Annotated in this window: 47 protein-coding genes (1 of these 47 running past the window's edge); 23 read left to right on the top strand and 24 right to left on the bottom strand. The window is 60.5% G+C overall.

The genetic code is table 11. The annotated features are described in order from the left end of the window. Together mnxG and AK821_RS25355 are read right to left on the bottom strand one after the other, a co-directional pair. Positions 1–4,086: the 5' portion of a manganese-oxidizing multicopper oxidase MnxG gene (gene mnxG / locus AK821_RS25360; protein WP_064392606.1), read on the bottom strand. The gene continues 1,746 nt to the left of window position 1, outside the view; the window shows 4,086 of its 5,832 coding nt (coding positions 1–4,086); the start codon lies at positions 4,084–4,086; its stop codon lies beyond the left edge, outside the window. Positions 4,087–4,285: 199 nt separating this feature from the next. Then, positions 4,286–4,894, bottom strand: a complete 609-nt coding sequence (locus AK821_RS25355; protein ID WP_064392605.1) for a lytic transglycosylase domain-containing protein — start codon at positions 4,892–4,894, stop codon at positions 4,286–4,288. Positions 4,895–5,100: 206 nt separating this feature from the next. On the opposite strand from AK821_RS25355, the gene gspG reads away from it, so the two are divergent. The 3 genes from gspG (at position 5,101) to AK821_RS25340 (ending at position 7,282) form a co-directional block, all read left to right on the top strand. Further along, the gene (gene gspG, locus AK821_RS25350) at positions 5,101–5,529 is read left to right on the top strand and encodes a type II secretion system major pseudopilin GspG (RefSeq protein ID WP_007913548.1); all 429 of its coding nucleotides are present in this window, start codon (positions 5,101–5,103) and stop codon (positions 5,527–5,529) included. A 14-nt stretch (positions 5,530–5,543) separates the two neighbouring features. Continuing rightward, a complete protein-coding gene (locus tag AK821_RS25345) occupies positions 5,544–6,731 on the top strand; it encodes a type II secretion system F family protein (RefSeq protein WP_064392604.1) in 1,188 nt (395 codons plus the stop codon). Between the two features lie 74 nt (positions 6,732–6,805). Continuing rightward, positions 6,806–7,282, top strand: a complete 477-nt coding sequence (locus AK821_RS25340) for a hypothetical protein (protein WP_082355493.1) — start codon at positions 6,806–6,808, stop codon at positions 7,280–7,282. A 266-nt stretch (positions 7,283–7,548) separates the two neighbouring features. Here the strand turns inward: AK821_RS25340 and AK821_RS25335 are convergent, their stop codons facing one another. Next, positions 7,549–8,448 carry a LysR family transcriptional regulator gene (locus AK821_RS25335; protein ID WP_064392600.1) on the bottom strand — a complete coding sequence of 300 codons (900 nt, stop codon included), beginning with the start codon at positions 8,446–8,448 and terminating at the stop codon, positions 7,549–7,551. 159 nt (positions 8,449–8,607) lie between these two features. Between AK821_RS25335 and AK821_RS25330 the strand changes: the two genes are divergently transcribed. Beyond that, positions 8,608–9,630: an alpha/beta hydrolase gene (locus AK821_RS25330; protein WP_064392599.1), complete on the top strand. Its 1,023-nt coding sequence runs from the start codon at positions 8,608–8,610 to the stop codon at positions 9,628–9,630. 108 nt (positions 9,631–9,738) lie between these two features. Continuing rightward, the gene (locus AK821_RS25325; RefSeq protein WP_064392597.1) at positions 9,739–11,166 is read left to right on the top strand and encodes a mechanosensitive ion channel family protein; all 1,428 of its coding nucleotides are present in this window, start codon (positions 9,739–9,741) and stop codon (positions 11,164–11,166) included. A gap of 235 nt (positions 11,167–11,401) precedes the next feature. Here AK821_RS25325 and ycaC read toward each other — a convergent pair whose 3' ends face one another. The 7 genes from ycaC to AK821_RS25290 all read right to left on the bottom strand — a co-directional run bounded on the left by ycaC (position 11,402) and on the right by AK821_RS25290 (position 21,068). Beyond that, the gene (gene ycaC / locus AK821_RS25320) at positions 11,402–12,025 is read right to left on the bottom strand and encodes an isochorismate family cysteine hydrolase YcaC (RefSeq protein WP_007913541.1); all 624 of its coding nucleotides are present in this window, start codon (positions 12,023–12,025) and stop codon (positions 11,402–11,404) included. A gap of 71 nt (positions 12,026–12,096) precedes the next feature. Further along, positions 12,097–13,935 (bottom strand): amidohydrolase, encoded by a 1,839-nt coding sequence (locus AK821_RS25315; RefSeq protein ID WP_064392596.1) that lies wholly within the window; start codon positions 13,933–13,935, stop codon positions 12,097–12,099. 43 nt (positions 13,936–13,978) lie between these two features. Continuing rightward, complete coding sequence (locus tag AK821_RS25310; RefSeq protein ID WP_064392594.1) at positions 13,979–14,605, bottom strand: antibiotic biosynthesis monooxygenase; 627 nt, start codon at positions 14,603–14,605, stop codon at positions 13,979–13,981. Beyond that, positions 14,598–15,014: a DoxX family protein gene (locus tag AK821_RS25305; protein WP_064392591.1), complete on the bottom strand. Its 417-nt coding sequence runs from the start codon at positions 15,012–15,014 to the stop codon at positions 14,598–14,600. Before AK821_RS25305 ends, AK821_RS25310 begins: the two co-directional genes overlap by 8 nt. 153 nt (positions 15,015–15,167) lie before the next feature. After that, positions 15,168–18,053, bottom strand: a complete 2,886-nt coding sequence (locus tag AK821_RS25300) for an RCC1 domain-containing protein (protein WP_064392590.1) — start codon at positions 18,051–18,053, stop codon at positions 15,168–15,170. A gap of 172 nt (positions 18,054–18,225) precedes the next feature. Next, positions 18,226–19,998, bottom strand: a complete 1,773-nt coding sequence (locus tag AK821_RS30965; protein WP_177330980.1) for a hypothetical protein — start codon at positions 19,996–19,998, stop codon at positions 18,226–18,228. A 146-nt stretch (positions 19,999–20,144) separates the two neighbouring features. Then, positions 20,145–21,068, bottom strand: a complete 924-nt coding sequence (locus tag AK821_RS25290; protein WP_064392588.1) for a LysR family transcriptional regulator — start codon at positions 21,066–21,068, stop codon at positions 20,145–20,147. Positions 21,069–21,278: 210 nt separating this feature from the next. Between AK821_RS25290 and AK821_RS25285 the strand changes: the two genes are divergently transcribed. Both AK821_RS25285 and AK821_RS25280 read left to right on the top strand, forming a co-directional pair. Next, a complete protein-coding gene (locus tag AK821_RS25285) occupies positions 21,279–21,710 on the top strand; it encodes a helix-turn-helix domain-containing protein (RefSeq protein ID WP_064392586.1) in 432 nt (143 codons plus the stop codon). Between the two features lie 134 nt (positions 21,711–21,844). Continuing rightward, complete coding sequence (locus AK821_RS25280; RefSeq protein ID WP_064392584.1) at positions 21,845–24,766, top strand: ATP-binding protein; 2,922 nt, start codon at positions 21,845–21,847, stop codon at positions 24,764–24,766. Here the strand turns inward: AK821_RS25280 and AK821_RS25275 are convergent. Together AK821_RS25275 and AK821_RS25270 are read right to left on the bottom strand one after the other, a co-directional pair. Continuing rightward, on the bottom strand, positions 24,743–26,191 hold the full coding sequence (locus AK821_RS25275; RefSeq protein WP_064392582.1) for an ATP-binding protein: 1,449 nt from the start codon (positions 26,189–26,191) through the stop codon (positions 24,743–24,745). The genes AK821_RS25280 and AK821_RS25275 overlap by 24 nt on opposite strands. 90 nt (positions 26,192–26,281) lie before the next feature. After that, positions 26,282–27,232, bottom strand: a complete 951-nt coding sequence (locus AK821_RS25270; RefSeq protein WP_064392580.1) for a GlxA family transcriptional regulator — start codon at positions 27,230–27,232, stop codon at positions 26,282–26,284. 221 nt (positions 27,233–27,453) lie between these two features. On the opposite strand from AK821_RS25270, the gene AK821_RS25265 reads away from it, so the two are divergent. After that, positions 27,454–28,176: a pirin family protein gene (locus AK821_RS25265; RefSeq protein ID WP_064392577.1), complete on the top strand. Its 723-nt coding sequence runs from the start codon at positions 27,454–27,456 to the stop codon at positions 28,174–28,176. A gap of 50 nt (positions 28,177–28,226) precedes the next feature. On the opposite strand, the gene AK821_RS25260 is transcribed toward AK821_RS25265, so the two are convergent. Together AK821_RS25260 and AK821_RS25255 are read right to left on the bottom strand one after the other, a co-directional pair. Beyond that, positions 28,227–28,709, bottom strand: a complete 483-nt coding sequence (locus AK821_RS25260; RefSeq protein WP_064392576.1) for a hypothetical protein — start codon at positions 28,707–28,709, stop codon at positions 28,227–28,229. A 216-nt stretch (positions 28,710–28,925) separates the two neighbouring features. Beyond that, positions 28,926–29,801, bottom strand: a complete 876-nt coding sequence (locus AK821_RS25255) for a LysR family transcriptional regulator (protein ID WP_064392574.1) — start codon at positions 29,799–29,801, stop codon at positions 28,926–28,928. Positions 29,802–29,915: 114 nt separating this feature from the next. Here AK821_RS25255 and AK821_RS25250 point away from each other — a divergent pair, with 114 nt between their 5' ends. The 3 genes from AK821_RS25250 to AK821_RS25240 all read left to right on the top strand — a co-directional run bounded on the left by AK821_RS25250 (position 29,916) and on the right by AK821_RS25240 (position 33,315). Continuing rightward, positions 29,916–31,196 (top strand): YbfB/YjiJ family MFS transporter, encoded by a 1,281-nt coding sequence (locus AK821_RS25250; RefSeq protein ID WP_064392572.1) that lies wholly within the window; start codon positions 29,916–29,918, stop codon positions 31,194–31,196. A gap of 62 nt (positions 31,197–31,258) precedes the next feature. Further along, on the top strand, positions 31,259–32,257 hold the full coding sequence (locus AK821_RS25245; RefSeq protein WP_064392570.1) for an NAD(P)H-quinone oxidoreductase: 999 nt from the start codon (positions 31,259–31,261) through the stop codon (positions 32,255–32,257). A gap of 113 nt (positions 32,258–32,370) precedes the next feature. Next, positions 32,371–33,315: an alpha/beta hydrolase gene (locus AK821_RS25240; protein ID WP_064392568.1), complete on the top strand. Its 945-nt coding sequence runs from the start codon at positions 32,371–32,373 to the stop codon at positions 33,313–33,315. Here AK821_RS25240 and AK821_RS25235 read toward each other — a convergent pair. The 5 genes from AK821_RS25235 to AK821_RS25215 form a co-directional block, all read right to left on the bottom strand. Further along, on the bottom strand, positions 33,312–35,123 hold the full coding sequence (locus AK821_RS25235; protein WP_064392566.1) for an ABC transporter ATP-binding protein: 1,812 nt from the start codon (positions 35,121–35,123) through the stop codon (positions 33,312–33,314). The two genes, AK821_RS25240 and AK821_RS25235, sit on opposite strands and share 4 nt — an antisense overlap. 91 nt (positions 35,124–35,214) lie before the next feature. After that, on the bottom strand, positions 35,215–35,544 hold the full coding sequence (locus AK821_RS25230) for a hypothetical protein (protein ID WP_064392564.1): 330 nt from the start codon (positions 35,542–35,544) through the stop codon (positions 35,215–35,217). Positions 35,545–35,753: 209 nt separating this feature from the next. Continuing rightward, on the bottom strand, positions 35,754–36,866 hold the full coding sequence (locus AK821_RS25225; RefSeq protein WP_064392562.1) for a succinylglutamate desuccinylase/aspartoacylase family protein: 1,113 nt from the start codon (positions 36,864–36,866) through the stop codon (positions 35,754–35,756). Between the two features lie 125 nt (positions 36,867–36,991). Then, positions 36,992–37,771, bottom strand: a complete 780-nt coding sequence (locus AK821_RS25220; protein WP_064392559.1) for an ABC transporter substrate-binding protein — start codon at positions 37,769–37,771, stop codon at positions 36,992–36,994. Between the two features lie 302 nt (positions 37,772–38,073). Beyond that, entirely contained in the window at positions 38,074–38,502 is a 429-nt protein-coding gene (locus tag AK821_RS25215; protein WP_064392556.1) for a rhodanese-like domain-containing protein, read from the bottom strand. A gap of 102 nt (positions 38,503–38,604) precedes the next feature. Between AK821_RS25215 and ftrA the strand changes: the two genes are divergently transcribed. Further along, positions 38,605–39,579 carry a transcriptional regulator FtrA gene (gene ftrA / locus AK821_RS25210; RefSeq protein ID WP_064392554.1) on the top strand — a complete coding sequence of 325 codons (975 nt, stop codon included), beginning with the start codon at positions 38,605–38,607 and terminating at the stop codon, positions 39,577–39,579. A gap of 53 nt (positions 39,580–39,632) precedes the next feature. Here ftrA and cobF read toward each other — a convergent pair whose 3' ends face one another. Further along, positions 39,633–40,388 (bottom strand): precorrin-6A synthase (deacetylating), encoded by a 756-nt coding sequence (cobF, locus tag AK821_RS25205; protein ID WP_064392553.1) that lies wholly within the window; start codon positions 40,386–40,388, stop codon positions 39,633–39,635. After that, on the bottom strand, positions 40,388–40,957 hold the full coding sequence (locus AK821_RS25200; protein WP_064392551.1) for a histidine phosphatase family protein: 570 nt from the start codon (positions 40,955–40,957) through the stop codon (positions 40,388–40,390). The genes cobF and AK821_RS25200 overlap by 1 nt, the downstream gene beginning before the upstream one ends. 332 nt (positions 40,958–41,289) lie before the next feature. Here AK821_RS25200 and AK821_RS25195 point away from each other — a divergent pair, with 332 nt between their 5' ends. From AK821_RS25195 to AK821_RS25160, 8 genes are all read left to right on the top strand, one after another. Further along, positions 41,290–42,144 (top strand): MurR/RpiR family transcriptional regulator, encoded by an 855-nt coding sequence (locus AK821_RS25195; RefSeq protein ID WP_064392549.1) that lies wholly within the window; start codon positions 41,290–41,292, stop codon positions 42,142–42,144. A gap of 2 nt (positions 42,145–42,146) precedes the next feature. Next, positions 42,147–42,791: an isochorismatase family cysteine hydrolase gene (locus AK821_RS25190; protein ID WP_064392547.1), complete on the top strand. Its 645-nt coding sequence runs from the start codon at positions 42,147–42,149 to the stop codon at positions 42,789–42,791. Then, positions 42,788–44,119 (top strand): glutamine synthetase, encoded by a 1,332-nt coding sequence (locus AK821_RS25185; protein ID WP_064392545.1) that lies wholly within the window; start codon positions 42,788–42,790, stop codon positions 44,117–44,119. The genes AK821_RS25190 and AK821_RS25185 overlap by 4 nt, the downstream gene beginning before the upstream one ends. Then, positions 44,103–44,855: an N-formylglutamate amidohydrolase gene (locus tag AK821_RS25180; RefSeq protein WP_064392544.1), complete on the top strand. Its 753-nt coding sequence runs from the start codon at positions 44,103–44,105 to the stop codon at positions 44,853–44,855. The genes AK821_RS25185 and AK821_RS25180 overlap by 17 nt, the downstream gene beginning before the upstream one ends. 87 nt (positions 44,856–44,942) lie before the next feature. Further along, complete coding sequence (locus AK821_RS25175) at positions 44,943–46,292, top strand: APC family permease (protein WP_064392543.1); 1,350 nt, start codon at positions 44,943–44,945, stop codon at positions 46,290–46,292. 117 nt (positions 46,293–46,409) lie between these two features. After that, a complete protein-coding gene (locus AK821_RS25170; protein ID WP_064392541.1) occupies positions 46,410–47,426 on the top strand; it encodes an arginine N-succinyltransferase in 1,017 nt (338 codons plus the stop codon). 61 nt (positions 47,427–47,487) lie between these two features. Beyond that, positions 47,488–48,675 carry an arginine N-succinyltransferase gene (gene astA, locus AK821_RS25165; protein WP_236708337.1) on the top strand — a complete coding sequence of 396 codons (1,188 nt, stop codon included), beginning with the start codon at positions 47,488–47,490 and terminating at the stop codon, positions 48,673–48,675. Positions 48,676–48,746: 71 nt separating this feature from the next. Beyond that, complete coding sequence (locus AK821_RS25160) at positions 48,747–49,616, top strand: isocitrate lyase/PEP mutase family protein (protein ID WP_064392540.1); 870 nt, start codon at positions 48,747–48,749, stop codon at positions 49,614–49,616. 133 nt (positions 49,617–49,749) lie between these two features. Here the strand turns inward: AK821_RS25160 and AK821_RS25155 are convergent, their stop codons facing one another. From AK821_RS25155 to AK821_RS25145, 3 genes are all read right to left on the bottom strand, one after another. Next, positions 49,750–50,052 (bottom strand): hypothetical protein, encoded by a 303-nt coding sequence (locus AK821_RS25155; RefSeq protein ID WP_038369113.1) that lies wholly within the window; start codon positions 50,050–50,052, stop codon positions 49,750–49,752. 560 nt (positions 50,053–50,612) lie between these two features. Then, complete coding sequence (locus AK821_RS25150) at positions 50,613–51,851, bottom strand: M20/M25/M40 family metallo-hydrolase (protein WP_064392538.1); 1,239 nt, start codon at positions 51,849–51,851, stop codon at positions 50,613–50,615. A 209-nt stretch (positions 51,852–52,060) separates the two neighbouring features. Then, the gene (locus AK821_RS25145) at positions 52,061–53,134 is read right to left on the bottom strand and encodes a diguanylate cyclase (RefSeq protein WP_064392536.1); all 1,074 of its coding nucleotides are present in this window, start codon (positions 53,132–53,134) and stop codon (positions 52,061–52,063) included. A gap of 177 nt (positions 53,135–53,311) precedes the next feature. Between AK821_RS25145 and AK821_RS25140 the strand changes: the two genes are divergently transcribed. From AK821_RS25140 to hglS, 3 genes are all read left to right on the top strand, one after another. After that, on the top strand, positions 53,312–54,766 hold the full coding sequence (locus AK821_RS25140; RefSeq protein WP_064392533.1) for a flavin-containing monooxygenase: 1,455 nt from the start codon (positions 53,312–53,314) through the stop codon (positions 54,764–54,766). 21 nt (positions 54,767–54,787) lie between these two features. Continuing rightward, entirely contained in the window at positions 54,788–55,717 is a 930-nt protein-coding gene (locus tag AK821_RS25135) for an alpha/beta fold hydrolase (protein WP_064392531.1), read from the top strand. Between the two features lie 119 nt (positions 55,718–55,836). After that, positions 55,837–57,216, top strand: a complete 1,380-nt coding sequence (gene hglS / locus AK821_RS25130) for a 2-oxoadipate dioxygenase/decarboxylase HglS (protein WP_064392529.1) — start codon at positions 55,837–55,839, stop codon at positions 57,214–57,216. The last annotated feature ends 455 nt before the right edge of the window (positions 57,217–57,671 follow it).

The raw sequence follows: 57,671 nt of genomic DNA, 5'->3' as shown, positions 1-57,671 counted from the left end.
CGCCGCCGAACTGGACAGCATCGACACCGGCGCAATAAAGCCCATCTGCTCGGAGATGCCGATCATCTGCGACGCACGCCAGCCGGAGTTGGAGCTGTTGCCGAAACCGGAACCGCTCTGCAGCCATTTCACACCGTGCAGGGTGACGTTGTGCTCTTCTTCATGGCCGCCAGCATGCACCCGCAGCCGCACGTTGTCGCCGGTGTAAGTGCGCAGCATCGGTGTGAACGGATCGCCCGGTTCGGCGCCGCCCTTGTTGATGTGCGGCGGGAACAGCGGGGTGCCGCCGGGCGGGACGGCCGCCGCGGGGTGCCGCTTCGGCGCCAGGGTCATCGCCGGGCTCGCCCGGCCGGTGCGGCCGTGCCTGGCGGACGCCAGGCCGCCGCCGAGGCCGTCGGCCTGCATGCCGCGCTTGCCGTCCGGGCCGACCTTGTTCGGGTCATACACACGCAGGGCCAGCGGTTCGTTGCGATAGTTGACGACGAACATGCCCGGATCATCCACCGAAATCGCCTGTGGACATGGCCGGCTCGGGCAGCCCGGCACCTGACCGCCCTGCACTTCCAGTACACCTTCAAGCAGGTTGCTGGCGTTGTTACGCACTGGCGGGGTGATTGCGTAGCGGGAGCTGTCGGCGGGGGCCGGGGACGCCCGCGCATTCGGCCCACCGTTAGGCCCGGCCCCGACATAGACGCCAGCTTCATAGGCGTGCTGGAAGTCGCTGTATTCGAGGAAAAACTCGCGGAAGCTGTCGTTCTTGCCGTCGCCATCGAGGTCGCCGGTATTGATCACCGCTTGCCACGACGTCGGCCCACCGTCTTGACGCGCGCCGCTATAGAGAGGCTCGCCGGTTTCGGCGTGGAACCAGGTGGAACCGGCCGGCTCGGCGAGCACAGTCGCGTACAGACCGATCTGTTGATGCGTCGATGGGCCTAAGTGGTCGTGGGTGAAGATCGTGCCGAGGCCGCGATCGACGCCTTTTGCATTGACCACCGGATCAACGAACCAGCGCTGCATCGCCGTGCGCGCACCGACCCAATCGGCGCGCCCGTATTGGCCGAAGAACGGATGGTTCTTGGCTTTCGGGCAGGCCTGAGTGCCGTCGCGCGGGTCGGTACCAGCGCACTGGTTGAACTCGCGGATCGCGTGAATGCGTTCCTGCACGGCGCCCGGCGAGAGCACGCCGTCCTCGTAGTTCCAGCCGTTGGACGAGCCGTCCGCCGAGGTCAGATCCCACTTCGGCAGGTGAATGTGCTGGCCGATCACATCGGTCGGCGTGCGCACCTGATAGTCGTCCATCTCATAGGTGGCCGGCACCAGGTTGGTTTGCTGGTATTGCACGCAATCGAAAGTGTTCATGCGCATCACCAGCGGCTCTGGTGGACGCTGCTTGGTGATCACCGGCCAGGCGTCTTCCCACAGCGCCAGAATGCGCGCCTGCGGAAAGTGATAACCGACCTTGTTGTACACCGCGTCGAACTGGATGTTCGCGGCTTTGTAGATCCGTGGGCGGTCGGCGGTGAAGCTTGAGGCGCCAACAAAGGACATGCCGTCGATGCGCTCACCGCTGGCGAACTCACCGCTGCCAGCGCTGGCGGTCAGGCGTTTTTGCCGATCGTCCATGCACGGTTCGTAGTACGGCGCGCCCGCCATCGGCAAAGCGCCATTGGTGCGGAACGCTTTGGCGACCACTTGATTGCCGGGCAGCAAGGCATAACTTGGGTGATCTTTTTTCGCGTGGAAAGCCATCGCCGCCTGTTCGACTTCGGTGCCTTCTTCCGGCAGGTAAATCGGTTTGGCGCGGGTGACTTCCTTGGAGAAATCCAGCGAAGTGGTCACGGTGTGCGCCTCGCCACCGGCCGCGACGCCGTCGAGTGCATGACGCTGCAAGCCGCCATCCCAACCGCCAGACTGCGCCGGGTCAAGGTTGGCCCACAGCGCTTTGCCGCTGGCCTTCAAAGACTGCGCGGTGGCGGCGTCGAGCATGTCCAGCGGCGGGGTTGGCGGACGTTGGCCGACCGAACTTTCCATGCCGCCGATCCAGAACGGATAGCCAGGGTTTTTCAGGCTGCCGCCAGCGTTGCGGTTGGCTTCGCTGCGACCAACCAGCGCCGGCGAGCCGATGGCTTGACCGCCGGCGTTGCCGCCATGGTGTTCGCCGTCGTCGTCGCCCTCTTCTTCGTCATCGTCGTCATTGCCGGCGATCAGGGTTTCGCCGATTTTCGGCACCACCACGACTTTGCCCGGCATTGGCGCCATGGCTTTGCCCGGCAGCGGCACAATCGCCGGAATCGGTGTACCGGCAACGATTTCGCCGTCAGGCAAGGCGCGCGCGCCGGCCGCCGGTTTGCCGCTGCGCAAGGCAAACGGTTCGCTGTGGTAACCGTCGGCGCCTTGCTGCGAAACGTCGAGTCGAGTGCCTTCTTCGAACACATCGTGCACCCGCCACATGGCCCACATGCCTTGGGCGAAGTGCGGATAGAAATGGCAGTGATAGATCGCATCGCCGGCCACGCGGTTGCGGTTGCCCGAACCACCGTTGGCGATTTCATAGGTGTAACCGGCACCCGGGCCGATGCCCTGGGCGTCGACGTAATCGGAGTTGTCGTCGTTGGGGTTGAACAGCCACTGATGGCCGTGCAGGTGGAAGATGTGCTGCTCATGACCGTTGTGGGTATTGCGGAATTTGACGAAGTCACCGATGTAGCTGTGGTTGACGTTCGACGGCTCGGACGGATACAGGGCCATGGTGGCTTTCACGCCGATCTGATCGGCGCGCGGTATCTGGCCGGGGCCGATGTTTTCAAGTCCGGTGTTAGCCGGCACATCCACCAGCATCGCCACATCGCCGACTGTGTGCGAGCTGAGGAAGAATTCTTCATAAGCGCACGACAGGCAATCGTGCATCGGCCCCACGCCCAAGCGGTTGGCGACCACTTCGGCGCCCATGCCGCCGGAGCCATAGTTGATCATGAACGAGTCGCGGGTCGGCTCCAGCACATGGGCCATCACCGGGTCGGCCCAGTACGCGGGGAACGCTTGGGTGGCGGCGGTTTCGTCCTGGAACTGCGAGGCAAAATCGCGGAACGCTTCGAGGCGGTTGGGGATCGCCGGGTTGCGTTTGCCCACCGATTCCAGCGGATAGGTGCTGGACGGAAAACTGCCGTCGGCGTTGCTGCCCATGACAATCGCATCGCTTTCGCTGGAGATGATTTCATTGCCATCGACCATGCCGATGATCGGCGTACCGGCCTTGCCTTCGCGCAACCAAGGTTCGCGTTGCGGGTAGCGCGCCTGGTAATCAACGATCGGTTGGCCAGTGGGTGCACGGCCGGTGGTGGCCAGGCGCATTTCTTCTTCGGTGAGGGTATTGCGATAGGTGCGACCGCCCTTGGGCAACACGACGACCTGGCCGAACAGACCATTGGCGACGTTGCCGGCCGCGCCCTCGCCGCCAAACGTCGCGCCACGGCTGCTGACGGCAAACGCGCCTTCACGTTCGGCGTACAAGGTGTAAGAACGACTCGCGCCCGGTGGCACCAACGTATTGGCGTTCCGCCCGGTGAACGAGGAAATGTCATCGATGCTGTTCACCGCTTGCAGGCCGTTGACCTGGAAACCGACGTGACGATCCGCCACCTGCTCATCGACTTTGAAGTCTTCGGCGCCGTTGGCGTTTTCCGCGCCCTCTTCTTCGCCCTCGTTCTCAAAGTGCTTGTTCGGGTTGGCCTGATAGTCGAGCAGGTTCTGCAGATTGATCGTCAGGCAATCGCCGGCAGCCACGCGCAGCACCAGCGGCCGTGGACGCTTGTCCGGGCGCAGCGAGACTTTGCCCGGCACCGCGGCGCCGCCGTAAGCCAGCGACTGCTCATGCTCATCCACCACGTCGCGACGCAGGGCGAACATCATGCCGTTGATGTTCTGCGCACCGAGGCGGTTGAACATCAGCGGTTGATCGAAGGCGACAACGTTGGCCACCAGGTTGCGCTCGCAACGCACGGCCGCGCCGGCCAGCTCGACGCTGAGCATCGAGGCCAGAATCAGCAGCCAGTTAATCAGGGACGGAGCGTGAGGGAAGCCAGCCATGATCAGGAACCTCGTAGTGGGTGCTCGTGGGAACACTTCTCGACAAATGCCTCGGAGCAATCCGCGTGCCACAAAAAATTGCTTTAATGTTCAGTCAGTTACCGCGACCACTTGAGAATCCGGGGAATATTCCCCACCCCTATTCCCCACTTTTCGGGTCTATCCGGTTTGCCCCGAAAGTGGGGAAACCGGGTTGGGGTTACAACGGCGCGTCCATCGCCAACCCTTGCAAACGCCGGTACTGACGCAACACATTCGGTACATAACGCTGGGTTTCGGCGAACGGCGGAATTACCCGGCCACGGCTGAGCACCGCGTCGGGACCTGCGTTGTAAGCCGCTACGGCGAGGGCGATGTCGTTGTCGAACAGGGTCATCAGGCGCTTGAGGTATTTGGCCCCGCCCTGGATGTTGGCCTTGGGGTCGTAGACGTCGGTCACCCCCAACTCCCGTGCGGTGTCGGGCATCAATTGCATGAGCCCGCCGGCGCCTTTGGGCGACGTGGCACCGGGGTTGTAATGGGACTCGGCGTTGATCACCGCGTGCAGCAATGCTTCAGGCAACTGGTTGACTTTGGCGGCTGCCGAAACCAGTTCCGCGTAGGGCTGGTTGGCGATCATTTGCGGCTGTTGATCGAGGCTGACCACAGTGGCTTCAGCTTCGCGGATCACCCGTTCGTAGGTGCGTCCGGGCCGGTGCACGTTGGACAGTACATAGCTGCCCTTGGCGTCCACCGAGATGAACACATCGGCCTGCGCGGCGCCGCTGAGCAGCACACATCCGAGCAATCCGCTGGCAAGGAATTTCATGTCGGGCCTCCCCGGATCGACCCCGATAAATTGGGGGAAATGCCCCAATGGCCGATCACGTTTGAGCCATACGCAAGCACTGTGCCGACTCTTGAGATGCCCGGTTCACAAGGGCTTCAGCCAATCAGGTGATTTTCAGTGGGGGCTGAGCATGGCAATTGCATAAGCCCTTCTGGCGACACGGCTACCACTCACGGGAGGTCATCATGAAGCTGCAATTTCGTCCGCGTGGCCAACGCGGTTTTACCCTGCTCGAATTGCTCGTGGTGCTGGTGGTGCTCGGCCTGTTGGCCGGGATCGTCGCGCCGAAATACTTCGCCCAACTCGGCCGCTCGGAAGTGAAAGTGGCCAAGGCGCAGATCGAAGGGCTGAGCAAGGCACTGGACATCTATCGACTGGAAGTCGGCCATTACCCGTCCACCGAACAGGGCTTGCAAGCCTTGGTCACCGCCCCGAGCGACGAGGCGAAATGGACCGGCCCGTACCTGCAGAAAAAGCTGCCGCAGGATCCGTGGGGACGTAATTACGCCTACCGCTATCCCGGCGAAAACAGCGAGTACGACTTGCTGTCGATGGGCAAGGACGGCCAGCCCGGCGGCGAAGGCGAAAACGCTGAAGTGACCAACTGGCAGTGAGCGGAGCGCGGCCCATGCGATTTCATTTGAAAGCGGTCGGCAAGGCTGGCGTGGTGTCCTTGAGCGTCGAAGCGCCTGGTGACAGCGAAGCGCGGCGGATCGCCGAGGATCAGGGTCTGCGCGTGCTCAGCTCGCACGCCGACAAGCATTGGCGCTCGCTGAAACTGCGCCAGCGCGAGACCTTCAACCTGGTGTTGTTCAGTCAGGAACTGACCACTTTGCTCAATGCCGGCCTGCCGTTGATCGATGCGCTGGAAAGCCTCGCCGAAAAAGAAACCGCCCCCGCCGCCCGCAAAACCTTGAGCGAACTGGTACGCCTGCTGTACGAGGGCAAATCGTTTTCGCAGGCGCTGGGCCAGTTGTCGGCGGTGTTCCCGCCGTTGTACGTGGCGCTGGTGCAGTCCAGCGAAAAGACCGGCGCGGTCGGCGATGCGCTGGGGCGCTACGTCAGCTATCGCCAGCGCATGGACGAGGTGCGGCAGAAGATCATCAGCGCCTCGATCTACCCGATGCTGTTGCTGGTGGTCGGCGGTGGCGTGGTGTTGTTCTTGATGGGTTATGTGGTGCCGCGCTTCAGCCTGGTGTTTGAAGGCTTGGGCAATAACCTGCCGTGGCTGTCGCAGGTGTTGATGAGCAGCGGCATGTTTCTGCATGCGCATCAGGCTGAGTTTTTCGGTGCGCTGGCAGCGATTGTCATCGCCCTCGCCGTGCTGCAAAAGCAACCGGCGTTTCGCCGTGGGCTGGATCGGCTGGTGGAGAAACTGCCTGCGGTGCATCAACGGATTTTCATGTATGAACTGGCGCGGTTTTATCGTTCGCTGGGGATTCTGCTGCAAGGCGGGATTCCACTGGTGACCGCCATGGCCATGGTGCGTGGCTTGCTCACCGTGGCTTCACGCGTGCGCCTGGACCAGGCCTGCGAGCGGGTGCGCGAGGGGCAATCGTTGTCTACCGCGCTGGAACTCAATCACCTGGTGACGCCGGTGTCCCTGCGCCTGCTGCGCGCCGGTGAACAGTCGGGCAACCTCGGGCAGATGATGGAGCGCAGCGCCGACTTCTATGACGAGGAAATCAGCCGCTGGCTGGAGTGGTTCGTGAAGTTGTTCGAACCGCTGTTGATGACGTTTATCGGCCTGCTGATCGGGGTCATCGTGATCCTGATGTACATCCCGATTTTCGAACTGGCTTCGAGTATTCACTGACTCCGGGAACGGGTCCGGGCCCTGTAACAAGGCACTTTTACGTTCCCAACAAGACCACAAAGACGGAGAACGATATGCACCTTAAAAAGCTCGTGCTCGCAATGGCCATCGGCGCAGTTCTGTCGGCGTCTACGATACTGATTCCGGATAGCTTGTCCGGGGTTTCCAGTGCTTATGCCAAGGATGGCGGGAGTGGTGGTGGAGGAAGTGGTGGTGGCGGTGGCGGCAGTCACGGGGGAAATGGCGGTGGCAGCGGTGGAAATGGTGGAAGCGGAAGCGGTGGCGGTGGCAGTCACGGAGGAGGCGGTAATAGCGGCAGCGGTGGCGGCGGGAACAGTGGCCACAGCGGCAGCGACCACGGCTCGGGACACTCGGGCGACAGCGGCTCATCCGGTCGCAGCGGCACGCACGCCGAAGCGGGGGATGACCACGGGGTCCACCGCGCGGGCGAAGTCGGTGATGATCGTGGCGTGCATGCTGCAGGCGAAGTCGGCGATGATCGTGGCGTACATGTCGGCGGCGAGCCGGGCGATGACAAGCGCGCCAACTGATCCATCCTGAAAACACCACACCCCCTGTGGGAGCTGGCTTGCCAGCGATGAGGCCGGGTCAGACAAAATTGTATTGCCTGACACACCGCCATCGCTGGCAAGCCAGCTCCCACAGGGTTTTGTGGCGTACACAGATTCCGCAAACAACCACCATCAATTGTAGGAGTGAGCCTGCTCGCGATAGCGGTTATTCAGACACTGAAACTGTGACAGACGAAACGCTATCGCGAGCAGGCTCACTCCTACAGTTTTGATTTGCGTACGGCTCAGAGGGCGACGTGGCTCTCGTTCAGGCGTTCACGCAAAAACTCGACCAACGCCTGCACCGGTCTGGAGGCTTGGCGGTGTTGCGGGTAAACGGCTGAAAGTGTCAGCGGTTCCGGGCGCAAATCATCCAGCACCGGCACCAACCGGCCGTCTTTCAACGCCGCGCCGACAATGAACGTCGGCAGATAAGTAATGCCCATCCCCTGCACCGCCGCATCCCTGAGCAACTCGCCGTTGTTCACGCGCATGCGTCCGGTGACATTGACCAACAACGGCTTGCCCTGCCCCGCGTTGAAGCGCCACTGCACCGAACGACTATGCCCGTACGGCAAACAGTCATGGCTATGCAGGTCTTCCGGCTCGAGGGGCGTGCCACGTTCAGCCAGATACGCCGGGCTGGCGCAGTACACCCGTTCGATCGAAGCGATGCGCCGAGCAATTAGCGTCGAGTCTTCGAGCACGCCAATGCGCAACGCCAAGTCGTAGCCCTCGCCGAGCAAATCCACCGGCCGATCACTAAGATCGACCTCCACCGTGACCTCGCGATAGCGCTGCAAAAACATCGGCAGCAGGCAACCCAGATGCGCCACGGCAAACGACAGCGGCGCACTCAAGCGGATCGTTCCGCGCGGCTCGGCAGTCTGCCCGGCGATGCCCTGCTCCACTTGCTCGACTTCGCCCAACAGCCGCAGCGCCGATTCGTAATAGCTCTGCCCCAGTGGCGTGACGTCCAGACGCCGCGTCGAGCGGTTCAACAACCGCACGCCAAGGCGTTCTTCCAGTTGCATCAAGCGTCGGCTGACGAACTGCTTGGACAGGCCCAGTTGATCGGCCGCTGAGGTAAAGCTGCCGGAGTCCATGACCTGGCAAAAAATACGCATGTCTTCGAACGGGTTCATTGTCACTCTCTGGTGGACAGTTAAACGCTTTATAGCCGCTTTTTCACTTTCAAGCAGCTCATTAATCTGTGCTCACGGTGTTGCTGAGGCCTGAAGCCCAGCGCCACAGCAGCCCGCAACTCAGGCAAAAAATCAAAATTATTCAAAAGGATTTCCACCATGAACATCGTCAAGAAAACCCTCACCGCTTCCCTCCTCGCCCTTTCCGTCAGCAGCGCTTTTGCCGCCGGCAGCCCTGGCGTGGAACACAACACCCAGGCATTCCTCGATGCGCTCGCCGCTGGCGGTGGTGGCCCGCTGGAGCAACTGAGCCCGAAAGACGCCCGTGCGGTACTGACCGGCGCGCAGGCTTCGGTGAAGGTGGACTTGTCCGGCGTTGAAGTCAGCGACAAAGCGATCAAGGTCGATGGCCAGACCATCAACCTGAAAGTGGTGCGGCCGGCCAAGGTCAAAGGCGAGTTGCCGGTGTTCATGTTCTTCCACGGTGGCGGCTGGGTGCTCGGTGATTATCCGACGCATCAGCGCTTGATTCGTGATCTGGTGGTGGGCTCGGGCGCTGTCGCGGTGTACGTCGATTACACGCCGTCGCCGGAAGCGCAGTACCCGACCGCGATCAATCAGGCTTACGCCGCGACCAAATGGGTGGCTGAGCACGGCAAGGACATCGGTGTCGACGGCAAGCGCTTGGCGGTAGCGGGCAACAGCGTCGGCGGCAACATGGCGGCGGTCGTGGCGTTGATGGCCAAGGAACAGAAAACCCCGGCGCTGCGCTTCCAGTTGCTGATGTGGCCAGTGACCAACGCGCAGTTCGATGACGGTTCGTACCAGCAATTCGCCGAGGGTCACTTCCTCACCAAAGGCATGATGCAGTGGTTCTGGGACAACTACACCACCAACCCGGCCGAGCGTGCGCAGATCCATGCCTCGCCGCTGAACGCCAGCGCCGAACAGCTCAAAGGCTTGCCTGCCGCCCTGGTGCAGACCGCTGGATTCGACGTGTTGCGTGATGAAGGCGAAGGCTATGCGCGGCACCTCGATGCGGCCGGCGTGGCGGTGACCTCGGTACGTTACAACGGGATGATTCATGACTTCGGCCTGCTCAATCCGCTGAGCCAGATTCCTGAGGTGAAAGCGGCCGTGCGTCAGGCGGCGGCTGAGTTGAAAACCCACTTGCAGCCTTAACGGCAGAAGATCGCAGCCTTCGGCAGCTCCTACATGGGAATACGTTCTCCTGTAGGAGCTGCCGCAGGCTGCGATCTTTTTATTGGCAGACACTGCGGAGCTTCGGTCATGACCCTTTTCTACACTCACCTGCTGTCCTGGAGCGCCGCCCTGCTGCTGCTCGACGCGGTACTTTGGCACTTCTCGCCCTTCACCCATCGCGCCCCGCGAGTGGGTGTGCGGCTGGTGCTGTTTCTGGCGTTCACGGCGCTGGTAATCAACGCCGGCGTCAGTCCGTTGCAAGCGCCGGTGTTCGTCGATGACCGGGTCGCACAACTGGGCGCGACGGCACTGGGGATTCTCTGGTGGCTGTACGCTGCGCGGGTGCTGACCGAAGTCATCGGCCTGGCGCTGATGCGTCGTATCGGCCACAGCGGTCGCTTGCTGCAAGATGTGATCGGCGCGTTGGTGTTTCTGATCGCCACGGTCGCGGCGGCGGGTTACGTGCTGGAGCTGCCGGTGAAAGGCTTGCTGGCGACCTCCGGTGTGGTCGCCATCGTTGTCGGTCTGGCCCTGCAAAGCACCTTGGCCGATGTGTTTTCCGGGATCGTGCTCAACACCACCAAGCCTTATCAGGTGGACGATCTGGTGATGATCGACGGCGTCGAAGGCAAGGTCTTCGACATCGACTGGCGCGCCACGCACTTGCTGACCAGCGCCGGAACCATGGCCGTGGTGCCGAACTCGGTGGCGGCCAAGGCGAAAATCGTCAACCTCAGTCGCCCGAACAACATGCATGGCGTGTCGATCAGCATCAAAGTGCCAAACCACATTCGTCCGCGCCGGGTGCTCGATGCGCTCGACCGCACCTTGCAGGGCAGCAGCAGTTTGCTCCTTAGCCCGGCGCCAAAGGCCGTATTGAAAGAGGCCGGCGAAACCATGTCGGAATACGTGGCCAGCGGTTTCATTGCTGAGCTGGGCAAGAAAAGCGAGGTGCGTAATCAGTTGTTCGACCTCGCCCACCGGCACCTTGAAGCCGCAGGCATTTCCCGGCATCCCGACGGTGTGATCGAACCCTCGACCCGCGCCCGTGCGCTGCTCGATGAAGTGAAAATCTTCCGTTCGCTGAATAGCGAGGAGCGTGATCGGCTCGCCGAGTCGATGGTCGCGCAGCAATACACGGCGGGCCAGGTGGTGCTGGATCTCGACGAAGTGCCGGACAGTCTGTTTGTGATTGCCACTGGCGTGGTCAGCGCGACCGTGCCGGACGGCGACAGCAAAATCGAGGCCGGGCGCATGGGGCCGAGTGAGGTCATGGGTGAACAGAGCATTCTGGCGGATACGCCGTCGCAGGCGACGTTCACGGCGCTGACGTCGAGCATCATTTATCGTCTCGACAAGAACCTGACTCGTGAGTGCATGGAAAAGCGCACGGAGGTGGGTCGGGCGTTGAATAAATTGCAGGCGGTGCGTCAACAGAACAGTCGCCTCGCGTTGATGGCCAAACCGGTGGCGGTGAGGAAAGGCGGGTTTCTGGGTTGGTTGCAAAAGCGTTGATGCGAGGATTTTAAGATCAAGAGCCTACCCCCTCACCCCAACCCTCCCGAAACGTCGGACCGCCCCCAAGGGGGCGAGGGGGAAAGGGAGCAGACCGCATGCAATCCAGAACCTGAGTTCGGCTCGGTATTGCACGTCGGCGTACCTTGAAAGAACCCCTCGGTCAGTCCCCTCTCCCTCCGGGAGAGGGTTAGGCGGGCGGCGTTCCGATGAGGGGCTCTTCAAGATCAGCCGATTACTTGGCAGTGAACTTGGTATAGCTGTTGATCAAATTACGATAGTTCGGCAGACGCTCCGACAGCAAATGCGCCAGACCTTCCATGTCGTTGCGCCAGTCACCCTGCAGCTCGCACGCCACCGAGAACCAGTTCAGCAGGTGTGCACCCGCCGCCGACATCCGCGCCCACGCCGCTTGTTGCACGGTAGTGTTGAAGGTGCCCGACGAGTCGGTCACCACAAACACTTCGTAGCCTTCAGCAATCGCCGACAGGGTCGGGAATGCCACACAAACGTCAGTCACCACACCGGCAATGATCAGTTGTTTGCGACCGGTGGCCTTGATCGCCTTGACGAAGTCTTCGTTGTCCCAGGCATTGATCTGGCCCGGACGCTGAATGAACGGCGCATCCGGAAACTGCTCGCGCAGCTCAGGCACGATCGGGCCGTTCGGGCCGGCGTCGAAACTGGTGGTCAGAATGGTCGGCAGCTTGAAGAACTTGGCGATGTCGCCCAGCGCCAGCACGTTGTTCTTGAATTCGTTCGGGGTGAAATCCTGGACCAGCGAAATCAGGCCGGTCTGGTGATCGACCAGCAGTACAACCGCGTCATCTTTGTTCAGACGTGTGTAAGGAACGCTCATGGGAAAACTCCTGGATGGACGGATGGATGAAGCGTGAAGCGCCGACCGGATGGCCGGCGCTTCAGGGGAAATCAGAAAGCGAAGCAGGAACAGCCGAACGCGCCCCAGAAACCGGCGAAGTCGCTGACCGGCGCATTCGACATCCGCGCCTTTTCATGGCTGTGGGTGTGCACGGCGCACGGGCCGCTGCACTGGTGAACCTGCGCCTGCAACGGCGAATTCGGCCGCCAGTGGCCCGGAACCTTCACCACCGGCGACCAGTCCGGCAGCACCGGAATCGAACGCGGGCCGAGGTCTTCGAAGTCGCCAGCCGCGTAGACAATCTTGCCGCCGACCACGGTCATGACCGACTCGATCCACTTGATCGCTTCTTCTTCGACATGGAAGAAGTCCGCGCTCAGCGCCGCCAGATCCGCCAGTTGCCCGACCTTGATCTGGCCTTTCTTGCCCTGCTCCGAGGAGAACCAGGCGCTGCCGTGGGTGAACAGTTCCAGCGCGGTGGTGCGCGGCAGACCTTCTTCATACAGCGCCAGACCGCCGACGGTACGACCGCTGACCATCCAGTACAGCGAGGTCCACGGGTTGTAGCTCGACACCCGCGTCGCATCGGTGCCCGCACCGACCGGAACACCTTCGGCGAGCATGCGTTTGATCGGCGGAGTCGCTTCGGCGGCTTGCTTGCCGTAGCGGTCGACAAAGTACTCGCCCTGGAACGCCATGCGATCCTGAATCGCGATGCCGCCGCCCAACGCTTTCACGCGCTCGATGTTTTGCGGGGTGATGGTTTCAGCGTGGTCGAAAAACCAAGGCAAACCGTTGAACGGAATGTCGCGGTTGACCTTCTCGAACACGTCGAGCATGCGGCTGATCGATTCGTTGTAAGTGGCGTGCAAACGGAACGGCCAGCGCTGTTCGACCAAATGGCGCACCACCGGCTCCAGCTCCTCTTCCATGGTCTGCGGCAGATCCGGGCGCGGTTCGAGGAAGTCTTCAAAGTCCGCCGCCGAGAACACCAGCATCTCGCCGGCGCCGTTGTGGCGCAGGAAGTCGTCGCCCTGATGCAACTTGACGCTGCCAGTCCAGTTCTGGAAGTCGCTCAGTTCTTCTTTCGGCTTTTGGGTGAACAGGTTGTAGGCGATGCGCACGGTCAACTGGTCGTCTTTGGCCAACTGCTCGATCACCTGATAATCGTCCGGGTAGTTCTGGAAACCACCGCCGGCATCGATTGCACTGGTCAGGCCAAGGCGATTGAGTTCGCGCATGAACTGGCGGGGCGAGGTGCCCAGCGATTCCAGCGGCAGCTTCGGCCCTTTGGCCAGCGTCGAGTACAAGATCATTGCGTTCGGCCGTGCGACCAGCATGCCAGTCGGGTTGCCGTTGCTGTCGCGGACGATCTCGCCACCCGGCGGGTTCGGCGTGTCGCGGGTGTAACCGGCGACGCGCAGCGCGGCGCGGTTGAGCAACGCACGGTCATACAGGTGCAGGATGAACACCGGGGGGTCCGGCGCGGCCTGGTTGATTTCTTCCAGGGTCGGCATGCGTTTTTCGGCGAACTGGAACTCGTTCCAGCCCCCGACCACACGCACCCATTGCGGCGTCGGTGTGCGGTCGGCCTGATCCTTGAGCATGCGCAACGCATCGGCCAGCGACGGCACGCCTTCCCAACGCAGTTCGAGGTTGTAGTTCAAACCGCCACGGATCAGGTGCAAGTGCGAGTCGTTGAGGCCGGGGATGACACAGCGGCCATGCATATCGACCACTTGCGTGTTCGGCCCACGCAGGGCCATGGCTTGATTATCGTTGCCAACAACCACGAAACGGCCGTCGGTGATCGCCACGGCACTGGCCAGTGGTTTGGTGCGGTCGACGGTGTGAAATTGGCCATTGAACAGAATCAGATCGGCGCTCATCGCAGTTCCTCAAGCAAAGTGAAAAGGAGCAAACCCCGCGCGCTCAGCGTGGCGAGGTTTCTTGGGAATCGAGGTGTTCATGGGCCTGGCTGGCTTCGAGCCACGGCGTAAACAAACGGGTGACCGGTGGCATCACCACGTACACCACCGAGAGGACGATGGTCAGGGTGATCAGGAACGTGGCGACCACGTAGTTGGAAAGAATCGGATGCAGCGCCAGCAGCGGTCCCCAGATCAGCGGTACGAGCAAGGTGTGCGGCAGAATCACCAGCAGCGTGACCACGGCCTGCTTCCAGCGCGGTGGCGGTGACGCGGCATCGGCGAGCGGGGTAAACCAGAATTCATTGACCGGCGCGACTTCGGTCTGATCGCCATCAGCCAGCATTGGCGCGGCTTCGGCGACCAGCGCCTGACGCTGCGGTGATTCCAGCCAGCCTTGCATCGCTTCGGTGGAACTGAAGCGCAGCACGCAGGTGTAAAAGTCGAGACGGCCGCGCTTGCCGCGCACCACATCAACGCCCAGATGCCCTTCGCGTTGCCCCGCAACACGGACGATATTGCGCAGCCAGGCCTCGTATGCCGACTCGAAACCGGCCTTGACCCGGTGTTTGATGATCAACGTGACCGTCTCATCGGCCCCCGGTACTTGTGGATTGAGGACTTCAGGCATAACGCAACACTCCGGGCAAACGAACAGAAATCGCCAGCCGTCCCGGCCCGGCGATCAACACAGTGGTAAACAGGATCAACAGCAACCAGCCGAACTGCCCCTCGGCCACACTCCATTGCGGATGCACGACCAGCAGCGCCACCAGCAGCACAAAGAGAATAGGCACGCAGGCCAATCGCGCCAGTAATCCGGCGACGATCAGTAACGGACAGACGACTTCGGCGAAGATCGCCAGGATCAACGTGAGGTGGGCACCGAGGTGGAACGGGTCTTCGATCAGTTGCAGCTGTGCGGTGAAGTCCAGCAGCTTGGGCAAGCCGTGAACCCACAGCAGAAACAGCCCGCCGCTGGCCCGCAGGAACAGCAGACCGAGGTCGCGCGCCCGTTCATTCTGTTGCGAAGTGTTCATGACCTCACGCCCTTGAATTCTTATCGAACGCAATGATGCCGAGGCCGGGAGGGGAAAACTTGAATGTACGTGCTCTCTTTAAAGTGAAAGCCTCAACCGGTACAGGCGCTGCCGAAAGCTGCAGCAACGCCTGTATCGTCAGCGGTCTGATGGCTAAACGAGGTAATAGGAAAGCTGGCGGAACAGTTGATCCTGAACCGCATCACTATTCCCTCCGCCCCCCGGGAGTCCGGCGGTCACCACTCTGCCGTCAGCCGTCAGGAAGGCGAATGCCTGGGCGTTACCGGTAATCGCCCTGACGCTTGTCAATTGACTGGCAACTGAACGGACATCGCCCCCCCAAACCGGATTGCCGAAAGCATCGGCTGTGCCGTCGGCATACAACACCGCATAGGCACCATTGGTACTGGCGATCTGCATGATGTCGTCCCGCCGCGCCACGGTGTCCGGAACCCTGCCGCCTTGGTCCTGATCGCCCCATGTATCGATCCTGTTGCTGTCCAGGCGTAACGCAAAACCATAGCCGCCGCCAATGAGTTCGATGACGTTGGTGTAGGCGGAAATTCGCGACGGCACCAGGCCACCTGCGGCCGGATTACCCCACGCGGCAACTCGCCCGCTGGACAGCCGCACCGCGAACGAAGACCCGGAGCTGGTCACTTCGACAATATTGGTGAGTCGGGCAATGTCGGCGGGCACCTCCCCTCCAGAACGCCCCTCCCCCCAACCCATTACCGTGCCATTGGCTCTGAGCGCCACGCAGGCGTTGTGGTTGCAGGTGACTGCGACGATGTCGCGCAGCGCGGCGATCTCTGCGGGCAAGGCGCCACCAAAACGCGCATCGCCCCAGGCGACAATTTGCCCACTGGCGAGCAACGCCACGAATGCCGAGACCGTCGCAAAAACGCTGACGACAGTGCTGAGCCGCGCGATGGCCGCCGGTACTGCCCCGCCAAAGCGGGCGTCGCCCCATGCCTGCACTTGACCGTTGGCGCGAATGACCGCGAAGCCATAGCCGCCGGGTGTGACGTTGATGACGTCGGTCAAGCGCGAAACTTCGGCGGACACCACACCACCGAAACCGGCGTCTCCCCAGCCGACGACAGAACCATTAGCGCGCAATGCCGCAATAGCCCGTGCACCACCGAACACCTCAGTGATATCGCGCAGTGCAGCAATGGCAGGCGGCAGAATTCCCCCGTAGCCGCGATCGCCCCATGCCACCAGACTGTCGGAATCCCTCAGGGCGACAAGCACCCCATGTTCTTCGCGAGGCGTAGCGGGATCACCCCACCCGTTGCCGAAGATATTGGCACGTTGCAACACCACCTGATATCCAGCGCTGCCAACCCGAAGCAAACGCCGGGGTTGGACATCATCGAAACGCTGACCTCGAAACTGCCGGCTATCGCCTTCGTACTGCCACACTGTTTCCATCGGCTGGAGACTGACCGGATCAAGCGCCGACAGAATCCGCGAACTGCCTTTATTCGACCAGTACCTGACCGTGGTCCCGCGTGAGCCAATGACCAGAGGCACAACGAGACTCGGTGCTTCACTGATGAAAACCGACAACGATGGCGATTCGAATATCCGGCCATTGCGCAGTAACAAGAAATGAAGCTTGACCGGTTTACCCCTGTTCGCTGCGATGAAGGCCAGATCCAGAGGAAAGTTGGCCCGGCTGTTGGCGTTCAGAGGCTTCGCTTCAAACACTGGCGATCCTGCGCCGGGAGCGCCTTCGACAATCAGCCGAACCGTATCGCCCGGCTGAAACCCAAGAACTTCAACCTGCCCGTTCGCCCCTTGAAGGTTGGCAGGATCCGTTGGATCGAGCACGCCGTTGACAGACTTCTGCAATCGCGGCGGTTGCAGCTCCGGCAAGCCTTCGCCCACCACCCGTGCCGTAGCGGTGCTGGAAATGCCGAGCAGCACACCGTTACGCAATACCTGATAAAACCCACTTACCGCATCACCGGAAATCACTTGGTCATTGGCCACTTGCAAGATGACGGGCTTGAGCTGTCCGAAATCGTCGGCTTCGATTTTGCCGTCAACCACTACGTCCGGCTGACCTGCGACCTGGGAGCGATAGGTTGCCCGAATGATGTCGTCTGAGCGCAGACGGATGTCGACGGTGCGTACAATCAACAGCAGCGGGTTTTTACCGAGTTTCTCCCGGTCAATGATTTCCGAGACATCGCCGCTGTCCGCCTGGCTCTCCCGAAAGATCAGGGGCGCGAACCGGGTACCCTCCAGATTTTCGTCGACGATCTGCGAAGCCGACCAGAGCGCATCGGGATCGACGGTGTTACCAAGTTGATCGGTGACGGTAAAAGCGAACTCCAATGTCTGGTCCGGCCGCTTGGCGCTGTCGAGAAAGGCCCGGGTCACGGGGAAACAAACGGTGATGGGAACGGCCGATCCCGGATTGGGCGGCGGTAGCGCCTCAGTCGGCTTGACGGTGTAATTCAGAAGGCTAGCGTTGCACTTCAAGGTAATCACGTCGTAAGCCCGGCAATACGGATAACTGACGCAAACCTGAGCACTGGTAAAGTCAGCTCCAACGCCTTCGAGAATGGCATCGGGCAACACCAAGTGCAGTTCGCTATGGCCTTCGACTGTGGGCTGGGTGTCCTTGAGTCCTGGGCGAATCTTGTTGTACAGCGCGGTCAGATTCGGCGAGGTGGCGATGTTCTGACTACCGCGCACGATATTGAAGAACACCCGATTGACCAGGTCGAAAGACAGCCGTCCATTCGGAATGCGCAGAAAAATGACTGCATTGACGTCAGAGATGATTTGACTGTCCAGCAATGCCGACTCACCCTCGCGAAACAGTTGAATGACGTCGCCTGGATTTATCGATCCACTGGCAATCGGGTCAACGCGGACCGTTGCCCCGAGCCCGTCGGCGACCTGATCGGATATTTTCAACGGTATGCCAACGTCTGCGCCCACCACCGAGTGGTCGGCCTCAGGGATGTCGGGTGGAAAAAGTGCCAACACGCTGGTGTCGCTGGATCGGGACGTACTCATGTGCCAGGTTCCTGTGCAGTGAGGTATGGACAGGTCCTAGCAGATCGCGAATCAGGGCATTGCGCACCTGACAGTTCTGACAGTTGTGTGCCAATTCAAGACGAACGGTATCGTCTGGAAAGACAAATCTCCCCGGCTCATCACACAGTAGAACGGACAGGTTTCGAATTGGCTAAGGCACAGCCCGAATGGTGTACTCACGCGTTTGAAAGATCGCTGCCGTATCGAGGTTCGCAACCTGATCCAGATTGACCCTGAAGCGAATGACCAGCTTGCTGCCTTCCTTCAGCAGTCGCAGATAGCTGGCCGAGACCACAGGCCTGATGCTGCCATTGGTAACCCAGGCTCGATGCACCAAGTTCGTCGTCCCTACCCACATCTGCAGGTTGTGCGTCCCGGTGTCTCTCTGTCCTTCCAGATCAAGCCAGATACGTTGATTCACAGAAATGTGCGGCCAGACACCAAACAACAGATTTGCGCCGGATTGAACGTCTTTCAGATCGAGAATATCGCTGCCGTTGGCCTGAGTGATCAGTGGCGCCGTGAGTCGATCGCGGGCAATCGGCAAAACGTTGAGGCGCAGAGGTTGCGAAGTCACCGGGGCAGAAGCGCCTCGGGTATAGGTGAAGGTCACCTCCATTATTTTTCCGATGCTGAATGCCACCAGCGACACCGGCAAATTGATCTTCAAAGGTCTTGTAGTGCCCGCGGCAATCGGCGTGGAGGTATGTGAACCCACAGCGGGGGTACCGTCAGCGGCCTTCACCGTGACAGAAACCATATCGGTGGGTTGCTGGTCGTAATCCAGCACTGCAGTCAGGGAAGCGGTGGCATTCAGCGGGTCGAGATTGACGCTATCGGCAGACTCCTGAATGGACAGCTCACCACGTTGAACCTGCTTGACGGTGATCGTCCATAGGTCGGAGATCTCTCCATCGCCATACAAAGCCTGCGCCTTGAACGGGTGCGGACCGACACTCAGAGGAGACAAGGGAAGCTGCCAAATACCGGAATCGGCGCGAACCATGCCCTTGGAGTCACTCCCGTCAAAAACCTCCACTTGTTCGCCGGCCGTCGCGCTGCCGCTGATTGTTACGCCGGTATCGGTCGTCTCGCCGCCATTGGCAATGTCTTGGCCGGCGGCATCTTTAACCGAGAGGATGGCGGGTTTTCCCGGAGTGGGAGGCGCATTGGTTTTGACAATGTAGTGGCGCGGTGCGAAGCGGATTGCATCAGCCTCGACCAGATTACCATCGAACGAAACACTGAACTCGACCGTCAGCACACTACCATCCTTGAGTCCCTTAAGCGGATCAGCGGGGAAGTTTTGCCTGAAAAAGCCAAAGCGGAAGAAGTCCAGGTCGACCATGTTGTCGGGAGCAAACCAGTAACGTTGTTCAAATACGCTGCCGTTGGCGTTGGTGCCTTTGAGCCAGGCCCAGAAAAAAAGACCTCGCCTGATCAGCAGCCACGCATTGATTCTCAACGCAAACAGGCTCAGGTCGTGCACAAACAGCAGCTGTCCCTCACCGGCGTGTTCTGCCTGCTCAATAAAGGGCCTGGGCAGATCACTCTGTGCCAACGGCAACACGTACAGAATCAGCGGTTGAGACGTGACTGGCGCGGCGTTGCCGCGAATGATGTCGTAGGTCAGCGTGACCGTCCTGCTTTGGTTGATAGACACCAACGAAGACAAAAACTTCTGCTCTACCGGGCGTCTGTCGCCCACTTCCGAAAAGCCCGAGGTGTATGAGCCCTCGGCGGGAGTACCCGGTGCGCCCTGCCATTTGACACTGATTCTGTCGGTGGACTCGAGGACAGCTTCCACGACGATCGTCAGCGAAAACCTGGCATGCGCCGGATTCAAGAGGGCGGGAGCCGAGCTCTCCCGAACGAAAGGTGGTGGCAAGTCGTCAGTGGTGATCGTGGCCAATGGACGGTTCATCATTCACTCCTTGCATGATTGATATGGCCCCAAAGGACACCACCTCATCACACATTGGAATGTGCATTGGCGCTACTGTCAGAAGTTACAGGTCAAGGCATGTTCCCGACGAACGGCCCAGGTTGATCCAGGGACTATGCACAGCCTCATTTCTGCTCGATATCCAGCGCAGCCGACATGAACTGACTGATCCGCGATCTGAGCCATTTCTCCGCCGGATCATTGTCATGCACCCCGCTCCACGCCATCGACAACTGTGCCGCATCGATCGGGAACGGCGGGTCTTCGGCGCGCAACGCACAACCCTCGACCAAAGCGCAGGCGGCGTAATCCGGCACGGTGGCGATCATCTCGGTGCCGGCAAGCAAGGCACGCAAGCCACTGAATTGCGGCACTCCCAGCACAACGCGGCGCGAGCGGCCGACCTTGGCCAGGTCGACGTCGATATTGCCGCTCAAATCACCGGAGAACGACACCATCGCATGCGGGCGCTGGCAGTATTCGTCGAGGGTCAGCGGCCCCGGACGATCATCACCACGGAGGACTTTGCAGGGAATGTCGCGCAGCTTCTTGCGCTTGGCGTTGGCCGGCAGATCGGTGGTGTAGCTGACGCCAACGGAAATTTCGCCGGACGCCAGCAATGCCGGCATCAACAGGTAATTGGCGCGACGGACGACCACGACAATGCCCGGCGCTTCCTCCTGAAGCTGGCGCAGCAATGGCGGAAACAGGCCGAATTCAGCGTCATCCGACAAGCCGATGCGAAACACCTCACAGCTGGTTGTCGGGTCGAATTCCTTGGCCCGGCTGACCGCACCGGAAATCACGTCCATCGCCGGCTGCAGCTCCTTGAGGATGGCCAGCGCACGTGCTGTCGGCTCCATGCCGCGACCGTTGCGCAGCAGCAACGGATCATCGAACAGATCACGCAAACGCCCGAGCGCCGCACTGACCGCCGGCTGGCCCATGAACAGTTTTTCGGCGACGCGGGTCAGGTTCTTCTCGAACATCAGTGCTTCGAAGATCACCAGCAGGTTCATGTCGACGCGGCGCAGATCGTTACGGTTCATGGGCACGGATTCCTTATAGCCAACCAGACGCAAGTGCTGCGCACTTTACGCGATCCGCGGCCCTGTGAACGTGGGGCCTGAGCGAAATTAACAACGATTAACTCGTCACTGGCCACGCCCCGTCCAACAATGAGTCCCTCTGCGCAGCGTTGATTTTTGACCTGTGGGAGCGCGCTGCCCGCGCCTTCCCCACCGACACGGACCTTGGCCATGGCTTATTTGCAGCAAACCGTCGCCCTCGCCCCTGCCTGCGAACCGCGCAAAAGCGCCATTGGTGGACTCAGTCCACAACGCGAACGACAGGTCAAACAACTGATTCTCGAACGCCTGGGCGAAAGCCTTGAGGTGACCGAACTGGCCCGCGCCTGTTCGCTGTCACGCAGCCATTTCTCCCGCGCCTTCAAGTGCAGCACCGGGGTATCGCCGCAAGACTGGATCCGTACCCAGCGCATCGCCCGCGCCAAGCTGCTGATCCAGCACACCGACCTGAGCCTGACGCAGATCAGTCTGGAATGCGGCTTCTGTGATCAGGCGCATTTCTGCCATATGTTCACCCGCAGCGAAGGCATCAACCCGTTTGCCTGGCGCTGTCAGGCCATGCGTGAACCGAAGACCCGCCGTCCACAACCTGCCCTGTTTTGACGTTCGCTTCTGCGCCAGCCGTTGCGCTGACGCCAAAACCTGAGGATTATGCCGGGACACCCCGGATCAGAAGGCCTGCGCGCGCGCCCGGCCCTGATTCGTCTTGTCCGCCGCATCACCGCAGGAGCGAGCTGTTGAGTCTTTCCCCGAATCAGGCCATCGGTTTCGGCCCCTATCGGATTGATCCTGTTCAACGCTTGGTGCTCGAAGGCGACCAACCCTTGCGCTTGGGCCGCCGGGCGATGGACATTCTGTTGACGTTGCTCGCGCATGCCGGAGAGGTTCTGAGCAAGCAGCAGTTGATGGCGGCGGTGTGGCCGGACAGTGTGGTCGAAGACATCAACCTGCGTGTGCACATGGCGGCGCTGCGCAAAGCCCTTGGCGATGGGCAGGCCGGCCAGCGCTACATCATTACCGTGGCCCAGCGCGGCTACAGTTTCGTCGCACCGATTCTTTCGCAATCCATTGAGCCACGCTCAGCCGACATTACCACCCGGCACAACCTGCCGCTGCGCCGCACGCGAATGATCGGGCGCCAGGCGCTGGTCGACAGCCTGATGACGCACCTGCCACGCCAGCGTTGTATCACCCTCGTCGGTCCCGGCGGGATCGGCAAAACCACCGTCGCCCTGCGCGTCGCCGAGCAACTGATAGAGCGGTATCGTGACGGCGTTCGACTGGTGGATCTGGCGCCGCTCAACGATCCTCGACTGATCTGCTCGCACGTGGCCGCCCTGCTCGATCTGACACTGAACGAGAGTGATCCGCTGGCGTGTCTGGTCGATGGTTTGAGTCAACGCCAGATGCTGCTGGTGCTCGACAACTGCGAACATTTGATTGATGCCGTTGCCACACTCAGCGAGAGCGTGATGCGCGGGGCGCCGAAGGTGCACATTCTCGCCACCAGCCGTGAGAGCCTGCGGGCAGAAGGCGAATATGTGCAGCGTCTGGATTCCCTCGATTATCCATTGATGGCGACCGTGCTGGATCACCAGCAAACGCTCGCGTTCTCAGCCCCGCAACTGTTCGTCGAACGCGCCACGGCGGCGCAGGAAAACTTCGTATTAGTCGATGCCCAGTTGCCCTTGGTGATTGAAATCTGCCATCGGCTGGACGGTATTCCCCTGGCGCTGGAATTGGCCGCGGCGCAGGTCGCCGAATTGGGATTGGCGGGGTTGCTGAGCCAGGTGCAGGGGCGGCTGCCGCCCTTGGCACCGGGTAATCAGAGCAGCCTGGAGCGCCATCTGACCCTGCGCGCCACGCTGGACTGGAGCTTCAATTTGCTCAACCGCTGTGAGCAGACTGGCCTGCGTCGCTTGAGCGTGTTTCGCGGCGGTTTCACTCTGGAATCTGCGGCGGCAGTGATCGTTGGCCCGCAGATCGAACCCGGTGCGGTGTTTGCCTCGATCACGCAGTTGGCCGCCAAATCACTGCTCAGTGTCGAGGTCGGTGATGAAGAGGTCTTCTACCGTCTGCTCGACACCACCCGCCGCTATGCCCTGGAAAAACTCGAACAGGCTGCCGAACTGACTGAAACCCGTGAACGCCATGCCGAACGTTGTCTGGCGTTGATGCATCTGGCGCAGGCGGACTGGGAAAACACCCCGACCACATTGTGGATCGAACGCTACGCCCGAGGTCTGGAAGATTTGCGCGCAGCACTGGGCTGGTGTTTGAACGATGAAGGACCGGACGATCTGGGGATTCGCCTGACGGCAGCGTCGGCGCCGCTCTGGCAGGAGCTGTCGCTGCTCAAGGAGTACGGTGGCTACGTGCGCCAGGCGTTGAATTTGCTTGAAGGTATTCAGCCACCCTGCCCGCATCTGAACATTGCGCTGCAACTGGCCCTCGGTAGCGCTTGCTATCACACGTGGGGCGGCACGCCGGAAACCATCGCCGCGTTCGTCAAGGCTGACGCACTGGCGCAGGAGCATGGCGATGTCGCCGCACAGTTGCGTGCGGTGTCCGGGCACATGGCGGTCAACCTCAGTTGCGGGCATTACCGCAAGGCTCTGGTACAGAGCGAACAGTTCGACCGGCTCGGCACTCACGGTGATCCGTTGTTGTCCCTGAGCACACACCGGTTGCGGGTGCTGGCGTTGCATTACGCTGGCGACCAGCCGCAGGCCCGGGAGCACGCCGAACAGGTGATCGAGCGCATGGCCCACAGCGGCCACCTTAATCGGTTCACCCACGGCTTTGGCGTGCAATATGACCAGAGCGTTGCCTCGCTGACGGTGCTGGCGCGGGTGCTGTGGCTGCAAGGCTTCCCCGAGCAAGCCTGGAAAACCGCGCGACAGGCGCTCGACATCGCCGTGCAGATCAACCACGGCACGTCGATCTGTTACACCCTGGCCTTGGCCACGTGCCTGATCGCTCATTACAACGGTGACCAGCAGAACGCCCGCGCACTGTTGCAGTTGCTGCTCGAACAATCGCAGAAGCATTCGGTACTGCTGTTCCATACGTGGGCGCGGCATTACGCGCAGGTGATCGATGCCGAAAACGCTGCGCCGGTGCAGGCACAAGACAGTGGCTTGATCCGGGAAATCATGGTCACGCTGGATGACCGGTTTGTCGACGAGGCGCTGGTCGAGCGAGCGCGCAGCGGCGAAGCGGGTTGGAGCACGGCGGAGATTTTGCGGGCGCGGGCGGATCGGCTGTTGGCTGCGGATCGGGACAGTCTGCCAGCCCCCCATCGGTGGCAAGCCAGCTCCCACAGGTTTGCGGGGTGTTCTGAAGATTTGGATTCAACTGCAAATCATTGTGGGAGCTGGCTTGCCAGCGATGACGTCAGTTCAGCTAGCGATAACCTTGAGACAGCAGAGAAAATCCTCCTCCAAGCCCTGTCCATCGCCCGCTCCCAAGGCGCACGGGCCTGGGAGTTGCGCAGTGCCACCTCACTGGCGCAACTGTGGCAGCGGCAACACCGCTATCGCGAAGCGCTGGAACTGCTGACGCCGATCTATCAACGCTTCACCGAAGGCTACGCCACCCCGGACTTGCACAAAGTGCGCAGCCTGCTGGATGAATTAAACCGCCAACTGAATCTCTGAAGCGCGGCTTTTGTAGCGCGCATGGCGCTGCTCGATGTCGGCCCGCTGTGCCTGTGAAAGCCATTGCTCGCGGGCGTAACTGCGCGTGGTGTTGAGCATCCGGTAGCGCGCTATTCCACTGCCCCGCTCGACACAGAGCAACGACTTGGCGACCAGTTGCGCAACCACGGCCACCAGCACCTGCGCCGGCAGATTCGTACAGGTGACAACGACCAATGCGTCATCCAGCGTGAAGGCTTTCGGGAACACCGAAAGCCGTTGCAAGGCCAATTGCTCGGCGTCGTTCAGGCCTTGATATCCCCAGTCCAGCGCAGCCTTGAGCGTTCGATGACGCGGCACGGCGGTGCGCCGACCATGACTGAGTAACTGCAGGCAATTGCCCAGTTGCGCCTGCAGCCCGACCAGTGCCAGCGCATCGATCTGCGTCACCGCCAGTTCAATTGCCAAAGGCAATCCATCGAGTCGACGGCAGATATCGCAGACCGCTTTGAGATCCTGTTCACGCAGCATGAATCCCTGCTGACGGGTGCGCGCACGGCTGACAAACAACTGCACCGCCGAGTAACTCATCGCCTCCTCGACACTGATCAACTCGGACGATTTGGGCACCGTGAGCGGCCGCAACGGCTGCAGCGTTTCCAGGTTGACCCGCAACGCCTCGCGGCTGGTTGCCAGTACCGACAGGCGCGGTGCGGCGTCGAGCAAGTGTTGCACCAGCGCCTGACAGCGTTCACGCAGGTGCTCGCAGTTATCCAGCACCAACAAGGCATGGCGCTGCGTGAGTGTGGCGAAGTCGGTTTCAAGCGTGTCGAGCACGGCTTCGAGCAGTGGCGTGCTGTTGTCGAACGACGCCAGGTCGCCCCGCCATACGCCATCACAAAAATGCTCGAGCAACAGTTCGGCCACGCGCAGCGCCACGGTGGTTTTGCCCACGCCCGCCGCGCCCGTGATTGTCATCATCCGGCACAGCGGCATTTGCCGCACCAGGCTGCCAACCAGCGCATCACGGCCGGTGACCGGTGTCAGTCTGGCGGGCAGGTTGTGTTGCGGCGCTTGCAAGTGCTCGAAAACCAATTGCGCCGTGCTGTCGTAATGCACCGGCGCAATGAAGCTGTAACCGCATTGCGGGACATTGACGATGTAGCGCTGACCGTTCTCGCCGTCGCGCAATGCGCGGCGCAGCGCAGCGATGTGCACACGCAAGTTGATCTCTTCGACCACCGACGTCGGCCAGACCAGAGCGATCAACTGCTCTTTGCTGACCACTCGCCCGGCGCGTTCGACCAGCACTTGCAGAATGTCCAGCGCGCGACCACCCATGCGCAATTGCCGATCCCCGTCGAGGATCAGCCGCTGGCGCAAATGAAACGCGTAAGGGCCGAAACGCAGCACCGACGCCGGGTTCAAATCGTAATGGCTGTTCATGCCAAGTATCTTGGCAGCCTCAGGTGACGGTACAACCACCACGCAGGGCGCAGCACGGACATCCGGGTGCGCCAGACGGACAGAACCGCTCTAGCTGAACTGTTCGCGGTACTGTGCGGGGGTCAGACCGAGCTTTTCGGCGAACAGCGAGCGCATATGCCGCACGCTGCCAAAGCCACTTTTATAGGCCACGGTTTTCAGCGGCAGATCACTGGTTTCGAGCAAGTTTCGCGCACAATCGATACGCGCACTTTGCAGGAACTCCATCGGGGTCATGTTGACGTCACGGGCGAACACTCGTGCGAAGTGACGCGCGCTCATGTTCGCCAGACTCGCCATGCGCTCGACGGTGAACGCTTCGTCCAGGTGTTCCAGAACATGGTTCTGCACCCGCGTGACGGGCGTTTCCTGCGGGGCCACGGCAGCCATCAACGGGCTGAACTGCGCCTGACCGCCCTGACGTTTCATCACCACCAGCAGCACTTTGGCCACGTCCTGGGCGAGTTTTTTGCCGTGGTCCCGGGTAATCACGGCCAGTGCCAGGTCAATCCCGGCGGTGACCCCGCCGGACGTGATCAGATTACGATCCTCGACAAAAATCTGATCGGTCGCGACGCTGGCCTTGGGGAAACCTTTGATCAAACGCTCGGTGTAGTTCCAGTGGGTGGTGACGCGATAGCCGTCAAGCAATCCGGCATGCCCCAGCACAAACGCACCGGTGCAGATTGAGCCATAACAGGCGGCACGCTGCACCGCGCCTGGCAGCCAGGCGCACAACCCCGCAAATCTTTCGTTGTAGGCGCCGGGGCCGCCCGGCACCAGCAGCAAGTCATAGTGATCACTGGCGTCATCAATGTGCCGATCGGCCTGCACCCGTACGCCATTGGAGGCGCGCAATGGCCCGTGCTCGGTGCCAAGGGTAATCAGTTGATAGTGCGACTCGGCTTGCAAGTAACGGTTGGCCACCGAAAACACTTCCATCGGCCCGGCCATGTCGAGCAGAAGAAAGTCTGGAAACAGCACCATTGCCACGGTTTTCATGGGAACCATCACTGTGATCAAAAAAAGATAAACGTGTCAGACAGGCCGAACATTATGGCCAAGTGCGACGATACCGGGGCAAGAAATTCCGTGAACGGCGCCGCAAAACTGTCAACCTGATCAGGACAGTCTTTCAATTTCCATCTACTTATTGTGCAGAGAGGTAAACAGTAACCTTCTCCTCACTCGGACGAATTCACGTCCCGCAAGGAGATTTCATCATGCTGACTCTTCGCAAAGCCTCCGATCGTGGCCTCGCCAATCATGGCTGGTTGAAGTCGTTCCACACCTTTTCTTTCGCCAGCTACCGCGACCCGCGTGAGCAGGGTTTCTCCGACCTGCTGGTGATCAACGATGATCGCGTGGCGGCCGGCAAAGGTTTTGGCCAGCACCCGCACCGCGACATGGAGATCTTTTCCTACGTGCTCGAAGGGGCGCTGGAACACAAGGATACTTTGGGCACCGGTTCCGTCATCCGCCCTGGCGACGTGCAACTGATGAGCGCCGGCAGTGGCGTGGCGCACAGCGAGTTCAACCACTCGGCGAGCAAGCCTGTGCATTTCCTGCAAATCTGGATCGTGCCGGAAGTCAGCGGCGCCAGACCGCGTTACCAGCAGGAGCATTTCAGCGCGCAGAAAAAACGCGGTCGTCTGCAACTGATCATCTCGCCGGAAGGCAGTCACGGATCGCTGAAAGTTCGTCAGGATGCACGGGTTTACGCAGGGCTGTTCGACGGCCAGGAAAGCGCCACCCTGGAACTGCCGGCCAACCGCTACGCCTACGTGCATGTGGCACGCGGTAGTGTCGAACTGAACGGCGTGCAATTGCGCGAAGGTGACGGCGTGCGGGTTCGTGAAGAACAGGCACTGACCTTGAGCAATGGCGTGGATGCCGAAGTGCTGGTGTTTGACTTGCGGCCCCAGGAGTTGCCGCAGATGCCATGAGGCAGTTTATTAACGCCCACAAAAAACGGCCTTCACTGAAGGCCGTTTTTTTATTGCGCCGATTCAGGCAATGAAAACTCGAAGGGATTCGGTACGCTGAACTCCTTGCCCGCCTGAATCGCTGCCAGCGTCGTTTGCATCGCGACATACATGTTGGCCTGGTTGGCATAGTAGGCACCGACAACGATCGCCACGATGCCAACCAACTGCACGGCAGTGGCCGCCCAGACATTGGCCTTTACCGTAGCGCCTTGCCTGACAGATTCCTCTGTCCTCCTGGCAATTTCTCGCATTTCCATCGAAAGCAAATCGTAGCGTTTATCTCGTTCGAGTTGACACTTGTCCCGCTCAGCCTGAGCGACGAGAAACGCATCAATTCTTGCCGACACTTCACGCACCCGGGTATCGATTTTTGTCGACAGTTCATTCACCCGAGTATCGATTTTTGTCGACACCTCGCTGATGCGGGCATCCATCCGTGCCTCGATGGTCTCGATCCTGGCATTGAACTCTTCGCGTCTGATGTCATTCATGGCTTGGCTATTCCGACTTTCGCTCGACGTGTCACACACTGGATTTTGAAGCACTTCCCTGACGTTCAATTCGACACCTTTCGGGTTACCGAGACCTTCCGTGGCCATTGACGTCAACGATAGAGCTCTCCCCGCAGACTCACAAGCCAGCGGATTCTGACCCGGACGTAGGCCGTTTCGTCAGGCCTTGTAGCTCTGCCAAAACCGCCCTGGAACCTATTCGTTCTCCAGTGCAAACGCCTCGACTATCTGCTCGATCACCGCCCGCACCCGCGCGGTATGACGCAGATCCGCATGGGTCACCAGCCACACCTCATAGGGCTCTGGCCGGGTACGCTCTGGCCAGACTCTGACCAGACCGTCGCGCTCGCCCATGTAGACCGGGATTTCTCCAACGCCCAGGCCTGCTGCAATCGAGCGGCGTACCAGCAGACTTGAACTGAGACTGGCGACGATCCGCCCGCGATTCATCGGTTCAGAGACCAGGGTCAGGTCCTTTTTATTCGCCAGATACGGTTGATAGACCACCAGATCATGGCCTTCAAATGCCGTGCCCGGCTCCGGTGCGCCGTTGCTGTCGACATACGCCTGAGCTGCGAAAAGTCCTACGGGCCAACGGGCAATTCGCCGGGCGATCAAATCCGGGTTGTCCGGTCGCGTATTGCGCACCGCGATATCCGCCTCGCGCTTGGCCAGACTGAGAATTTGCGTAGAGGCGTCGAGTTGCACCTGCACCTGGGGATGCAGTTCATGCAGGCGGGCCATGGCCGGTATCAGGAAATCGATGGCCAGCGAATCGGTGGTACTGACCCGCACACTGCCTGTCAGTCGATCATCGAGCCCCTGGATCTGCCGCTCCAGTTCCAGTGCTGAATGCTCCATTTTCTCGACATTCCTCAGCGCCGCCTCGCCTACCGCCGTCAAGGCGTAGCCGTCGGAGGTACGCAGGAACAATGTCGCGCCAAGGGACTTTTCCAGTGCGCTGAGGCGCCGCCCGACCGTCGCCTGATCCACATTCAGGACACGCGCGGCCCCGCGCAATGTCGACGCGCGGCAAACCGCGAGAAACACCCGAGCATCATCCCAATTCACCCTGCCTCCCCTTGATGCAATTTCGCATCACAACAATGGAAATTCGCTGCATAAACGCAGCAACGATAGCCGATATGCTGGGCGCCATAAACCTTCTTCGGAAACGTCAATATCATGCGCACTCAAACTTCCGGCGCTCTCTGGCTGCCGATCTTCGCTGGGCTCTGCGCCAGCCTGGTCAGCATTGGACTGGCACGCTTTGCCTACACACCGCTGATTCCCGCGCTGATTCAGGCGCAATGGTTTTCTGCCAACGATGTGGTGTATCTCGGCGCAGCCAATCTGATTGGCTACTTGATCGGCGCCCTGCTCGGCCGCCCGATGGCGCGTCATCTCGGCAATAAAAACGCCCTGCGCCTGATGATGCTGGTGGTCACGGCGGCATTCTTCGCCTGTGCGTTTCCATTGTCAGTGAGCTGGTTTTTCGGCTGGCGCTTGCTGTCGGGCATCGCCGGGGGCGCAATCATGGTGCTGGTCGCGGCGACGGTTCTGCCACATGTTCCACCGGCTCGCAAGGGCTTGGCCAGTGGCGCGATATTCCTCGGCATCGGCCTCGGCATTGCCGGCTCGGGGACGATTGTGCCGCCACTGCTGAACCTCGGTTTGCAAGCCACATGGCTGGGGCTCGGTGCCATCGCGCTGTTGCTGACAGCGGTGAGCTGGTTTGGCTGGCCCGCTGATCTGCCGGCGCCGATTGTTGCGCAAAACACCGTGATTGCACCGACACCTGCCGGCGTTTATGTATTGTTCGCGCAGTACGCCTTTATGGCCGCGGGACTGGTGCCAGCCATGGTCTTTCTAGTGGATTACGTGGCCCGCGGCCTCGGTGCCGGCGCGCACGTCGGCGCGCTGGTGTGGGTGATGTACGGTTTGGGCGCGATTGTCGGCCCGGTGAGTTATGGTTTTCTGGCCGACAAGCTCGGCGCGCGGTTGAGCATTCGCCTGGTGCTGGTGATTCAGGCGATTACCCTCGGGCTGTTGGCGGTTTCCCAATCATTCCTGGCGTTGGCGTTGCTCGCGGTGATTCTCGGCTCATTCCCGCCGGGCATCGTGCCGCTGGCGTTGGCGCGGGTGCACGAACTGGTGCCGGAGCACGCTCGCCAGCAAATCGCCTGGAGCCGCGCCACGGTGTCGTTTGCCACTTTCCAGGCGCTGGCCGGGTTTGCCTATTCGGCGCTGTTCAACGCCAATGGCGGCCACCACGCGATGCTGTTCATGATCGCCTGCGGTGCGATTGGCGTGGCGTTGCTGTTGGAACAGGCCATGAACGTTTGGGCCCGCATAACCCAACGCGGGAGCGAGCCTGTTCGCGAAAGCGCTTTATCTGACAACCCTGCACTGACTGTCCCGGCGCCTTCGCGAGCAACCTCGCTCCCACAGGGTTATCGGGATTGACCTGAATTTATCGAGGGATGCACGACTCCCATCTACACGCACTTTTATCAGGAGGAAGCACTATGTCCTTACCCCACGAAATGACCCGCATCGAAATCACCGAACCCGGTGGCCCCGACGTCTTGCAAGCCAAACGCGTGCCGCTCCCGGACGTCGCCGAAGGTGAAGTGTTGATCCGCGTGCACGCCGCCGGGATCAATCGCCCGGATGCACTGCAACGCGCCGGTAAATACCCGATGAAACCGGGCATGAACCCGATCCCCGGCCTGGAAGTTGCCGGGGTGGTTGTGGCCCTTGGCGCCGGCGTCAGCCCGTTCGCCGTCGGTGACCGCGTCTGCGCGCTGACCAATGGTGGCGGCTACGCCGAGTACGCCGCTGTGCCGGCCGGGCAAACGCTGCCGATTCCCGAGGGGCTCGACTGGGTGCAAGCCGCCGCGATCCCGGAGACGTTTTTCACCGTGTGGGCCAATCTGTTCGGTCTCGGTGGCGCCAGCAAAGGTCAGCGCGCGTTGATCCATGGTGGCACCAGCGGCATCGGCACCACCGCCCTGATGCTCTGCCGCGAATTCGGTATCGAAGCCTTCGCCACCGCTGGCAGCCCTGAGAAATGCGCGGCGATCAGCACGCTCGGTGGCCAGCCGATCAACTATCGCGAAGTAGAGTTCGCCAAAGTGATCGCCGAGAAAACCGCTGGTCAAGGCGTGAATGTGATTCTCGACATCATGGGCGGTTCCTACCTCAACGATAACGTCAGTGCCCTGGCGATGGACGGCCGGCTGGTGATGCTCGGTTTCCTCGGCGGCGCGAAGGCCAACGACTTTGATCTGTTGGCGATGATGGCCAAACGTGCGGTGATTACCGGCTCGCTGCTGCGCGCGCGCAATGCTGCGGAAAAAGCGGCGATTGCCAGTGAACTGCACAAGCACGTGTGGCCAGCGCTGGCCGCCGGACGCTGCCTGCCACTCATCGACAAGGTCTATCCGCTCGCCGACGCCGCCCAGGCCCACGCGCACATGGAGGCCGGTGACCATATCGGCAAGATCGTGCTGCAGGTCTGCTGAGTTGTTGCAGCATTTTGTAATCGTTGCGCAGGTACGGTGGTCGAAAATGTCACGCCGCAGGCCAAGGCATCTGGTAAAAAGCGTTCTTTGTCCGACCTTTGGTGAAACGTTTAATGTTCCTCGCCTTCATGACCCGTCTGCGTCGCCGCCGCCTGGCGTTCGCCTGCATGGCTGCGCTGATTATCGGCGTGCCGACGAGTTGTGCCGTGCTCGAACACACCGAGCGCACGCTGCTGTTTCGCATTGAACCGGGCACGGCCGGCTGGTATCGCGGCCTGCCCGGCAGCGTTCAGGAACTCGATCTGCAACCGAAGAGTTTCAAGGCCGGACAAAACATCCATGCCTGGTGGTGGCCGGCGGAAAAACCCAATGCCCCGGCCATCCTGTATCTGCATGGCGTACGCTGGAATCTCACCGGACAGCTGTTCCGCATCGAACAACTGCGCGCGGCGGGCTATTCGGTGCTGGCCATCGACTACCGTGGCTTCGGCCAGAGCAAGGGTGATCTGCCATCCGAAAGCAGCGTTTACGAAGATGCGCGGGTGGCGTGGGAACGCTTCAAGCTGCTGCAACCTGATCCCAGCAAACGGCTGATCTATGGCCACTCACTCGGCGGCGCTGTCGCGATCGATCTGGCTGCAGAACTCGGCAAGGATGCTGCGCGTAAAAACGTCCCACTGCCGGTGCGGGGGCTGGTGATCGAGTCGACCTTCACATCCCTGGCCGATGTTGCGGCCGCAGTGGCCAATACGTCCTTGCCGGTGCGCTGGTTGCTGTCGCAAAAATTCGATTCGATCGACAAAATCGCCGACATCCATATGCCTTTACTGGTGGTGCATGGTCTGGCTGATGCGTTCGTGCCGCCGCGCTTCAGCGAACAGTTGTTCAACGCCGCCCGGCAACCCAAACGCCTGTTGCTGGTGCCGGGCGCCACGCACAACAACAGCATGGCCCTCGGCGGGCAGAATTACCGCAAGGCGCTCGACAGCTTGATGCAGAGCAAAACCGCCCCTCGGGTGGCCGGGCCTGCGAGCGTGCGCAGCTCGCGGGACACCTAGCGGTACCCGCGCGCCTGCAAATCGAACAGTTGCGCGTAATGCCCGGCAGTGGCAATCAGCTCATCGTGGCCACCCTGCTCGAGAATCCGCCCTTGTTGCAGCACGATGATGTGATCGGCATTGCGCACACTGGAAAAACGGTGGGAGATCAGCAAGGTCATGCGCCCTTCGCTGTGCTGGCTGAAATGCTCGAACACCGCCGCTTCCGCCGCCGGGTCGAGAGCCGAAGTCGGTTCATCGAGGATCAGAAGGTCTGCATCACGGCGCATGTACGCGCGGGACAAGGCAATCTTCTGCCACTGCCCTCCGGACAGTTCCTGACCACCGGCAAACCAGCGTCCCAATTGCGTGGCGTAACCCTTGTCGAGCCCTTCGATAAAAGGTGCCGCCATGCCTTGGGTAGCAGCCTCCTGCCACCGCTGCTGGTCGCTGAACGCCAGGGTATCGCCGACGCCGATGTTTTCGCCGACAGTGAACTGGTAGCGGATGTAATCCTGAAAAATCACGCCAATGCGCCGACGTAACGCGGTTTCCTGCCATTCCTGCAAATCGCTGCCGTCGAGCAGAATGCGCCCTTGATCGGGGTGGTAAAGCCGGGTCAGCAGCTTGATCAGCGTAGTCTTGCCAGAACCGTTTTCCCCGACCAACGCCATGCTCTGGCCTGGCAACAGTTGCAGGTCAATGTTTTCCAATGCCGGCCGACTGGCTCCGGGATAACGGAAACCGACGTTTTCGAAACGCAAGCCATCCCCTGGGCGGACGCCGACCGTCAGGTGACCGGTATCGACCTGCACCGGTTCGGCCAGGTATTCATACAGACTGGTCAGGTAGAGGCCGTCCTCGTAGAGACCGCTGATCGCACTCAGACTGCTGCTCACCGCGCTTTGGCCTTGCTTGAACAGCACCAGATACATGGTCATCTGGCCGAGACTGATCTGGCCATGCACGGCATCGGTCACCACCCAGGCGTAGGCCAGGTAAAACGCTGCGGTTCCGAGCAGGCCAAGGCCGAAACCCCAACCATCACGCCGCAACGTCAGGCGTCGATCTTCGGCATACAGCCTGGCGAACGTGTCGCGGTAGCGTTGCAGCAACAACGGGGCAAAGCCGAACAGCTTGACCTCTTTGATATAGGTCTCGTGAGATAACAAGGTTTCGATGTAGCTCTGCTGCCGGCTCTCCGGCGCTCGGCGGGTGAACAGGCGAAAGGCGTCACCGGAAAAATGCGCCTCGGCAAAAAATACCGGCAATGCACCGACCACCAGCAACACCAGCGCCCACGGCGAAAAATGCACCAACAGCACACCGAAGCTGATCAGCATGATCAGGTTCTGAGTCAAGCCCAGCGACTTCATGACCAGCGCCAGTGGCCGGGTCGAAGCCTCGCGACGCACACGCACCAGTTTGTCGTAAAACTCGGAGTTTTCGAACTGCACCAGTGACAGGGTCTGCGCTTTCTGCAAAATCAGCGTATTGACCTTCTGTCCCAGTTGCACCCGCAACAGCGACTGCTGCACCGAGAGCGCCCGCTGGGTGCCGGATAACAACGCCAACACCCCGGCTTCCAACAACACATAACGCAACACGGGCCACAGCGGCGCACTGCCCTGTTGCGCGTGCAACTGCATCGCCGCAACCACGGCATCGACGATCCGCTGCCCCAACCATGCGGCCAGTGCCGGCAGCAGCCCGGCAACCAGCGTTGCCAGTACCAGCCCGAGAAACAAGCCTCGCGATGTCCCCCAGACCAGCCGCATGGCCCGCTGCGCCTGATCGAACAAGGACGTGATACGCGTTAGATCAGGCATGCGGTAATGGACTCTGCAGGTGATAAAGATGGCTCATGGTACTCCAGCGCCAACACTGAATTTCACACGACAAGGGTTCCTCGCTGGTGTTTCAACGCTGCGCCAGTTCGTGCCTGACGCACTGCTCGTAGTAAGTCTGCTTGACCGCCGCAGGCTTGAGCTTTGAAGTGCTGTTGTAGGTCTGCTCGGTGATGCCCATCGCCGTCATGCGCATCCATGGCTGCTGAAACCTGCGCACCTGCAACTGCTTGCGCGCGCCATACAGGGAGATGCCCGACAGCTTGGATTGCTGTGCGCCGGCGGCGATATCGGAACCCCAGATGCAGGCAAACCGGTGACTCTTGCTTAACTCTTTTGCCTGGACGCCCGAGGCAAGAACAGCCAGGGAAAGCGTTGCAACGGTTATGACAATCGTCCGCATATAGCCAACCTAACCTTTTGAAAAAAGGCGATTTTGCCGATGAAGATGCGCCTCGGGGGCCAGCAATTTGCCGCTTTTCAGTGGTTTTTTTACTGGCCGAATGCCTCAGCTGTCCTACACCGCCGCCGGCCGGCGAGATAACGCGCGAGGGGGAACGATCAAGGGGCGTCATCTGCCGGTAACCAGCCGGCAAACGCGCCAGGCGACGATCAGTCGTTTGTCAGCTTGCCAGTGCGAAATGGCACCCGTCCCGCCACCTTCGCCTGCCAGATCCCGGGTTCGGTATAGCGCCCGCGATCAATCGCGAACAATACACCACTGGTCCCCGCGTACACGGTGGTCAGACGATCCTGCAACGGATCAACCACTTCAAACAAGGCATCGCCCTTTTCCACCCATTCGCCGGCGCGGCGCAGAAAGCTCACCACGCCGTGGTGCGGCGCGAACAGGTATTCGGTGCCTTCGAACGGCATGCCTTCGCAGCATTCGCTCGGCGCCGCCGGCCATTCTCCGCTGATGAAACCCTGCTCGGCGAGAAAACCGAGAATAGCCTCGCAATTGGCCTGAGCCTGATCGACCCGGGTGTCGCCCATGCTTCCCAGCTCCAGCGTGGTGGCGAGGTTCGCTGGCGGAATCGCCGCAGCGGGGAAGGCTTGCGCCAGACGCAGCCAAGGCGTCGAACAGGATTCATCGAACGAGCTGCCGCCGGAATCCTCACACAGCAACGCCACGCCAGCCTGCAGACGGGCCGCCAGAGATTGCCACTGCGGCCAATGTTGCGGCAGCGCATAAAGATGGATCGCAGCGTCGAAATCACAATGCAGATCGAGGGTGATATCGGCGTCGCAGGCGTGGCGCAGCAGCAGTCGATGCAGGGCTTCCAGTTGCGAGGCGGGAGCCGGCAGTTGATCGAACACCTGACCCATGGCCTGGCGAATCAGGACGACATTGGTCTCGGCATCGGCACCCAACTGCGCGCCGATCAAAGCGGCGACCGGCGCACTGAGTTCGACGAACGCGCGGTTGAAGTTCTTGCCGCTGCCCATTTCGAAACGGCCCATGTGATTGCCTTGCAGATGCTGGTCCATGCCGATCGGGTTGGCCACCGGCACCAGCTCGATCACACCGTGCAGGCGGCCCTGCTGTTCGAGGTCGTTAAGGCGTTGCTTGAGTTCCCATGCGGTGCGCATGCCTGGCAGCTCATCGGCGTGCAGGCTGGCCTGGATATACACCTTGCGGTCGCCGGCGCCGTAACGGAATACGCTGAGAGAGCGTTCGCTGCCCAAATGGCTCCAGGGTAGAACATGGTCGATACGTTGCATGAGAAAACTCCGCTATCTCTGTAGGAGCTGCCGCAGGCTCCTGCGTTGGAAGGTGTGGGGCAGGATAAATCATGGGCATAAAAAAAGTGGCCTCCGCCTACACGGGGCCACTTTTTGACGGCGTATTAATGGCCGTACACGTCAAAGTCGAAGTACTTGTCCTGCACTTGCTTGTACTTGCCGTTCGCGCGGATTTCAGTGATGGCCTGGTTGAATTGCTCGGCCAGCGCGGTATCGCCCTTGCGCACCGCGATGCCGGCGCCGCCACCGAAGTATTTGGCGTCCTCGTAGGTCGGGCCGACGAATTCAAAACCTTTGCCAGCTTCGGTTTTCAGGAAACCGTCGCTGAGGTTGACCGAGTCGGCCAGCATCGCATCGATACGCCCGGAAACCATGTCGAGGTTGGCTTCCTGCTGCGAGCCGTAACGCACCAGGTCGATCCCGGCCGGAACCAGCACTTCAGTGGCGTAACGGTCGTGAGTACTGGCGCGCAGCACACCGACTTTCTTGCCCTTGAGCTCGGTCAGCGGGTCTTTCACGCCCGAGCCTGCCTTCATCACGAAACGCGCCGGGGTGTGGTAGTACTTGATGGTGAAATCAACGTTCTTCTTGCGATCGTCGGTGATGGTCATCGAGGACAGGATCGCGTCGATTTTCTTCACTTTCAGCGCCGGGATCAGACCGTCGAATTCCTGCTCGACCCAAGTACATTTGACTTTCATCTGCTCACACAGCGCATCGCCGATATCGACATCGAAACCGGTCAGTTTGCCGTCAGGGGTTTTCATCGAGAATGGCGGATAACCGGCTTCGATACCGATGCGGATCGGCTTGGCGTCTTCGGCCACAGCGGTCAGAGACAACATCGACAGTGCCAGGGCACCGAACATCACTAGCTTTTTCATTTATAACTCCTGTGTGCGGAGGCTTTTATTGGCAGCTTCGATTCAGCGTTCGGTCATGGCCTTTTAACGGCAAATACCGAAGTGGCCGGCAGTCTATGGCGGCGCGCACAGGGTAAATTGTGTTTAAGCGACAAATACTTACAAAAATTCGGCGCGACCATTGACCGGGGTCAACGGCTGCTCTGTCGTGGTGCAAAGGCTGTAGGACAAGCCCTATACGGGGGCTTGCGAAGGCTGCGATCTGGTGTTTTTTTTGAAAACAACGGCAAAAGATCGCAGCCTGCGGCAGCTCCTACAGGTGATCAGCAGGCGCAGTTGATGGGGGTGTTTGCAGTTTTGGGCACGTTGAGTTCGAAGCCTTCATCCAGCCAACCGGTAATGCCGCCGATCATCTCTTTGACTGGATAACCCAGCGCCGCCAGTTTCACTGCAGCCTTGTTGGCGCCGTTGCAGTGCGGGCCCGCGCAATAGACCACGAACAGCGCGCTCTTCGGGTAGCTGGCTAAACCTTCTGCCGTCAGCAACCGTCCGGGAATATTGATCGCGCCCGGTACATGGCCGCGTTCAAACGCCAGTGGTCCGCGCACGTCCACCAACACAAAATCGACCTCGCCGGCCTGCTGGCTGCCGAACACGTCGGAACAATCGGTTTCGAAGGTCAGACGATTGCTGAAATGCATCAGTGCAATCGCCGAAGGGGCGGCAGGAATTTCGCGAACCAGGCTCGGCATGGGGTGTTGCTCCTACGTATCGATGGGAATGAACAGACTTTATCGAGACGACGCGAATCGCTACAGTGGCGCACAAGACACTCATCGGGAGTTTTCCGCCAAATGCCTGCCTCTCCAGGACTGGTTGCGATTCTGGCCTACGACGGCCTCTGCACGTTCGAGTTCGGCATTGCCGTGGAGATCTTCGGTCTGGCTCGGCCGGAGTTCGAATTCCCGTGGTACGAACACGTGATTGCCGCGGTCGATCAAGGCCCGATGCGCGCCATGGGTGGCATTCAAGTACTGGCCGATGGCGGCCTGGAACTGCTCGCCACCGCACGCACCATCATCATTCCAGGTTGGCGCGACCGCAATGCCGAGGTGCCGCAAGCGTTGCTCGATGCTCTGCGCCAGGCTCACGGCCGGGGTGCGCGACTGTTGTCGATCTGTTCCGGGGTGTTTGTGCTGGCCGCCAGCGGTCTGCTCGACGGCCATGCGGCAACCACGCATTGGCGCTACGCGGCGGAACTGGCACAAGGCTTCCCGATGATTGCTGTTGACGCCGATGTGCTTTACGTCGACTCGGGACAGCTGATCACGTCGGCGGGCAGTGCCGCCGGAATCGATGCCTGCCTGCACCTGGTGGCCCGTGACTTTGGCACTCAGGTTGCCAATACGGTGGCGCGGCGGCTGGTGATGTCGCCGCAGCGCACCGGCGGTCAGGCGCAATTCATTCCGACGCCGGTCAGCCCGACGCCGCGCAACGATTTGTCACGGGTCATGCAATGGGCGCGCGAACGCCTGCATGAACCACTGGAGGTGCGCGAACTGGCCAGCGAAGCGGCGATGAGCGAGCGGACGTTCTTGCGGCGTTTCACCGAAGCCTGCGGGCAGTCGCCCAAGGCGTGGCTACAGCATGAACGACTGGCGCGGGCGCGGGAGTTGCTGGAGAGCACGACGGACAACACCGAACAGGTTGCGCAGCGTTGCGGGTATCGCTCGGTGGAGAGTTTTCGGGTGGCGTTTCGCGGCGTGGTGGGCGTGCCGCCGTCGGTGTATCGGGAGCGGTTCGGGCGTGGCGCCCTTGTCAGGTCTTGAGGTGATCTGGTGGGCCTCATCACCGGCAAGCCAGCGATGAGGCCAGCGAAAATCTAGGACTTGCGCAACAGATAGGTATCCATGATCCAGCCATGCTCCGCCCGTGCAGCCTTGCGCACCCGCTCGATCTCATCGGCGACATCGCCAAGTTTGCCGCTGATCAGGATCTCATCCGCCGTGCCCAGATACGCGCCCCAGTAAATCGCAGTTTGCGGGTCGGCCACGTGGTGGTAGGAATCCTCGGCATCAAGCATCACCACCAGGCTGTCGGCATCACTCACCTGCCCCGCCGCCAGACGCCGGCCCGTGGTGATCTCGACGGAGCGGCCAATACTGTTCAACGGCACTTTATGCCGCGCCGCCAGCGCCTGAACGCTGGTGATGCCGGGGATGACCTCAAACTCGAACTGACAACGACCCGAATCCAGAATCGCCTGAAGGATACGCAGGGTGCTGTCGTACAGCGCCGGGTCGCCCCACACCAGAAAACCGCCGCACTGGCCGTCAGACAATTCTTCATTGATCAGCCGCTCGAAGGTCGCTTGCTTGGCGCCGTTCAGTTCATCGACGCTCGCGTTGTAGTCGACATCGCCGCGCTCGCGCTCCGGGCTCGCGGCTTCGGCGAAACGGTAGGCGGGATCGCTGATGTAGCGTTCACAGATCTCGCGGCGCAGATCGATCAGTTTGTCCTTGCTCTGGCCTTTATCCAGCAGAAAGAACACATCGACCCGATTCAGCGCTTTGACCGCCTGCATCGTGATGTAGTCCGGATTACCGGCACCGATGCCGATCACCAGCAGTTGTTTCATTAGCATGCTCCTTCGATGTCGATGCCCGGCAAGCGTAGCCGCCAGATCCCGTTGAAGCGCAACTCGATGACTGACAGCGGTTCGACGTCGATTGCATTGAACGCCGCGCCTTGCATCACCTGCATCAGCACGGCACGCACGATGTACGGGTGGGTGATCGCCACCACATGCCCCGGCGTCGTTTGCAAACTTTGCAGCCATGCCGCGACTCGCGTGGCCAGATCCGTCACTGATTCGCCGCCGGGGGGCGCTGCATGCGGATCTGTCAGCCACGCTTGCAAAGCCTGCGCTTGCGTCGTTTGCAGGTCCTTGATTGATCGCCCGTGCCAATTTCCCCAGTCGCAATCGCGCAATGCCTCGTCAACCCGAGCATCCGCCCCGAACCAGGCGGCTGTCTGCCGGGTGCGCAGTTCGGGGCCGCAGAGCAAACGTCGCGCCGCATTGAAGCGAGCAGCCATTGTGCCAAGCGGCAGAGCAACATCTTCAACGGGCTCGTTCGTAGGAAAACACGCCAATTTCTGTGCGACGGTTCGTGCGTGGCAAATCAGTGTCAAGCGGGTGGTCTGCACGATGGGCTCACTCTGCCGAGGATCAGAAACATCAACGGCGTAGAGCCGGATTGAAGGCAATTGTGCCGTAAACCAACGGTTGCCGGGGGGATCGATACGTTTCCGGGCGAACTCTGGATGTTAGAAAAGCGGCGATATCTGACATAGCTATGGGCAATGGACTACAACACCTGTCGACTTCCGTGTAGCCCTTATGACGCGGGCATCCTGCGCCATTTTGGAGCCTTTTAAACACGACGAAAAATTCGCTAGACATGTAGCGTGAGTTACATAAATACTGTTTTAACGGATTATGAAGCGAATTCGACACCCCCCATCCAGCAGGAGCCCGGATGCCCCCTCTCAGAGACCTGATCACCGATCCCGGCCTGGAACTCACGCCATCGGAGCGCAAAGTCGTTCGCGCCTTGCTCGATCAGTATCCGCGCAATGGTCTTGGACCGATGGCGCGCCTGGCCGAGCATGCCGGCGTCAGCGATCCGACCATTGTGCGTCTGGTGAAAAAACTCGGTTTCGGCGGTTATGCCGAATTCCAGGACGCCCTGCTCAGCGACATGGACCATCGCCTGCGCTCGCCGCGCACGCTGTTGCAACCGCGCGCGCAGCAAAACAAAGACGACGCCTGGGCTCATTACCTCGCTGACAGCCATCGCCTGCTGGTCGACACGCAATCGCTGACCCAGCCCGAAGACGTGCGAATCCTCACCGACTGGCTGCTCGATGCCCGGCATCAGGTGTACTGCTTCGGTGGCCGCTTCAGCAGCCTGATGGCGACTTACCTGCTCAATCATTTGCGTCTGCTGCGCCCCGGCTGCTTTGCCCTGGAAGACAATGCACTGTTGCCCGACCGCCTGTTCGATCTGCAGCGCCAGGACGTCGTTCTGGTATTCGATTACCGCCGCTATCAGACCCAGGCACTGCGTGTCGCCACAGCGGCAAAAAACAACAATGCCCGCGTGGTCCTGTTCACCGACATTTATGCCTCACCACTGCGCGAAATGGCCGACCTGATCATTAGCGCTCCGGTCGAATCGGCCTCGCCGTTCGACACCATGGTCCCGGCGCTGGCACAGGTCGAAGCGCTGATTGCCTGCCTGACCCTGCGCAGCCCGGATCTGGCCGATCGCCTCGAGGGCATCGATGCCCTGCGCAACGACTTCGCCACTCACCTGCTGGAGGAAAAATAAGGATGTTCAGCCTTCCCCACCGCTCGCCGCGGGACTTGCCGTTTGTCACCGACCACACTGCATTGCTGTTGGTGGACATGCAGCGCGCCTGGCTCGAACCGCAGTTCGATCCGCACCTCAGTGAGCCGGACGCCGAGTATTTCCTCAACCGCGCACGTACGCAGGTGGTGCCCAACCAGCAACGGTTGCTCAGCGCCTTTCGCGAGGCCAGGCAAAATGTGCTGCACACTCTGATCGAAAGCCTGACGGCCGACGGTCGCGATCGCTCGCTGGACCATAAACTTTCGGACATGCACCTGCCCAAGGGCAGTCCGCAGGCACAAGTGATCGGCGAACTGACCCCGGGCGACAACGAAATCGTCTTGCCGAAAACCTCGTCCGGCGTGTTCAACTCGACCGCCATCGACTACGTGCTGCGCAACCTTCAAACCCGTCACCTGATCATCGCCGGTATCGTCACCGACCAGTGCGTCGACATGGCCGTGCGCGACGCTGCCGATCGTGGTTATCTGGTGACTCTGGTCGAAGACGCCTGTGCCACTTACAGCGCCGAACGTCATCACGCCTGCCTCAATGCGATCAAGGGTTATTGCTGGATCACCGACACCAATACCGTGCTCGGCCGTTTGCGGGAGATGCAGCCGTGACTTCGCGCCTGGCGGCTGTGCCGATGACCACCATCGTCACCACTGACCTGATCGGTATCACTCGGGGGCGCTCGTTTCCCACCGATGAACTTGAGCATTATCAGGCGGCCGGTTGTGGCTGGGTGCCGGCCAACAGCGCGTTGACCCCGCAAGACATCATTGCCTCGACCAATCCGTGGGGCGCTTATGGCGATCTGCGCCTGATTCCGGATCTGGCCAGCCGCGTCACCGTCGCCAACGGTCCGGATGCCGACGCACCGGCGCTGGACTTCATCCACGGTGATATTCGTGAAACCGATGGCCGGCCGTGGGGCGCCTGTCCACGCACGCTGCTGCGCGATGAAGTCGAACGCTATCGCGACGAACTGGGTTTACAGGTCAACGCCGCGTTCGAACACGAATTCAACCTGCACGCAGGTGTTGCCGAGCACCTGGCGTTTTCGCTGCAGGCTCAGCGCCAAGGCGCAGCGTTCGGCGGCTGGTTGCTCAGCGCTCTGCGCGCCGGCGGTGTCGAACCGGAAATGTTCCTCCCCGAATACGGCAAGCACCAATACGAAATCACCTGCCGGCCGACCCTCGGCGTAGCCGCTGCCGACCGTGCGGTCAACGTGCGCGAAATCACCCGCGAGATCGCCCGACAGATGGGGCTCGAACTCAGTTTCGCGCCGAAGACCGCCGCCGATGCCGTGTGCAACGGCGTGCACTTGCACGTCAGCCTGCTCGATCCGGGCGGGCAGCCGATGCTTTACGACGCTGGCACCAGCAATGGCCTGTCGAGCCTCGGCCAGCACTGGGCTGCCGGGGTCCTCCATTACTTGCCGGCGCTGTGCGCGTTCACTGCGCCAACGCCAGTGTCGTACGAGCGCTTGCAGCCGCACCACTGGAGCGCGTCATACGCGTGCCTGGGTCAACAGAACCGTGAGGCGGCGCTGCGCATCTGCCCGACGGTGACCCTGGGCGGCAAATCGGTGGCGACGCAGTTCAACCTTGAGTTCCGCGCCATGGATGCCACGGCCTCGCCGCATCTGGCCATGGCCGCACTGCTGATCGCCGGACGCCTAGGCATCGAACAGCGCCTGGCTCTTAACGCCATCACCGATGAAGTTCCCGATTCACTCAACGACGAGCAACGCAAGGCTCGGGGCATTGTCGCCCTGCCCGCCTCGCTGGCCCAGGCACTGGATTGCCTGCGCAACAGTGGCGCCTTCAACGAATGCCTGCCCAAGCCGTTGCTCGATACCTATCACGCCCTTAAAACCGAGGAACTGGCGCTGACGGAACAGCTCTCGCCCGCTGACCTGTGTGAGCACTATGCACGCCTGTACTGAATCCGCCGAGCTTGGGTTGTACACCCGACCGGTCTACCACCTGAGCCGCGAGGATTCGACGAATCCGTTGATTCTCGTGTGCGACCACGCCAGTCGCTACATCCCCGAAGCCCTCGACAATCTGGGCCTTGATGATACCGCCGCTGGTGAACACATCGCCTGGGACATCGGCGCGCTGCAACTGGCCGAACAGTTGGCGGAAAAACTCGGCGCAACATTGTTGAGCGCCAATTATTCGCGACTGCTGATCGACCTGAACCGCCCACGGCATGCGCCCGACAGCATTCCGGCGCAGAGCGAGATCTATCAGATACCGGGCAACCGCGAGCTGGATGAAGCCACTCGCGAGTACCGCCGTCAGACGCTGTTCAAGCCGTTCCATGCGCGCTTGCAGACTCTGATCGACGAACGCCTCGCCAAAGGTCAAGCGGTGCGCGTAGTAGGGATTCACAGTTTCACCCCGGTGTATTACGGCCAGCCGCGAACACTGGAGATCGGCGTGCTGTTCGTTCATGCGAAGGCGTACGCGCAACGGCTGCTCAACGGTCTCGACGAACATTCGTTGCAAGTGGCCGGCAATCAGCCGTACAAGATCGACCCGCTGGGCGACATGACGGTACCGGTGCACGGCGACGCCCGAGGCCTGGACTCGGTGCTGGTCGAGGTACGCAACGATTTGCTGCGTAGCCCGCAAGCGGTATCGCTCTGGGCCGGATACCTTGCGCCATTGCTGTAATCACTGCCGTATCGAATGCTGACGCTGTAAACGATGGACCGACATAACAACTAAAACAACCGATTGGCTGACAAGGAGTTGCGCTTCATGGAAATTGAAGAATTCGGCTACAAGCAAGAGTTGAAACGTAGCCTGACGCTCACCGATCTGGTGGTGTACGGGATGATCTTCATGATCCCCATCGCCCCGTTCGGTGTGTATGGCTACGTCAATGCCGAGGCACCGGGAATGGTGCCGCTGGCGTACATCATTGGCATGATGGCAATGCTGTTTACCGCGTTGAGCTACGGCAGCATGGCCCGCGCCTTTCCGATTGCCGGCTCGGTGTATTCCTACGCACAGCGCGGCCTGAATCAACACGTCGGTTTCATCGCCGGCTGGCTGATGCTGCTCGATTACCTGCTGATTCCGCCGTTGCTTTATGTGTACGCAGCCATGGCGCTCAACCATTTGTATCCGGACATTCCGAAGGTCGGCTTCATTCTGGCGTTCCTGGTCAGCGCCACGTTCGTCAACCTGCGCGGCATCACCTTCACCGCACGGATGAACATCATCTTCCTGCTCGCGCAACTGGTGGTACTGGGGATCTTCCTGTTCTATGCCTGGAACGCCCTGCACAACGGCGGGGGTAACGGCGAGCTGACCCTGGCGCCGCTGTATCACCCGGAAACGTTCAACTTCGCCCTGCTGATGCAAGCGGTGTCGATTGCGGTGCTGTCGTTCCTCGGCTTCGATGCGATCTCGACGCTCGCTGAAGAAATCAAGGGTGATCCGGGCAAGAGCGTCGGCAAAGCGGCGTTGATCACTCTGGTGGTCATGGGCGTGATTTTCGTTGCGCAAACCTGGATTGCCAGCGATCTGGCAGCCGGTATGGGCTTCAAATCCGCTGACACTGCGTTCTATGAAATCGCCGAAATCGCCGCCGGCAGTTGGCTGGCGACTCTGACGGCTGTCGCGACTGCACTCGCCTGGGGTGTGGCCGTGGCGATCACTTCGCAAGCCGCGGTCTCGCGTCTGCTGTTCGGCATGGCCCGCGACGGCAAACTGCCGAAAATGCTGGCCAAGGTGCACCCGAAACACAACACGCCGTACCTGAGCATTTATCTGGTGGCGGTGCTGTCACTGGTGATCTGCTACCTGTTCATCAACTCGGTCGACACCCTGACGTCCCTGGTCAACTTCGGCGCACTCAGCGGTTTCATGCTGCTGCACCTGACCGTGATCAACTACTACTGGCGTCGGCAAAAGTCCGGTCAGGTTGTGCGTCACCTGATCTGCCCGGTCATTGGCTTCATCATCGTTGCGGCCATCATGTACAACATGGGCGTCGATGCGCAGAAACTCGGCCTGATCTGGATCGTTCTGGGCCTGGTGTACCTGTTCTTTCTCAACAAGCTCGGCGCCAGTACCGCGTTGCCTGACCCGAGCAATGGCTGACAAGAAAAAGAGCGGCGTCTGACAACAAATCAGGCGACCGCCGATTTAACGCGTGGAAACCGACAGTGATAGTCAGGTTCGTGAATTCGCCGAACCCTTTGATACAGGAGTGCATCCATGCTGGTCTTACGCCCAGTCGAGCCAACCGACCTGCCGCAATTGCAACAACTGGCCCGCGACAGCATGGTCGGAGTGACCTCGCTGCCGGATGACAGCGAGCGCCTGTGCGACAAAATCGCCGCGTCCTGCGCCTCGTTCGACAGCGCGGCACGGACGCAGGGGCCGGAAAACTATTTTTTCGTGCTGCAAGATTGCAACACGCAGCGTCTGGTCGGTTGCTCGGAAATTCTTGCCAAGGCAGGTTTTAAAGAGCCGTTCTACAGCCTGCGCAATCGCCATTTCACCAGTGCCTCGCGCGAGCTGAACATCGAACACGGTGTGCCGGCATTGTCGCTGTGCCATGACCTCAACGACCATACGCTGCTGCGCGGTTTTCACATCGACAAAGCGCTGGTCCGCACGCCGTTCTCGGAATTGCTTTCGCGGGCGCGCCTGTTGTTCATTGCCGCCCATGCGCCCTGTTTTGCCGAAGCGGTGATTACCGAAATCGTCGGGTACAGCGATGAACACGGCCATTCACCTTTCTGGGATGCGCTGGGCAAGCACTTCTTCGACCTGCCGTACGTTGAGGCCGAGCGCCTGTGCGGGTTGCAGAGCCGCTCATTCCTCGCCGAACTGATGCCGCAATACCCGATTTACGTACCAATGCTGCCGCAGGCGGCGCAGGAGTGTATCGGGCGCATTCACCCGGATGGGCAAGAGGCGTTCGACATCCTTGAGCGCGAAGGTTTTGAAACCAACAGCTACATCGACCTGTTCGATGCTGGCCCGACCCTGTATGCGCGCACCGCGAATATCCGTTCGATTGCCCGCAGCCAGACGGCCCCGGTGCAGCAGTTGCCAGAAATCGATGCGCGTGGCCGCTATCTGTTGAGCAACGACGCGTGGCGTGGCTACCGGGCCATCGTTGCCGAACTGGATTACCAACCCGATCAACCGCTGTCCCTCACTCCTGCAATGTGTGCGGCGCTGAACGTAACCGATGGCAGCCAGATACGGCTGATTGCCCTTTGAACCGCGCCCGGTTCCGCAGCCAACGAGCGTGCCCGAACAGGCGCGCAGAAGGAGTTACAGCATGATTGTTCGCCCGGTCAACGTCAGCGACCTGCCTGCATTGATGACACTGGTTCAACAAGCCGGCCCGGGATTCACCACCCTGCCGGCCAACGAAGATCGCCTGGCCCACCGCGTGCGCTGGGCGCAACGAGCGTTCGCCGAGCAAGTGGAGCGCGCCGATGCCGATTATCTGTTCGTCCTCGAAGACGACGATACGCGCGTGGTTGGCGTCAGCGCGTTGGCCGGCGCGGTTGGCTTGCGCGAACCCTGGTACAACTATCGGGTCGGACTGACGGTGAGTTCGGCGCCGGATCTGGGTATTCAACGGCAGATCCCGACGTTGTTCCTCAATAACGAACTGACCGGGCAATCGGAACTGTGCTCATTGTTCTTGCGCCACGATCAACGCACCGGCAGCAACGGCCGTCTGCTGTCACTCGGGCGCTTGCTGTTCGCCGCCGAGTTCCCGTACCTGTTTGGCGAGAAGATGATCGCCGAACTGCGTGGCAGTGCCGATGAAAAAGGTTGTTCGCCATTTTGGGACAGCCTCGGCCGGCACTTTTTCCAGATGGACTTCAGCCACGCCGATCATCTGTCAGGGCTGGGCAACAAGGCGTTCATCGCCGAATTGATGCCGCGTCAGCCCCTCTACACCTGCCTGCTCACCGCACAGGCACAGGCCGCCATCGGGCAGGCGCATCCGAATACCGAGCCGGCACTGAAAATCCTTCAGGCCGAAGGCTTTGCCCACAAAGGTTATATCGACATTTTTGATGGCGGCCCGGTCATTGAAGCGCCGCTGCGCAACATCCGTACCGTGCGTGACAGCCTCGAACTGACCCTGAGCCTCGGCACCCCGGACGACCTGGCGCCGCTGTGGCTGCTTCACAACCGTCGCCTGGAAAACTGCCGCATCACCGTCGCCCGCGCCCGTCGAGCCGGCCGCAGCCTGGCGATCGCCCGCATGACAGCCCAACGTCGGCACCTCCAGCCGGGCAATTCGGGGCGCGCGGTGATGCTCCCCAACCAACAGCGACAGGCGGTGGCGGCCCGTCCCGCCCCCCCCCCTCAATCCATGCAGTCAAGCTGTTACCTGCCCCCTCCATACGGCCAAATTTCGCCCGATCAGATTAATCCTTTCAGCAAAGCGCTCATCGGCAAACGTCAGCCTTGCAAATTCGTCATGATCCTTGACCCATTCGCGTGATAGCCTTTTCATTCTTCGGCGTTGACACATTTGCTCAAGCCTTTCCATTCCTTTGTATTGGTGGAACTCGTATGACCAGGCTTTCTCATCAAGATTTGCGCCGTAGTTTCCGTCAGCTGCTGGCCTCCGACACCTGCTATCACACCGCTTCGGTGTTCGACCCGATGTCCGCCCGCATTGCCGCTGACCTGGGTTTTGAAGTGGGAATTCTGGGCGGTTCCGTCGCTTCGTTGCAGGTGCTGGGCGCACCGGACTTTGCCTTGATCACCCTGAGCGAGTTCGCCGAACAGGCCACCCGCATCGGCCGCGTCGCCCAACTGCCGGTGATCGCCGACGCCGACCACGGTTACGGCAACGCCCTCAATGTGATGCGTACCATCGTCGAACTGGAACGCGCCGGCGTCGCCGCCCTGACCATCGAAGACACCTTGCTGCCTGCCCAGTTCGGGCGCAAATCCACCGACCTGATCACCGTCGCCGAAGGTGTCGGCAAGATCCGCGCAGCGCTGGAAGCCCGGGTCGATACGGAAATGGCGATCATTGCCCGGACCAACGCCGGCATTCTGCCGAACCAGGAAATCATCAGCCGCACTCGCCAGTATCAGGCGGCCGGGGCTGACGGCATCTGCATGGTCGGGATTCAGGATTTTGATCAGTTGGAACAAATCGCCGAACACCTGACCGTACCGTTGATGCTGGTGACCTACGGCAACCCGGCGTTGCGCGATGACAAACGTCTGGCCGAACTCGGTGTACGCGTGACCATTGATGGCCATGGCGCTTATTTTGCGGCGATCAAAGCGACGTACGATAGCCTGCGCGAACAGCGGCAGATTTTTACCCAGGCTTCGGACCTGAGCGCGACCGAGTTGACGCACACCTATACCCAACCGGAGGAATACATTCTCTGGGCCAAGGAATACATGAGCGTCAAGGAGTGATGGATTGGCCGGGCTGACGCCATCGCGAGCAGGCTCACTCCTACAATTGATCAGTGCTGAACACAAATACTGTGTGCACTGAAGATCTACTGTAGGAGTGAGCCTGCTCGCGATAGCAACAGCCGCTACACCGCTAAACCGGCGTCTTGTAAGCCTCTTCCCGCTGCACCGCCCGCGCCTGAATCACATTCAGAATCGCACAGCCCTCGCGCATCAACAGATGCACCGCGCTGGTCACCCGCGTCAGATCACAATCGGAAATGCCCTTGAGGTTGAGACTGGCGAAGGTGTCGGCCAGATCGCGCACGACCACAAACCGGTGCATCGCACAGGCGGCCATGTCGCTGAGTTCTGAGTGGGTATTGAGGAAGAGCACCGGGGATTCGGCGTCGTAGGTGTCGATGGGGAGGAAGCGGGGCATTACTTGATCACACATTGGTATAACTCCTGTAATGAGAGAGCTACCACCAGTCGCGGCCAAACGAGGAAGGTGGCAGCCGTACGCGGGTTGGCCGACCGGATACAGGAACCGGCACACCCGAAGGTGTCCCACGCACAGCCGCCATAACACAACATCACAGACAAACATCGACTGAATATGTTGGGCAGACTGTACGTCTCTGTATCGACCGGCCAAGGTCGTTCGCGGTGTTTTTCCGCGAGCCCGAACTATAGGGGTCGATACCGAAATGCGGCAACAGGGTACGTTGTAGGAAACGTCTTGGAAAGTTGTACGCCGTCCGCGACTTCCACTTTTCCCACAAAAGCCCCTCACCCTAGCCCTCTCCCGGAGGGAGAGGGAACCGATTGGGGGATGCTCGGGATCTACGCCGACGTGAGAGATCGCGTTGAATGCAAGTTTGAATTCAACTTGATCTGCCGGTTGCCACATGGACCACAAACAACGCGGTCAGTCCCCTCTCCCTCTGGGAGAGGGTTAGGGTGAGGGCAAATGCACCTGACACCCCTCCCGCATCAGTCACACCACAAACCCACTCACATCGGCTTGGCCAACTCCATAATCATCCGCGACAACAAATAAATCCGCGGTGCCACGCTCGCCACTTCAGCGTATTCCTCCGGCGTATGAATATTGCCGCCCACAATCCCGAAGCCATCCAGCGTCGGCGTGCCAACCCCGGCGGACAAACTCGCATCCGCCGCGCCCCCACTGCCCTCCTCGGTCAACTTGCGGCCAATCTCGCCGTAGATCCCCTGAGCCATGGCCATCAGGCGATCCGACTCGGGCGTCTGCGGCATCGGCGGCAAGCCGCGCTGCAACGAAGTCTTCACTTCCGTCTCAGCAATCAATTTGTCCTGCGAGACCCGCGCCAGATCCTTCTCGATCCGGTCAAACTCCTCCGGCACCGCCGCGCGCACGTCAGCCTTGGCCGTGGCTTGATCGGGAATCACATTGGTGCGGTCGCCGGCCTTGAGCACGGTGAAATTGATCGTGGTTTTTTTCGCCTCGTCGCCGAGTTTGCCCAGTTGCAGAATCTGATGCGCCGCCTCCATCGCGGCGTTGCGCCCCAACTCCGGCGCAACGCCCGCGTGTGCGGCTTTACCCTTGACCTCGACCAGCGCCGTCGCGCTGCCCTTGCGCCACACCACCAAACCATCGGCCGGGCGCCCCGGCTCCAGATTGAGCGTCACGTCGTGCTGTTTGGCGGTTTCCTTGATCAGGTCGGTGGCGACGTCCGAGCCGGTTTCTTCACTGGCGTCGAGCAGGAAGGTGATTTGCGCGTAGTCCTTGAAGTCGAGGTTTTTCAGGACTTTCAGCGCATAGATCCCGGCGACGATGCCGCCCTTGTCATCCATCACCCCCGGCCCGTAAGCACGACCATCCTTGATGTGAAACGGCCGCTCGGCCGCCGAACCTTCCTTGAACACCGTGTCCATGTGCGCCATCAGCAGGATTTTCGCCTTGCCGGTGCCTTTGAACGTCGCGAGTACATGGTTGGATTTTTCCGGCGTGTTGGGCACCAGTTCGATGGTGGCGCCGAGTTTTTTCAACTCATCGATAGCAATGTCGCTGACTTGCTTGAGGCCGGGCTCATAGCCAGAACCGGAGTCGATATTGACCAGCCGTTCCAGCAGCTTCAGGGCTTCTGGCTGGTATTGTTCGGCATCGGCGAGCACTTGTTTGTGCGGTTCGGCGAGGGCATGAGCAGCGGAGAAAGCGAGAGACAGGCCGAGGCTGGCGGCCAGCAGGGAGCGAGAAAATGAGCACGTCATGAAGCGATCCTTGTTTCGCGTCGGGGGGATTTAACCGTACCCGACATCGGCGCGCGGCTCTACACCGAATGCGACCTCCTCCAGATCGACACCGAACAAATTTGTAGGAGTGAGCCTGCTCGCGATAGCACTCTGTCAGTGACATTGATGGTGACTGACACAATGCTATCGCGAGCAGGCTCACTCCTACAGGGGATTTTGGTCAGGGCTCAAACCGAATCCAACAACGTCCGCCGGGGCTTGCCATCGCAATTGCAGATCACCCGGTTGCGCCCGCTCGCCTTGGCCTCGTACAACGCCTGATCGGCATCATTGAGCCAGCGTGTCGCGTCGGCATGCGCCGGATCGTACGCCGCCAGGCCAATACTCAAACTGACCTTCAACGCCGGATTCTGCTCATAACCCAGAATCGCGAAACGCTCGCGCAATGCCTCCATGGCCTGCGCGGCGTTGAACAGTGGCAGATCCGGCAAAATCACACAGAACTCATCACCACCGTAGCGCCCCGCCACATCGGTGGCCCGCAGGTTCTGCTTGAGCAACTTGCTCAACTGGCGCAACACGATGTCGCCGGCAACATGGCCGTAGGTGTCGTTGATCGCCTTGAAGTGATCGATGTCGATCAACGCAATCGCTGCGCCCTGCTTCTGCCGCTTGCAACGCTGAAAAGCGATCTCCAGTTGATCCTTCCAGGCGCCGTGATTGAGCAACCCGGTCAGGCTGTCAGTGCGGCTCAGGGCAAGCAATTCGCGTTTATGCCGACCGAGGGTGTAGGCCTGGCGAAAGCAGATCCAGCCCAGCGCCAACGGGTACAGCAGCAGTAACGGGAAACAGGCGTACATTTGTGCAGGCGTGGTTTGCGGAATGAATGCCGGAGCAAACACCACCAGCCCGACGCCGACCCCGAGCAACTGCGCCGCAGAGCCTGCCAATAGAAAGCGTGAACCACCGATTGCGACGTTGTTCATCGCCATCATTGAAATGGTCGTGGCAGTGGGCAGCGGATTGAAATGCATGGCGGCAAGCCAAAAGCCGCCGAAAAAGGCATCGATCAACAGATTGCGGTGTTCAGCGTGGTAAGGAACCCGGGCGCGGCGTGCCCATTGAAACGCCAGATGCGGCCAGACCAGGCCGTTGAAGAACATCAGCGCCCAGACCCACAGCGGCGGATCGAGCGAGTACATCGCCACGCTCACGCACACGAGCCCGAGAATCAACCCGAGGATGCGCGATGTATAAAGCCTCCTGGCCAATGAAAGTCCCTTTCCTCCGGTATTTCCCATAAGGACCTCGATCACGCACACCGCAGGACGGATGTGCTGGAAGTCTAACAGGGCGACGTTAAATAGCCATCACCGGCCAGCGGGCTGAATAGAGCGACATCAGGGCCGCACGCAGTGCAAATATTTGGCTATACATGAAAGGAGCAAAATGGAAAAACAACTATAAGAAGGAGGCCCATGCACACCTATCACGTGTTGATCATCGGCAGCGGTTTTGGCGGTCAATGTGCTGCGGTCAACCTGCTCAAGGCCGGGATCGACGATTTTCGCCTTCTGGAGCGGCGGGACTTTTTTGGCGGCACCTGGTGCCAGAACACCTACCCCGGCGCGGCGGTGGACGTGCCGTCGCCGCTGTATTCGCTGTCGTTCGCGCCGTACCGCTGGTCGCAGATGTTCGCCGGGCAGGCCGAACTGCACCGCTATACCGAGCATGTCATCGAGCAATTCGGGCTGCGCGAACGTGTGGAGCTGCAAGCCAATGTCGAGCGTATCGAATGGGACGACACGGAAAAACGCTGGAACGTGCACACCGCCAGCAAAGGCACCTTTTATGCGCAGTTCCTGATCAATGCCACTGGGCCATTGAGCCAACCGGTCATCCCGCACTTTCCCGGCCAGGATCGCTTTCAAGGCAAGACTTTTCATACAAACAATTGGGATCACAGCTACGACTACCGCGGTAAACGTGTGGCGATTGTCGGCAGCGGCGCCAGTGCCGTGCAGGTGATTCCGGCGATTGCGCCGCAAGTCGATCACCTACACGTGTTTCAGCGCACGCCACACTGGGTGCTGCCCCGCGCCGATCGTCAGTTCGGGCCGCTGCAACGCTGGCTGCTCGGCCTGAAACCCGCCTACAAACTGTTGCGCTGGCTGATTTACTGGCAATTCGAAACCCGGGTCATCGCGTTCAAATACTCGAAAGCGGCGATTCACATGGTCCAGCAGCACGCCCTGCGCTTTCTAAAACGCCAGGTGCCGGACCCGGTGCTGCAAGAAAAACTCACCCCGGACTTCACCATTGGCTGCAAACGGGTGCTGGTTTCCAGCACCTATTACCCGGCGCTGAGTCGCGCCAACGTCACATTGCATACCCGCGAGCAAGGCATCGCTTCCATTGACGAAACCGGAATCAACACCGAGGACGGTCAGCACATCGATGTTGATCTGATCGTCTGGTCGACCGGTTACGACGCCACCGACGGGGTGATTTCCTACCCGGTCAGCGGAAAAAACGCCGTGCAACTCAGAGAGGTCTGGGCGCAATACCCGCGCGCATATCTCGGCACCAGCCTGCCGGACTTCCCCAACCTGTTTATCGTCACCGGGCCCAACACCGGCATCGGCCACACCTCGGCGCTGTTCATCATCGAGTCGCAGATGAACTACATCCTCGACTGCATTCGCACCGTGCAGGCGAAGGGTTTGCGCAGCATCGAAGTGCGCCGTGATGCGGAACGTACCTACACTGAGATGATTCATCGGGAGATGGAGCGCACGGTATGGAAGTCCGGCGGTTGCCACAGTTGGTATCAAAGCAAGAGCGGTCATGTGATCGCGATGTTTCCCGGCTTCAGTTTCAGCTATCACCGCTTGACCCGAGCGCTGAAACCGGCCGACCACATTCTGTCCTGAACACGTAAAAGGAAGACGTCGATGCTTTTGCTGTTTGTCGCCCTCGCGGTTTTCGTGGCCTGGAGCTGGTTGAGTTATCCGGCGGTCGGTCATTGGCTGTACGACCTGAACATGGCCATCGAGGCCAAGTTGTACAAATTGCACAAGATCGAAGTGCCGATCGCCGAGATGACCGTCTCGACCTGGCAAGGAGGGCCGTACGAAGCAGCCAGCGCGATTCTGATGCTGCATGGCTACAGCGCCGACAAGAACCTGTGGCTGCGCTTTTCCCGGCACTTTGTGCGCCAGTATCGGGTGATCATCCCGGACCTCGCCGGCCACGGTGAAACCGGCTTCAAGGCTGGCGGCGGCTACGACATTCCGTTGCAGGCCAAGCGCATGATTCAACTCCTCGACGTCTGCGGCGTGGAGAAGGTGCATGTCATCGGCAATTCGATGGGCGGCTACATCGCCGCGTGGCTGGCAGCGACCTACCCGGAGCGAATTGCCTCGGTGGCATTGATCGACCCGGCCGGAGTTACGGCACCCGAAGCCAGCGACATGGAACGCCATCTGGCACGCGGACATAACCCCTTCCTGATCAACTCCCGTGAGGAATTCCGGCGTTTTTATGCGATGACCATGTCGTCGCCGCCGTGGGTGCCCGGCCTGGTGCTGGACGCGATCGCGCAGCGCTACGAACAACAACGCGATGATCTCGAGGAGATCTTCCGCGATTTTCGCGCCAGCCCGCCGATGGAGCCGAAACTGGTCGACATCAAATGCCCGGCGCTCTTGCTTTGGGGGCGCAAGGACCGGTTGATCGACGTCAGCAGCGTGCCGATCTGGAGCAAAGGCATCGCCAATCTGCAGGTGGAAGTCTGGGAAGGCGTGGGCCACATGCCGATGGTCGAACATCCGGCAAGCACTGCGCGCTTGTATCGGCAGTTTCTCGGGCAACAGGCACACTGACAGAATGCGGGATCAGTCATTGGCAGAATGAAGTTCGTAGGATTCTTCGTTTGCCGACGTCGGCGAAGGCTGCGATCTTTTCCAGCATCCTTTACGTGACCGTGGCAGGAATTTTTTTCATGACCGTGCAGCCTTTCGTCAGCCCCGATCTGATCCGCCAGCGCTTCTCCAAAGCGATGTCCGACATGTACCGCGAAGAAGTGCCGCTGTACGGCGCACTGCTGGAACTGGTCGAGCAGACCAACCGCGACGTGCTCGAACGCGATCCGCCGATCGCCGCACAACTGCACAGCACCGGGGAAATCGAACGGCTGGGCATGGAACGCCATGGGGCGATTCGCGTCGGCACCGCCAGCGAATTGGCCACCCTCGCCCGCCTGTTTGCAGTGATGGGCATGCAACCGGTGGGTTACTACGACCTGACGCCAGCGGGTGTGCCGGTGCATTCCACGGCATTTCGCGCGGTACATGAGGACGCGCTGCAGATCAGCCCGTTTCGAGTGTTTACCTCGTTGCTGCGTCTTGAATTGATTGAAGACCCCGAACTGCGCGCCTTTGCCGAATCGGTGTTGGCCAAGCGAACGATCTTCACCCCTGCCGCCCTGCAACTGATCGAACGCGCCGAAACGGTCGGAGGCTTGAACACTGACGAGTCTGAGGAGTTTGTCCTACAGGCACTGGAGACCTTTCGCTGGCATCACAGCGCAACGGTCACCGCTGCGCAGTACCAGACGCTGAGCGCCCAGCACCGCTTGATCGCCGACGTGGTCGCCTTCAAAGGCCCGCACATCAATCACCTGACACCGCGCACCCTCGACATCGACATCGTTCAAGCACAGATGCCGGCCCATGGCATTACGCCGAAAGCAGTCATCGAAGGCCCGCCGCGCCGGCAGTGTCCGATCCTGTTGCGCCAGACCAGCTTCAAGGCGCTGGACGAGCCCGTCGCCTTCACCGACCAGAACAAATCCCGTGGCAGCCACAGCGCGCGCTTCGGCGAAATCGAACAACGCGGCGCGGCGCTGACGCCCAAGGGCCGTGCGCTGTATGACCGTTTGCTGAATGCCGCGCGAGATGAGCTGGGAGACTTCCCTAACGAGGGCAACGCCGCACGCTACAACGCGCTGATGACCCGGCACTTTGGCGAGTTCCCTGACAGCGTCGAAGGCATGCGTGAGCAAGGGCTGGCGTATTTTCGCTATTTCGCTACGGAAAAAGGACTCGCGACAGGTAGTCTCGCGCAGACCTCGCTGGAGGATTTGCTCCGCGATGGCCATGTGAAAGCGGAGCCACTGGTGTACGAAGATTTCCTGCCGGTCAGCGCGGCGGGGATTTTTCAGTCGAACCTCGGCGATGCTGCGCAGACGCATTATGGCGAGCACTCCAATCGGCAGGCCTTCGAGCGGGCGTTGGGGCGAACGACCATTGATGAGTTGGGGTTGTATGCAGCGACGCAGCAGCGTTCGATTGATGAGTGTCTGACCCAATTTGCGCGTTAAAAAATCAAAAGATCGCAGCCTGCGGCAGCTCCTACAGGAAAAATACATTCCAAATGTAGGAGCTGCCGAAGGCTGCGATCTTTTGATCTAAAAGTTTTAATCAGCCGCCTCGACCCAAATGATGGCGCGTAGCCACCGTGCGCAAGAAGTTGCGCACTTGTTTTGTAAAAAAGCCTGATAAAACCGCTGAAAGCCACGTCGCACAAGGTCTGCAGCCAAGTGCGCAAGAAGTTGCGCAGTACTGCGCAACTTCTTGCGCACTTTCGCCTTGATCCCTCCGTTTTTTTCGCCACTCCGCCCGTAAAAAACCGCCATCACCCCGGCCCGCAAGGGCGGCGCATTTGTTGGCACGCTCCTTGATAACAGTCAGCCACCCACCGGGCGATTTCGCCTCCCGGGCACCTTAAATTATTCCGCAAGGAGAGCACCCCATGGCAACACCAGCGTACATGTCG

It is taken from the genome of Pseudomonas sp. RIT-PI-r, assembly GCF_001297015.1.
Taxonomy (GTDB): Bacteria; Pseudomonadota; Gammaproteobacteria; order Pseudomonadales; family Pseudomonadaceae; genus Aquipseudomonas.
The sequence above is the reverse complement of the archived record's forward strand: the minus strand, read 5'-3'. Positions and strand labels throughout refer to the sequence as shown.

Excerpts from the sequence above, each read along its gene's own strand:
- AK821_RS25355 (WP_064392605.1), bottom strand. The coding sequence starts at position 4,894 with ATGAAATTCCTTGCCAGCGGATTGCTCGGATGTGTGCTGCTCAGCGGC.
- gspG (WP_007913548.1), top strand. The coding sequence starts at position 5,101 with ATGAAGCTGCAATTTCGTCCGCGTGGCCAACGCGGTTTTACCCTGCTC.
- AK821_RS25345 (WP_064392604.1), top strand. The coding sequence starts at position 5,544 with ATGCGATTTCATTTGAAAGCGGTCGGCAAGGCTGGCGTGGTGTCCTTG.
- AK821_RS25340 (WP_082355493.1), top strand. The coding sequence starts at position 6,806 with ATGCACCTTAAAAAGCTCGTGCTCGCAATGGCCATCGGCGCAGTTCTG.
- AK821_RS25335 (WP_064392600.1), bottom strand. The coding sequence starts at position 8,448 with ATGAACCCGTTCGAAGACATGCGTATTTTTTGCCAGGTCATGGACTCC.
- AK821_RS25330 (WP_064392599.1), top strand. The coding sequence starts at position 8,608 with ATGAACATCGTCAAGAAAACCCTCACCGCTTCCCTCCTCGCCCTTTCC.
- AK821_RS25325 (WP_064392597.1), top strand. The coding sequence starts at position 9,739 with ATGACCCTTTTCTACACTCACCTGCTGTCCTGGAGCGCCGCCCTGCTG.
- ycaC (WP_007913541.1), bottom strand. The coding sequence starts at position 12,025 with ATGAGCGTTCCTTACACACGTCTGAACAAAGATGACGCGGTTGTACTG.
- AK821_RS25315 (WP_064392596.1), bottom strand. The coding sequence starts at position 13,935 with ATGAGCGCCGATCTGATTCTGTTCAATGGCCAATTTCACACCGTCGAC.
- AK821_RS25310 (WP_064392594.1), bottom strand. The coding sequence starts at position 14,605 with ATGCCTGAAGTCCTCAATCCACAAGTACCGGGGGCCGATGAGACGGTC.
- AK821_RS25305 (WP_064392591.1), bottom strand. The coding sequence starts at position 15,014 with ATGAACACTTCGCAACAGAATGAACGGGCGCGCGACCTCGGTCTGCTG.
- AK821_RS25300 (WP_064392590.1), bottom strand. The coding sequence starts at position 18,053 with ATGAGTACGTCCCGATCCAGCGACACCAGCGTGTTGGCACTTTTTCCA.
- AK821_RS30965 (WP_177330980.1), bottom strand. The coding sequence starts at position 19,998 with ATGAACCGTCCATTGGCCACGATCACCACTGACGACTTGCCACCACCT.
- AK821_RS25290 (WP_064392588.1), bottom strand. The coding sequence starts at position 21,068 with ATGAACCGTAACGATCTGCGCCGCGTCGACATGAACCTGCTGGTGATC.
- AK821_RS25285 (WP_064392586.1), top strand. The coding sequence starts at position 21,279 with ATGGCTTATTTGCAGCAAACCGTCGCCCTCGCCCCTGCCTGCGAACCG.
- AK821_RS25275 (WP_064392582.1), bottom strand. The coding sequence starts at position 26,191 with ATGAACAGCCATTACGATTTGAACCCGGCGTCGGTGCTGCGTTTCGGC.
- AK821_RS25270 (WP_064392580.1), bottom strand. The coding sequence starts at position 27,232 with ATGAAAACCGTGGCAATGGTGCTGTTTCCAGACTTTCTTCTGCTCGAC.
- AK821_RS25265 (WP_064392577.1), top strand. The coding sequence starts at position 27,454 with ATGCTGACTCTTCGCAAAGCCTCCGATCGTGGCCTCGCCAATCATGGC.
- AK821_RS25260 (WP_064392576.1), bottom strand. The coding sequence starts at position 28,709 with ATGAATGACATCAGACGCGAAGAGTTCAATGCCAGGATCGAGACCATC.
- AK821_RS25250 (WP_064392572.1), top strand. The coding sequence starts at position 29,916 with ATGCGCACTCAAACTTCCGGCGCTCTCTGGCTGCCGATCTTCGCTGGG.
- AK821_RS25245 (WP_064392570.1), top strand. The coding sequence starts at position 31,259 with ATGTCCTTACCCCACGAAATGACCCGCATCGAAATCACCGAACCCGGT.
- AK821_RS25240 (WP_064392568.1), top strand. The coding sequence starts at position 32,371 with ATGTTCCTCGCCTTCATGACCCGTCTGCGTCGCCGCCGCCTGGCGTTC.
- AK821_RS25235 (WP_064392566.1), bottom strand. The coding sequence starts at position 35,123 with ATGCCTGATCTAACGCGTATCACGTCCTTGTTCGATCAGGCGCAGCGG.
- AK821_RS25230 (WP_064392564.1), bottom strand. The coding sequence starts at position 35,544 with ATGCGGACGATTGTCATAACCGTTGCAACGCTTTCCCTGGCTGTTCTT.
- AK821_RS25225 (WP_064392562.1), bottom strand. The coding sequence starts at position 36,866 with ATGCAACGTATCGACCATGTTCTACCCTGGAGCCATTTGGGCAGCGAA.
- AK821_RS25220 (WP_064392559.1), bottom strand. The coding sequence starts at position 37,771 with ATGAAAAAGCTAGTGATGTTCGGTGCCCTGGCACTGTCGATGTTGTCT.
- AK821_RS25215 (WP_064392556.1), bottom strand. The coding sequence starts at position 38,502 with ATGCCGAGCCTGGTTCGCGAAATTCCTGCCGCCCCTTCGGCGATTGCA.
- ftrA (WP_064392554.1), top strand. The coding sequence starts at position 38,605 with ATGCCTGCCTCTCCAGGACTGGTTGCGATTCTGGCCTACGACGGCCTC.
- cobF (WP_064392553.1), bottom strand. The coding sequence starts at position 40,388 with ATGAAACAACTGCTGGTGATCGGCATCGGTGCCGGTAATCCGGACTAC.
- AK821_RS25195 (WP_064392549.1), top strand. The coding sequence starts at position 41,290 with ATGCCCCCTCTCAGAGACCTGATCACCGATCCCGGCCTGGAACTCACG.
- AK821_RS25190 (WP_064392547.1), top strand. The coding sequence starts at position 42,147 with ATGTTCAGCCTTCCCCACCGCTCGCCGCGGGACTTGCCGTTTGTCACC.
- AK821_RS25180 (WP_064392544.1), top strand. The coding sequence starts at position 44,103 with ATGCACGCCTGTACTGAATCCGCCGAGCTTGGGTTGTACACCCGACCG.
- AK821_RS25175 (WP_064392543.1), top strand. The coding sequence starts at position 44,943 with ATGGAAATTGAAGAATTCGGCTACAAGCAAGAGTTGAAACGTAGCCTG.
- AK821_RS25170 (WP_064392541.1), top strand. The coding sequence starts at position 46,410 with ATGCTGGTCTTACGCCCAGTCGAGCCAACCGACCTGCCGCAATTGCAA.
- astA (WP_236708337.1), top strand. The coding sequence starts at position 47,488 with ATGATTGTTCGCCCGGTCAACGTCAGCGACCTGCCTGCATTGATGACA.
- AK821_RS25160 (WP_064392540.1), top strand. The coding sequence starts at position 48,747 with ATGACCAGGCTTTCTCATCAAGATTTGCGCCGTAGTTTCCGTCAGCTG.
- AK821_RS25155 (WP_038369113.1), bottom strand. The coding sequence starts at position 50,052 with ATGTGTGATCAAGTAATGCCCCGCTTCCTCCCCATCGACACCTACGAC.
- AK821_RS25150 (WP_064392538.1), bottom strand. The coding sequence starts at position 51,851 with ATGACGTGCTCATTTTCTCGCTCCCTGCTGGCCGCCAGCCTCGGCCTG.
- AK821_RS25145 (WP_064392536.1), bottom strand. The coding sequence starts at position 53,134 with ATGGGAAATACCGGAGGAAAGGGACTTTCATTGGCCAGGAGGCTTTAT.
- AK821_RS25140 (WP_064392533.1), top strand. The coding sequence starts at position 53,312 with ATGCACACCTATCACGTGTTGATCATCGGCAGCGGTTTTGGCGGTCAA.
- AK821_RS25135 (WP_064392531.1), top strand. The coding sequence starts at position 54,788 with ATGCTTTTGCTGTTTGTCGCCCTCGCGGTTTTCGTGGCCTGGAGCTGG.
- hglS (WP_064392529.1), top strand. The coding sequence starts at position 55,837 with ATGACCGTGCAGCCTTTCGTCAGCCCCGATCTGATCCGCCAGCGCTTC.